We start from the raw sequence: 57671 nt of genomic DNA, 5'->3' as shown, positions 1-57671 counted from the left end.
TCAGTGCGTTCCTTCCCCCGACAACAGATCGGTGGATTCTTAAACATCCGTAACGAGATGGGTGCCATGAGGCTAATTTCACAGCGTTCGATTTCAATCTGGGTCGGCATACTCGCCGTCCTCATGCATCTTCCGATGGCTGATGCATCCGAGAAGCCAAACGTCCTGTTCATTGCCGTCGATGATCTCAACGACTGGATCAGTCCACTCGGTGGGTACGAAGGATGTCAGACTCCCAATCTGGAGCGACTGGCCGCGCGGGGAATGACATTCACACGGGCATACTGTGCCGCCCCCGCTTGCAATCCTTCACGAGCATCATTGATGACAGGCGTTCGTCCCTGGACCAGCGGCGTCTATCACAATCCGCAACCATGGCGGCCAGCAATGCCGGACGTATTGACGATTCCTCAACACTTTTCAGCAAACGGCTATCGTTCGACCGGGGCTGGAAAGATCTTCCACGGGGCCTTTGATGAACGGGCATCGTGGGACGACTACATGAAAAAGGGAGGCGATCCGAAGCCAACGAAAGCTGTCACGAGTGATCCACACAGCAAGGCGGGAGGAATTGTCTGGGGAGTTCTGGACGTCGAAGACTCCGAAATGAACGACTACGCGACGGCATCGCACACGATCGAGCTCCTCGAAGCGGATCATGAGAAGCCATTCTTCGCTGCTTGTGGAATCTTTCGACCACACATGCCATGGCAGGTTCCTCGCAAGTATTACGACATGTACCCGCTCGAAGAGATCAAGGTCCCGTATGTTCCGGAAGGAGACCTCGACGACATTCCAGAAGCTGGGGTCAAAGTGGCGAAGCCTCAAGGCGATCACGCAAAAATTCTTGAGACAGACAATTGGGCGTACGCAGTGCAGGCGTATCTCGCCAGTATTACGTTTGCTGATGCTCAGATTGGACGCGTGCTCGATGCCCTGGAAGAGAGTCAGTACAACGACAACACCATCGTCGTTCTCTGGGGCGATCATGGCTGGCATCTTGGGGAGAAAGAACACTGGCGGAAGTTCGCGTTGTGGGAAGAAGCGACACGCGTCCCATTGTTTATTTCAGTTCCCGGCATGACAGAACCGGGGAGTCGCTGTGATCGAACAGTAGACTTGATGAGTCTCTATCCAACGCTCTGCCGATTGTGTGATCTTGCAATGCTTGAGCAGTTGGAAGGCACTTCGATTGTTCCGCTTCTGAAAGATGCCGATGCCAAGTGGATCGTCCCGGCGATCACGACGCACGGGCGAAACAATCACGCCATCCGTTCGGAGAAGTTCCGGTACATTCACTACGAAGACGGTTCGGAAGAACTTTACGACCACGAGAGTGATAGCGGAGAGTTCAACAACATCGCGGGTGATCCAGGGATGAAGGAAGAGATCGAGAAACTGAAGCGATGGCTCCCACCCAACAATGCGCCCGATGCACCGACGCAGAAGAAAAACGCGAATAAGACCAACAAAAAGGGCAAATAGAGCATTTTCTGATTTTGTATGCACAGGAAAGAGCAACTTGCTCTGGCCGACTGACGAGAGTTCGATCTACAGGCTTTCCGGTTCGCTCACTTCCCGATTTGAAGGCATTTCCCGATTGTTTCGGGGTTGTTGAATATTCCGGAAGGATACTGCTGCGACGGAAACATCTGGGGATCGAAAATCGTCAAGGTCGATCTCTTCACACCAGAAACGGCAGAAAAGAGCACGCTTGGCTTCTCTCTGTTGCGAAGCTGTCTTTGGGTTCCCGATAAGCGCTTACGTGCACTCTTTGAGTGAGTCGCGATCTTCGTGCGCTGGCTTCGACGTTTGAGCAATCTCATTTGCGACGTTGAACCTTGCGAGGCTGACAACGATCACCTCGAACACTGCGCGAATCGGACTTCGGGAACCGGACAGAAGTGCAATGCGTGCAACCGAAATCGACAAGCTGAAGCGATCGCTTCCGAAGCGCCGAGCAATCGTTGCGCTTGAAGCGATTGTCTGGTTGCCAATTCTTCTCATCGTTCTCTTCTCCATCGTTGAGATGGGGCTGATGCTCGTTGGCGTGATGCATGCCTCAATGGCGAGTCGAATTGCTGCGAGGGAAGCGTCCATCGTTCCCGGTTTGGCGAGCGCGTCGACATCCCAAGTCGCCGACGACTTGCGAGAGACCGTCGACCTGTATTTCGAGAATGCTGGCTACGGGCCAAACGCATCACGCGGCTTGAGGCTGCAACATACAGCTGGGGCAGGGGGCTCAAGCGCGAGTGGCGAGTGTGAAGAGGAAAACGATCCTCCGCTGCCGAACATCGTGAGTGGTGCTCCGCGGTCAGTACGGGTCGTCGTCTGTATCCCTGCTGAAGTTGTCTCTCCGAACTGTCTCGCCCAATTCGGATTCGACCTTTCCAATTGTTGGATTCACGGAGTTACGACCTTTCCGTATCTCGGAGAGGTTCCATGAACTCACGAGCAGTCTTCAAGGTTCTGAAAAGCAATCGTGCGGATGATTCGAATCGATCCGGAATCATCACGTTCTGGATGATTGTTTCGATTCCGATCTTTCTGATTGCACTCGCGGTCGTTCTGGAAGTCGGAAATCTGTGGGCAGCCCGCATTCAATTGAAGAATGCACTTGAGTCAGCCGCCATGGCTGCGGTGAAGACATGGGGCGATGCAGGGGCAGGGGACACAGCATTTCCTCGGCAAGTCGGGAACAATTTTTCGTCTGCGAACATCATCAACGGTCGACCAGTGGACCTAACTGAAGTTGATCCTTCACTCAACTATTCCGCCGGTACGGGATTGTTTCAGAACGATGAATGCGATGGAGTGTTCGTCTTCGGAAGCATCCGGGATGATGGCCAACGTTTTCAATTCGACACCTGCCAACCTGCCGGGTGCGGCTCCGCTTACAGCCTTGTGCTCGACGTAACTGCCGAAGGTGAAATCGACGGAGACAACGATTGGGGGATTTCTTTTCAGCCCGGAAATGGAAACAACTCGTCGCTTTCAATTCACCGAGTGACTTACGAACTGCCGAACGTTTATCGCGCTCGCAACGGACAGGTGACCAATCCTGTTTTTGACTTTACGGGGGAATCGCCGACTGTTTCTCCCAGCATGCAAGACAATCAGCCCAGCAATCGCGTTCGATGTGGATCAGGTGACATTGACTGTGATCTCAATCAAAATGGTCCACAGGGTCCGCTTGGAACTTCGCAGGCAGACATCTTCGGAGTGAATCCTAATCAGGTCTCGTTTTTGATTGGTGTTCAGACCGGAGATGACCCCTCCGGTGGAAGACGCGAATGCTCTCGTAGCGGCCGTGATGTTACCGGACAAACGCATCCATCGTATCGATCCAAGACTCTGACTCTGGAATTCTGTGATCCGGGATCAAACTCGGGTTGCAACCCATTTACTCTTGGAGATCGAATTCGTTTTCAAGCCCCGGTACGAGACCGCGGTCAAGGACAGGGGCAGGCTCCAGTGACCATTGAAGCGGATGACATCGGACGGATGGGCGTTCAGGTCACCGTTTGTTTTCACGATGGAACCTTCGTGCGCGGCACCTTCGTCGATACCTTCTCACCTGAGTACGGCCCGAATGCCTGCCCGTGTACAGATGTGGAATTCGCAAGCTGGGGTAACTGTCAGATTCCCCGGCAGGGAATGATCATCCACCCGACAAGAATTCCCGACCTTCCCTGTTCTCGCAGCCTTTACGAGAACAATGATGAACAGTCGATTGTCCAGCTCGGTGGTGGTTCCAGCGGAGGAGGAGGATTCCCGGCGGTGCGTGTTCAAGCTCGTTATGAAGTTCCGAGTCTGTGCTCACAATTATGCGGACTGACGATCGGACCGTTCTTTGCGACCGCCTGTGCAGATGCCTATTACGATTGCCGCACCGGAAAAGTTCGACTCTACCATCTGGAGACATCAAGATTCGGCTGCCGCGAAAACTGCCCGTAAAACAGCCGACTCTTCCCACATTCGTGATTACGGCTTCTTCCGAATCACGGACAGGGATCGCAAGAATGCTTATCACGCAGCTGCTCAATTCACGGCACCAGCGACTGCTTTCATCCGATCGGATGAAAGGGAGTGAGCTCATCGTCCCTTCGGGGACGGCTTAATAGATCTTCCGGATTCGATAAGCGTTCACACCTTTTCCGGGGAACTGGTGGTGATGGAATTCTTCAATCACCTTCCAGCCTGAAGGAACCGGTTGGCAGGCCCACATTGTCATTTCCGCATTGGGGCGATTCGGGATCTTGCGAATCAGCAGCAGGTGACACGTCGAGCTGAGCTGCAGAAGGGATTCGCGGTGACCGACAACGACCCAGCCTGTCGGAACCGGTTCATCGGCCGGCCAGGGAGTGACATCTCGATCGTTGTAAGGAGCGAAGATAGAGAGCCCCGACTTACAATTACAGCACTTCCACGGGTAGCGGAATCTGAGAGCGTCGAGGGCGTCGGTGGCGGGTGCTTCGCCCGGCATCAGTCCACAGAACATTGATCCAAACAGGACGGCGAATATCCACTTTCGCATGAGGCTCTCCTTGAATTCGCATCTTGGAAAGATGCATCACTCCAGATCAGTATTCCGCGCGTACTGAATCTTCAGCTTATTTGATCGACCCGATTTCGGCCGGACCACAAGCTGTTAGAAAATCGTGCAGTTTCGATTTCGACGAATGGAGAGGCTGTTCTGAAATCGATCGCACTGCACAAGCCGATTGTGTCGATGATGATGCGACTCAATCCTCAGAATCGATACGACTGTGCAACACCAGAGCGACCATTTCCGTAGGTTGCTATGGATTTTGTGCAGCGGTTGGACTTCATTGTTCTCGTGAACGCTGCTCATTTCGTGTGAGACGAGTTGGAAACAGGGCTATTCAGAGAGCGCAGGCCCAACGATTTGGTAGATTTCGACCTCGCCGATTTGATCGATTAAGGAGAACGTCGGCTGCGGTGCGTCACTCCAGTCGATCGGCGCGCCGCTGCCGAGTGACCGCAAGACATCCTCCGGTGATTGCCCATGTTCGCGACTGACCAGGATGATCGCGTTATGAATCGTTTCTCGTGTCGGAAATGCAAAATGTCTCTCGTCGAGTCCGAGTCTTTGAGCGTAATACACGAGCGGGCTGCTGATGGGTGTCGTCGTCACGATCGGGAAACTCGCCGCACCTTGAGATTCTAAAATGGGCATCTCCAGCAACCGGTGGACAACACGTTTTGCATCCGGACAGCGACCCGTTTCGTCTGACTGGCGAATCGACTCTGATGTTGTTGAGAAGGAGATTTGCGTTGCCACGAGTGCTGCGAAGGCGACTCCCGCGACTGCCGACTTCCATGGCTGCGATCGAATCTTGTCGAGGGTGCTGCTCCATCCCCAACCGGAAATGAGTGCCCCGATCGGAATCAAGAAGAGCCAAGTTCGCGCGGGAGGAATGACATGCTGGATCAGAAGAAGCATGGCGACTGCAAACAAGCTGCAGACAAATGGAACCGAGAAGAAGGAATTGTTGCGAAGTGTTATCCGGATGGTTTCGACGACTGCCATCACCCATCCGACGACGATCACCGCCCACGCAACATAATTCCAGTCCCGGAAGAGCAGTGCAGCAGTTGCTTCAATTCCCGGGATGATCCCCTTCAGAAACTGATCACTGGTCAACGGTTTGACGAAATCGTTGCCGGTGAGGCTCTCCAGTCCCGAAGTGGCAATGATCGGGGAATAGAGAGCAATCGTCAGAAGACTCACCGACGCAACACCGGTCAGCCAGATTGTGAGAAATCGCCACCGATGTGCTTGGGATTTATCGAGCAATCCGGCGATCAACAGCCAGGTCCAGACCATCGCATTCGCGTAAGCCGTGCTTGGAATTGTCCACAATCCTAAGCTGCTGAAAACCACGATCAGTGGCCATTCCATTCCGTGGGGGCTGTCATTGCTTGGTGAACTTCCATTCGCATTCAATGGAACGGTTTGAGTCGTTGTGTGTTCATCTTGCCCAGTCGAGTTTGCGGAGGCGCTGTTGAATGATCTTCTCAGAATCTGCCCTGCCACGATGATTTCGAGCAGTGTGAGCAGAACGACAATTGTGTAGCCCCGTCCGAGAGCCGAATATTCGATGAGAGCAGAAGAGAGGCCGACAATCAAAGCTGCGAGGATTCCGTAGCTTTTGTTTCCGAAAGTCACTCCCACCAGGTAAGTGAAGGGAACACAGAGGCAGCCTGCCAGAAACGCGGGGAACCGAATTGCCCAAGGGGCGTTTCCCAAGAAGCTTGTTGAGAGATGGGTCAGCAGCGTGTTGAACACGTGATTGTTCGGATCGTGATAGGTCGAAAGGCCGATGAACAGAGGAGGGCGGGCATAGTTGAGGTAAGTGTACGCTTCGTCGAAACGGATTGGATCATTGAGAAAGGGAATACGAAACAACACTGCAAGCAAGAAGAAAAGTGACAGCTGCAGAGCATTCTCCGATAACAGAGCAAACCAGTCTTCAATCGTTCGACTTGTTCGTCCCCGAATGTTGAATCGGTCCCAAATCGATTTCGGAAGCCACCACACCGTCGCTGCGAGGAGCCCACCGATGACACCGGTGAAGACTAGAAATGTCGTGACGCGGTCATGGATTCCGGGAGTATAGGCATCTGCTGATCCGTCACCGGAATATCGATCGAGAAAACCTCTCAGGGCTTCGAAGGGGATGCACGCACTTGCGACCGAAATGAGTGCAACGCAACCGATCACGACCGAGACGAAACGCGTCCAGTGTGGCAGACGTGAGCGAACGGAGTCGTCAGAGTGATTCGTCACGAATGGGCCTTATTGAGTGATCTTCAGATGCTGTTGTTACTCCACTCCGCCGAGTTGACGCATTGCTTCGTAAATTACCGCTGTGGCAGCACTGGCAAGATTGAGGCTTCTGACCTCACTTCGCATCGGAAGTCTGAGACAGTGGTCGGAGTTGGCTGTCCGAATTTCTTCCGGGAGACCTTTGCTTTCGCTCCCGAAGACAAGCACATCTTGCGAGTTGAATTCGGCGTCCCAGAAGACTTTTTCCCCAAATTTTGTCAAGTACCAGTAATTTCGATCGGGACCGAGTTTTTCCAAAAGATGGTCCCAGTCTTCGACGATTTCAAAGTCGAGGTACTGCCAGTAGTCCAGTCCGGCCCGACGCAAATACTTATCTTCGAGAGAATAGCCAATCGGTTTGACCAACCACAATTTTGCTCCCACCGCGACGCAGGTTCGACCAATGTTTCCCGTATTCGGTGGAATTTCTGGAGAATGTAAAACAACGTGGAGCGAAGGTTCATCAAGCTTAGGCATACGAAGGTTTCAGTGTGAAGGTCAGAACTTATGGAGTGGGCAGTTGTTGAACAGAGTTCAAGCTTCTGATCGACCGAACGATCAGTTATGTTTGATGCTTGAGTCTGCAGCTTCTTCAAGCATGATGAATGTCGGCGTGAGAAAAATCCACGCTTCGCATGTTTGATTCTTTGAACTTCTTATGAGGAAGACGATGACAGAATCAGTCAACCGCCGCAGTTTTTTGAAAACCTCGGGAGCCATGGCCGCCGGGACGAGTGCGATCGTTGGGCTCGCTGCGAAAAACGCACCTGCCCAATCTCCCAACCAGAACATCCGCATCGGGTTTATTGGACCGGGTGGTCGAGGGTTTGGCGCACACGTCAAGTCGCTGGCAAAGCTGAAGAACGAAGGGGCCAATATCGAACTCGTCGCGGTAGCTGAAGTCTTCTCTGTGCAGCGAGAGAAAGTTGCCGACTACATCAAAGAGCAAAACGGCAACACTCCCACTCAATACGTGGACTATCAAGAGATGCTCGAGAAAGAGAATCTCGATGCTGTTTCGATTGCCACGCCGGATCACTGGCACCACAAACAGGTTCTCGATGCACTCGCCGCTGGACTGCACGTCTACTGCGAAAAACCGATGACGAAGAATGTCGAGGAAGCTCTCGATGTCGTCGAGAAGTGGGAAGCTTCTGGCAAAGTCATGCAGGTTGGGGTGCAGGGAACGTCTCAACCGGTTTGGAATCACGCCCGCGAACTCCTGAACGACGGGAAACTCGGAAAGGTGATGATGTTCCAGACCGAGTACTTCCGAAACTCGGCTCAGGGGCAGTGGCGTTATTACGAACTCAAGAAGGACATGACTCCGAAGAATATCGACTGGCAGAGATGGCTGGGAGTCGAAGAAGGTCTCGCTGAAGATCGACCATTCGATCGAGAAGTGTACAAGCAATGGCGTCGCTTCTGGCCGTTCGGTTCCGGGATGTACACCGACCTGTTCGTCCACCGTGTCACGATGATGCTCAAAGCAACCGGATTGCGATATCCCGGTCGAGTCGTTGGAGCGGGTGGATTGTACCTTGAGTATGATGGTCGCGGAGTCCCCGATGTCGCCACTGTCGCGGCGGATTATCCCGAAGGTGTGCACGGTCTTGTTTCGTCGACGATGTGCAACCAGGAGTCGCGAATCGATCAATGTATTCGCGGACACTTTGGCTCGTTCATCTTCAACGGGGATAAAATCCAATACATCCCCGAGCGACCTCAAGTTACTCGCGACAGTTCCCTCGCTGAGGAAACGATTCAGACCGAACCGATTGATGACCAGACTTACGAGCACTTCAAGAACTGGGTTGCAGCAATGAACTCAGGCAATCCTCTTGATTGCAACAACCCGCCGGATCTCGGAGCAGCAGCAGTGACAACCGTCATTCTCGGTGCACAGAGTTATCGAAATGGTGTCTGTTACTACTTCGATCCGAAGACAGGTCCCGTCAACGCGTTCGAAGCCCATCAGAAAGGCAAGTCCTGGGCGGGGCAGTGGGAGAAGATCTCGGAAGAGCGCGGGAAGCCGAAGCACATTCCCGGATGGACTGCCGGTGATTACGGAAGTACTCTCGAAGAGCCTTCCTATATGAAGCTTGCTGGCCCGTGGAAAGATGGTCAGCCACCCGCCTGATTGAGTTTTTGTCGTTAGGTTATGTCCCGGACGATTCGTTCGTTTATTGCGATCCCCATCGAACCGACTGAGCAATTAAGTCGGTTCCTTGGATCGCTTCGCAAGATTCAAGGTACGGTACGAACGAACCGTCCGGAAATGCTTCACTTCACCATCGCGTTTCTGGGTGAAACCAAAGATCATCAAATCGCTTCTGTCTGCGAGGTGATGAATCAGATTGCACAGCAAACACACGAACAACAGCTCACGCTTTCGGGGGTTGGATCTTTTCCGAATCCCAAGCGGCCGCGAGTCGTTTGGGTAGGATGCCATCCGCAGCAGCCAATGATTTCTTTGGCAGATCGACTGACGGGTGCGCTCGAAACGGTCGGGTTTCCGAGAGAAGGAAGACGTTTCACTCCCCACCTCACCGTCGCGCGCGTCAACGGAAAACCACCGGAAACTCTGACGGAACTGATCGACACACATCGCGATCACGCGTACGGAGAGTTTCTATTCGATCGCATGGTGTACTATCGATCGGAACTTTCGCGATCGGGATCGAAGTACACAATCCTTCAGGTATCTGTATTCTCAGGCGATCCCGACGATGAGGTGATCCGATGAGAGGGCTGCTGTCGAACGAAAAAACGATTCTGTTGGTGACGATGTTGTACATCGCTCCCGCACTGTGGAATTCCTTTGCATCAGGCAAAATGGAATTCGTGATTTATGTCGGCGTGATGGGTGTGCTGTTGGGACCGGTGCTGTGGCTTCATCATCAAGTTCGGCTCCATCCGCTCGCGTTGTGGGGACTCTCGCTGTGGGGATTCGCACACATGTGCGGTGGGCTCGTTCATGTGCCGGAGTCGTGGCCGACGGAAGGGACATCCTCGGTCTTGTACAACTTGTGGTTGATTCCGCATCGGCTGAAGTATGACCAGTTGGTGCACGCATACGGCTTCGGGTTGACGACTTGGATCTGCTGGCAAGCATTGAAGGCGGCGTTTCAAAAATCGGGTGTGAGCGTTTCACCAACCTTTGGATTGCTGACACTTTGCGCAGCGGCCGGGATGGGATTTGGAGCACTCAATGAAGTTGTCGAATTTGCAGCGACGTTGCTTGTCCCAGAAACCAACGTCGGAGGTTATATCAACACCGGATGGGATCTTGTCTCGAATCTTGTCGGTTGCCTGATTGCAGCAGTGCTGATTTCCCTTTTCGACAGGCGTTCACAAGTTCGACCCTCATGAATTGCGGGCGGCGCTATTCAATCCGGCACTGATTGACTACGGTGACTCATCAATTGAATCCGATTCGTGACTGGAAAGTATGATTCATGCTGATGGGTCTTTCATGCGTCTTGCAATCTTCACTCCCATTCTCGAGCTGTGTGCTTCTGGCGGACTTGTCGACTGAGTTTGGTCCGGACGCAGGACAGACCGGTTTGGCAGCGATCGACTGGATCATTGTGCTCGCTTATGGGGGTGGCACGATTTGGCTGGGCTGGTACTTCAGTCGCCGGCAGACGTCGACGGAAGAATACTTTGTCGGCAGCGGAGCGATGAATCCCGTGCTGATTGGGGTGTCGCTGTTCGCGACCCTGTTGAGCACGATTTCTTATCTCAAGTTCCCCGGTGAAGCGCTCGGACGAGGACCTGTTCAGTTTTGCAGCTTACTCTCGTTGCCGTTTGTCTTTTTGATCGTCGGCTTCGCAATGCTTCCGGTTTACATGCGACATCGAGTCACAAGTGCGTACGAGTTGCTGGAAAATCGCTTGGGACTCGAAATGCGTCTTCTCGGCGCGGCAATGTTCGTCATTCTGAGACTCGTATGGATGGCGTTGCTGGTCTATCTCACAGCCAAAGCACTCACAATAATGATTGGGGCCGATGAGCGCTGGATTCCGCTGGTCTCGTTGCTCACGGGAACGGTCGCAGTGATTTACACGTCAATGGGAGGACTGCGTGCGGTGGTCATCACTGACGCAATTCAAACACTCTTGCTGTATGGCGGAGCACTGACAGTGATCGCGATTGTCACTGCGAAGATGGGAGGCTTTCAGTGGTTTCCGACGCAGTGGCATCCGATCTGGGACAAGCAGCCGGTTTTCCCGGAAAATGCTGCGACACGCTTGACGGTGATTGGTGCCATTCTCAGTCAGGGAACCTGGTACGTCTGTACTCTGGGAGGGGATCAAACTTCGGTGCAGCGGTTCATGGCGACCAAAGATGCCGCTGCGGCACGTAGAGCATTGGCGGTCCAGTTGACCGTGGCGGTGATCGTCGCCCTGACCTTGGGGCTCGTCGGTTTTGCGCTTCTTGGATACTTCGAAGCCAACCTCGATCAGCTTCCACCGGGAACAAACCTTAAGGCGGATGCAGATGATCTCTTCCCGTATTTCATCTCGCGCCTACTCCCTCCCGGAGTATCGGGACTCGTCGTCGCAGCGATGTTTGCGGCGGCCATGTCGAGCCTGGATTCGGGAGTGAACTCGATTACTGCTGTCGTCATGACTGACGGGCTCGATCGCTTCGGAAAAAAACCAGAGTCGGAAGAAGCTCACGTTCGTCTGGCTCGACGACTTGCTTTCGGAATCGGATTGTTTGTGGTGATTCTCAGCTCAATCATGGATCGAGTCCCCGGGAATATTACGGAGGTGACTGAAAAGACGTCGAACCTGCTGGCCACTCCGATCTTTGGGCTGTTCTTTTACGCACTGTTTGTTCCCTTCTCGAGCCGAATTGGTGTGTGGATCGGGACCGTTTGCGGGATTGTCACTGCCGTCTTGATTGCGTTCTCGGGTCCGCTCTTTGGTTTCGTCGAAGTCCCCGGTTCAGACCCCGTCCAGATGACAGACCCCATCAGCTTTCAATGGATTGCTCCGATCGCTCTTGCGGTGAATCTGGGAGTCGGCTGTCTGGTGAGTCTGATGATGCCCGACCGTCCCGCAAGTTCCGCAAAAGCCGAAGAGAAGGGCGATTGACGAAGTCGCTGACGGCTGACACACTCCCTCCTTGCGCCCACCTGAAAACTCTCCACTTCATCCTCAATAGAACTGCAGGAACACAATGCGAAAGAGTCGGACACTTGCGAAAATTCGTGCTGGGGAAACGGCTCGTATGTGTGCTTTGGGGCACTACATCCCTGCATATATTAAGCACGCAGCGAATGCTGGTTACGATTGTATCTGGCTGGATACCGAACACCGGCAGATGGAAGATCATCAGATTCAGTCGCTGCTGGCGTTCGGGCATCTGTTCGACATCGACATCATGGTCCGAGCGCGAACACTCGAGAAAACGCGTCTGTATCGCTTGCTTGAAGACGGAGCCACGGGCTTGATGATTCCGCATGTCAGCACACCCGAGAAAGCAGCCATGCTGGTCGATTCCGTCAAGTTTCCGCCAATTGGAGATCGTGGGCTCGACGGAGCTGGGCTGGATGCAGACTTTCTCTGCAACGATCCGATGACCTTCCCTGAGGAAGCCAATCGAGAAACATTTCTCGTCGTCCAGATTGAAACACCTCAAGCGATTGAGAACGTCGAAAAGATCGCTGCGACTGACGGAGTTGACGTTCTGTTCATTGGTCCAGGAGATCTCGGGTTGCGGCTGCGACATCAGGAGACCGGTTGGTCCCTCGAAGAGGCCTATCAACGAACTGCTGATGCCTGCAAAAAGCACGGCAAAGCATGGGCCTGCCCGGTCAGCGGCAAGGAAGAGATTCAGAAGCGTCGCCAGCAGGGGGCACAGCTTCTCGCTCACGGAGGGGATTTCCTCGGATTGAAACGGATGCTCGAAGCGAACATTCAAGACTTTGATGAATGATTCGAAATCGTTGGCTGAATTCATCGAGTAGCGGTTTGTCGGTTGCGAAGGCAGACAAATGCATCGAAGATTTGTAATGTGAATGTCTGCACCGATTTCTCAACTCACGAAAAAGTTGATCGATGAAAAATCTCCTGTTGATGTGCTCAGTGGCTCTGCTTGTCTCACCGTTCGGAAGTGTCAACGGTGGTGAAGGAGCGCTGGCTGCCCGTGAAACGATTCAGTTGACCGATGCTCAGGAGGAACAGTGCCTCAAAATCTTGCGAGAGGCGATGGCCTCCGACGAGTTCTGGCCTGCGATGCATGCCGCAGAGGCACTTACTCTCGCCGGTTACGGGGATGAAGTTCGCGAAGCCCTCGAGCCAAAATTGCCAGCTGAAACTGACGATCAGAAACGCTGCGGCCTCGCACGCGAACTCGTTCGGGCTGGAGCGACTGAGTACACAGCGACGATGCTCGAAATCCTCGACAAGGAAGACACATACGGTCATACGCACGCGGCCGAAAGTTTGTTCAAGGTCGACGCGATCGGCAACGGAAAAGGGCTGAAGCAGGTGCTGAGAACGACCACCGACATGAAGACCAAGCTCATGGCAGCTGCCGCACTGGCACGGTCTGGTGATGAGCGAGCCATGAAGCTGCTGCGTCGAGAGTTAAAGAGCGACGACGAACAGACGTTCCGCATCGCAGCCTGGATTCTGGCCCGGATTGGTGATCAATCGGACGTTCGACAAATGCGTCGAAACGTCAAACGCGCGAATGATCCGCTGGTCAAAGCTTACAATGAGCATGCGTTGGCAACTCTGGGTGATGAAGCAGGAATGCAAGCATTGATCGACAATCTGAGCGACGATGACCCCGCAATTCGGACGTATGCAGCCACATTCGCAGGTGACGCACGAGCGACTGAAGCGAAAGAGTTGCTTCTGCAGTTGTTAGAGGACGATTATCTCGACGCTCGCATCCGGGCTGCGCAAACATTGCTCGTTCTCTCTCAACCAAAAGCCTGATCCATCGGAAATTGTTCGGGCAGCGGGCTTTCACGAAGATCGCTACATGAGGAGTCTCTATTGTTAAAGTTCATTCTGACCGTATTCGGCTTACAGCTTTTCATCACCATTGGTCTGCTTCAAGCTGCCGATCGCCCGAACATCATCTACATCATGACGGATGATCTGGGGTACGGAGACTTGGGGTGCTATGGGCAAGAGGTGATCGAAACCCCCAACATCGATCGGCTGGCCAGTCAGGGAATGCGTTTCACTGATCACTATTCCGGGCACACCGTCTGTCGACCATCACGACTAGTGCTTTGGACCGGTCAGCATTGTGGAACGACCGGACTCATCGGAAATCGACCTCGCAGCCTGACCGGGATGGAAGCAACAGTCAGTCAACAGCTTAAGAAAGTTGGCTATCGAACCGGTGGAGTTGGAAAATGGGCTTTGGGGAATGTGGACACTCCTGACGAAATCAACAACCCGGGACATCCCAACAATAACGGGTTTGATTACTGGTTCGGCTACTTGAATCAAAGCAATGCCCACAACTTTTATCCAACGTTTCTCTGGGAGAACAAGAAACAAGTCACACTCCCCGGAAACGTCATCGGAGACTACGAAAACGGTCGCGGTCGCGTTTCATCGGTCAGGGTCAGTTACTCACATGATTTCATGACAGATGCGGCCTTCAAGTTCGTCAAAGAGAACGCCGCCGAACCTTTCTTGCTTCACATCCATTGGACGATTCCACACGCGAATAACGAGGGCGGACGTGCTGTTGGCGATGGGATGGAGGTGCCTGACTACGGGATCTACAAAGATCGTGACTGGCCGAATCCGGAGAAAGGATTTGCAGCGATGATCACGCACATGGATCGCGACGTGGGACGGTTGATGGCGCTGCTGGATGATCTCGACTTGACTGAAAAGACGCTCATCATCTTCACGTCAGATAATGGACCTCACGAAGAAGGAGGCCACAAGCACGAGTTCTTTGACTCCAATGGCCCGCTGCAGGGGTACAAGCGATCGATGCACGAGGGCGGAATTCGAGTTCCTTTCATCGCACGCTGGCCGGGAACTGTTCCAGCTGGAAAAACCAGCGATCTCCCTTCTGCATTTTATGATTTCCTGCCGACAGCGTGCGAACTGGCTGGTGCGGAAACTCCCGACGGGATTGATGGAATTTCCTACGCTCCAACGCTGCTCGGAAATGATGCTGACCAAAAGCGACACGAGTACCTTTATTTCGCGAGCCAGGAGGGTCGCACAAGTGTTGGCGTTCGATCAGGTAAGTGGAAACTTGTCCGCTATCCGGACAAACCAAACCGCGACGCAGACTTGGCGTCTCCCGGAGAGTGGAAGCTCTATGATGTCACAACTGATCCAGGTGAAGAGACAGATCTCTCCGCTCAACATTCAGAAGTTGTGGAGAAGATGACCGAATCCCTGATTCGCGACGGACTCTGGAAAGAGGACGTTGATAGCTCTTCCAACTAGAGCGAGTTGCTCTCGCAATTGAGTTGCTGGCAAGAGAACTTTGCCCAACTGTTTCAGCGATTGAACATCGAGCGTTACGCGAGTTCAAAACAAAAGGACGCCAGAATTGCTCTGGCGTCCTTTCTTTTTTGATGCATCACTTGGACTACTCAGTGTCTTCGATGATCAGCTTGAACTCGTCGGAATTTCCCCTAAGTTCGGGGGCGTACATGGCGTATGCCCGAGCGGGGAGGGCGCTGAATTGTCCGGGGATCTCTGCTCGAAGACGATAGCTCACCGAATGTTTGCCCCGTTCCAGAGTTCGCATGAAGAAGGCGACTCGTTCGTCCCGGAATTCGACATACGCTCCGAGGCCACCGCTCGTGTAGCCACTCCTCAGGTCAACTGGCTCGGTTCCAGCAGCTTTGAGGTCTTCGAAAATGACGTATTCGTAGTCGTTCTTCGAATCGATCTCGAGTTCGACTTCAATCAGGTCTCCGCTTTTCACATCGCTGAGATTCTCGAGAAGGACTCGGTCGTATTTCAATGATTTCTGGTCGACGACTTGACCTCGACTTCCGGACACGACCGAGCTGGCACTCTCGTCCTGAACGAGTCGATAGAACGTGCGTTGAACTTTGACTTCCAGGCCGGCTTTCGTGATGAAATCTTCAAGCGAGAAATTCGTCAGGTACGCGTTGTGATACAGCGGGCCGGTGCCGGATTTGCGAAGTTCGATGGTGTGCTCACCCGAGGTTAGATCCGCTCCTTCGATCACGAATGCATTCTCGAAGGTAAACAGATTGTCTGAGGTGATTTCGACTGACTGCTTGCGTTCTCCGTCAATGAAGACTTCAACGGTCATGTCTGGCTTCAGTTCGTTCGTCGCTTCGAGGTACTCAGCCAGTGCTTCAATGCAGTAGGCAGTATCTCGGGTGTTGGTCCAGTACGAGCCGTGCTTACGGTTGTTCAAAATGAACTTCACAAGACCGGAAGTTTTGGGGGCTTGCGGTGCGATCCGGCAGAGCAGCTTGAGGTATTGAGCGTTCGCTTCAATCGAACTGCCATACCAATTCCACCAGTATGCGTTGTTCGGCAAATCGATATAGGCGGTCTGGTTTTCGTCATCGACGGTCACGAATTGATCGATGTTGCGCACGATCATGTCGCGTTGTTCATTGGCGCCGATCTTGTCGAGAGCGAGACCAGTGAGTGCCTGACCGTACAGTGAAAGTTTCAGACGGTCGCGATAGAGAAAGTTCTGCATCGACTGATTGACTTCGCCAGCGTCGACGAGAACAGAGAAGATGAGAGCGTCGAGGTTACTCGCTTGCGTTCGATGACGCTTGCGACTCGGGTTCTCAGTCTGTCGATCTCCTTCCTCCAGCAATTCGACCTGCTCAAGTTGATACTTAGTGAGCCACGCAATTCCCTTCTCGATAATTCCATCGACAATCGCAATATCGTTCTTCGCAGCTTGTTGCAGCCCGTGGACAACAACCGCTGTCGTGTGCGGATAAGAACGTTCTCCATAACCAGAGAACCATCCCCATCCACCGTCGGAATTCTGCATCGAGGTGAGATCCTGAACTCCCTTCTTGACCATCCGTGTGAGCTCGGCTTCGTCGAAAACAGGGTTTCGGTCGAAGTGTTTCCAGCGAGTTGCACGTTCATTCGGATCGCCAATTTCCTGGGCGTTCAGGTTGGTACGTTTCTCCTTGATCTCTGCAAGATTTAATCCCATGCGACGCAAGATGCCCTGCGTGATGACCGTCGGCACGAACCGGTTGAGAGTTTGTTCGGTGCAGCCATATGGATATTCGGCGAGGTAGGGGAGAGCATCCACCATTGCTCCAGCAAGAGTCGGCGAGTACCGAATTTCAAGCCGGGTCTGTTCGGGGCGTCTCTCTTCGGGGACAACGATGACGATCCGATCGCTTGTGTCTTCCGGACGAATGACTCCGGCGAACGACTCGAACTTTTCAAACCCATGCAAATACACCGGGAATGACATTTTCATCGCATCCGACTCTTCGTCGGTCAGTCCTTGTGCAGTGATTGTGGCGGTTCCCTCAGCGACTGCTTTAACTCGCCAGTCGATGCGTGCTTCCCCACCCGCTGTGATTTGAACGGTCTGTTGTTGATCGTCGGGAGAGAGGAACTTGAGAGTATCGCCACTGAGGTCGAGTGAGACTTCAGCTTGTTTGGCGGTTTCCAGATAGTTGTGAACAACTGCAGAAATCACGACCTCGTCTTTCTCGACGAAGAATCGCGGAGCCTGGAGTCGAACGACGAAGTCTTTCGACGTGACAACTTCAGTGGTTGCTTCACCGACTGCCGTGCCCTCTCCCAAGCCCCAGGCACGCATTTTCCATGAGGAAAGATTTTCCGGCATCGTGAATGAGACTTCAGCGATTCCGTCGTGATTGGTTGAGAGATCTGCTTTCCAGAAAGCGGTGTCGGCGAAGTTAGTTCGAACTGTTGGTGCGACCATCTCAGCTTCGGCAGGGGCTTCTGCTGCAAAATCTGCGACCATCGATTCCGCGACTTCTCCTCCGGCAGCTGACATCGGAGCAGGCATCGCTCGTGTACTCATCAATCGACCACCCCTGCCTTGAGGAGCTCCATCAGCTAACTCCAGTTTGCGCTTGGCAAGTTTGTCAGTGTCTGCAACTTCACCGCCAAAGATCCCGATGTTCCCCATCAGGATTTCTCCGGACTTCGTGAGCAATCCAAAATACTTGCTTAGGTTGTGTTCAGAATTTGGGTAGTGATTCCGTTTCCACTTCCAGAAGAATTCACGGATCTCGGTCACGTTCGAGCCACCGGAGATGTACTCGACCGCGCGGTCGTACACGCTCATGACGAGTGAACCTTCGAAAGGTTTGCCTTCGTCGTCAGTGAATTTGACTTGAATGTCAGCTTGTTGTCCGGGCCGGAACTTTTCGGTTTCGGTCAGGATCTCAACATTGATGATTCGATCCTGAGGCGGAACGACGACTTCCTGAACGGCGGTATGCAGTTCCCCGTTGGAAATGGTGATCGCTTCGATGAAGAAATTCGGCATGTCGCGATCGACGACTTCAATGGGGACGACGGTGCTCTTGCCATCCAGACGCAAGATTTGCGGTTTGGCCGGGGCCAGTCCGTTCTCTGCTCGCACGAACAGCAGGACCGTCGAGCCGATCCGGTTGGTGTTCACGAGAAGTTCGATCTCTTCACCGGGTGAGTACGTTTGTTTGTTGAGAACCAGTTCGAGGTCATTGAAGCGGAAATCAGAGCCGTCGAATCCGGCTCCGCGAATCACGAACAGGCAGGCTCCTTCAATTGTCTTGTCGTCCGCGGTGACGGAGTACGAGAGGCGATACTGCCCGGCGGACTGAGCGTTGATTTTTTGTGAAGCTTTCCCGTCTTCGTCAGTGTTGAGTTCCCATTCTTCAACGGTCTTTTCTTGGGGAATTCCGTTTTCGTCGTAAGAAATCTGCTGAAGTTTGAGACTTCCCGTTCCTTGAACACCTTGCCCGTCGACCGTGCGAGCTTGAAACTCAGCGTCGACGACATTTCCGACGGAGTAATGCCCGCGAGTCGTCCATGCAAAGACCTTGAAAGGTTCTCGAGCCACAAGGACTGATCCGGAGCCGACGATTGTGCGTCGAGAGGCATCGGTCACTTCGGCAGTGATTTTGTATTCGTGGTCGCTATCCCCATGCAGCGCTTTTGCGAGTGAGGTATCGATGTCGACTTGAACGGTTCCGTCGGGACCGATTTCGACTTCCTGATCAAGAACCAGTTCGGGGGGATCCGGGTTCCAGTTCCACCAACCGGGAATCGGCGGCAGCGAGCCCCATCGACTGAAACCGGGGTACCATTGATACTCCGATGCAAACCACCAGAATCCGCTGCCGTAAAGCCAGTCCCAGCGAGTGACAGGGAACCAGCGCGAGTCGTGTTTTGATCTTTCGACTTTGAATTGAACTTTGGCGTTCGTGACTGGGGCTCCGAAGAAGTATCGAGCTGAAATCGTCGCTTGGATCGGTTCGCCGAGTGCGACTGGTTTCTGGGGAGCATCGATGGTCACTTCGAATTCAGGCTTCTTGTACTCTTCCACTCGGAATGAATTGCCGCCGCTGATGCCTCGTTCGTGATCAATCGAAAGATAATAGTTTCCGAGAGTGGCACCTTCTGGTAAATCGTAGCTACCTGCGAGTCCGCCGAATTTGTCCGTGGTCATCCGCTGTTTGAAGACTTCCGTCCCTTGCGGGTCGCTGATTCGAACGGTGAATTCCTGATTGGCGAATCGCTCAGCGTCTGTCTTTTCGTAAGTGACTTCACGCATCCAGAACTTGAATTCGACCTTTTGTTCTGGACGGTAAACCGGACGATCGGTGACGACGTAAACTTTCTGCTGGTCGTATCTCGAGCGTTGATAATCGCCGTACCAAACGCCGCTGAATCCGAGGTAGGCAAAGCGTTTGTCATCGGTTTGAACGATGGCCATCCATCGCATGTCGTCCGAGAGCAGCTTTTCGTCAGCGAGGATAACTCCGTCTTCGTTGGTGAACTCGGCGTGTTGTTTGACTGAAATCGCGTAGTCTCGAACGGTGTTCGGAACTTGCTCCTGCTTCCATCCGAAGAACTCAACCGGGATTTTGTTGAGTGGTTCTCCGGTCGTAGCATCAGCGACAAAATACATTGACCGTCCGTTGAGCTGTTTCTTGACGATCGCTGTGTTGTCGAGCCAAATAATGATGCGGCTGGTGTTGCCGTCGTTCATCTTCGCAGTCAGCAGGTAGGCTCCCGCGTTCTGCAATGGCGTGGAGATTGTCGTTCGCCGGTCAAAGTGATTTTCGCGAGGTTCGAGGTCGACCGACCAGGCAGCGACCGTTTTACCCAGATATTTCGTTTCGTTTTCGGAAACAAGACGGTAGCCGATGTTTTCCACCTGAAGCTTTTGCCAGTCGAGTTCTTTGGGCGATGTCTTCAGGTAGATTTGAATGTCTTTGATCAACTCTGGGACTTTGATTTCCTGAGCAGCGAAATGAACGAGGTCTCCGTTGCGGAACCGGTAGTCGATCTTGGCTCCGACCCCGGATGCCTGGCTTTGAACGGACTCGAACTGTCCCCAGTTGTTGACAATTTGGTCGAGCCGGTTTTGTCGGTAGTTCTGTCTTCCGGGACCGTGGCGTTCAATTGCTAACTTCCAGACTTCAGCTGCGGTGTCGTATTGAAGCCGGTCTTCGAAGACTTGCGCCAACAAGAGCAAAGCGCGTTCGGAATCGGCTTTGTTGTCGCTTTCGCTGATTTTCCGAAGGTTCCCGATGAAGTCGTAATCTTCCGGAAGTTTGAAGCGAAGAGTCCCCGTGGCCAGTCGAGCGATTGTTTCGTCTTCTCCCAGTGTGGGGAGTTGCCAAGTTTTTGATTCTGCGGAGGCTTCATCTTTCGAGTCGAGGCCGCTGAGATCGATCCCCCAGCGTCTGAGAGTGGGCACGCCGAATTGAGATCGGGCGAACTCTGCGAAGTTGAAGTCGAGACGAGCCTTTCGTGACGGGTCCTGCTCAGCAGCTTGTTGCAAACACCAGCGCCAGCGTTCGCCGTCTGATTTCGCATCTTCCAGAGACGAAGGAACGGTGAAAAAGATGGGTTGGCCGTTTTCATCGACTGGAGCTGCACGATCTTTCCGTGAGCGATAGTTGTATTGATATCCGATTTCCGGCTCTGGAAGTTCCTCGAGCGATGTGGAGTCTTGCAGCAACCAGGAGTGTGTTCCCAATCGACCATCCGCATAAATGCTGGCGAAGAACTCGTAGAAATTGGCTTGTTCTTCAGGAGTCACTTCGGTCGGCATGAGCCGCTTGGCTTCCATCATCCAGCGAAGCGATTGAACCCGATCCCGATCTTCGACTGATGCGTACTCGCCGCCACCCCGCTGATTTCCCCGTCGAAATTCGCCTGCGACGACAACTCCGTTCGATGGGCCTATCTGTAGTTCTTGTGCAGCTGTCCAATAGCCCCTCCAATCCTCAGGGTGAGTGCTGATCATCACTGCCAGAAGATCGTCGAGTTCGTGCATTTGTTGAAGCTTTCGGTAACAATTTGCTGCACTCTTGAGATCGTATGCCAGCGTCGCCCCAGAGTTTTCCTCAGACTTCACGAGCCCCACAAAAATTGTGAGTGCCTCCTTGTACTGGCCATCTTTGAACAGCTTCGCTGCCTCGGAACGCTGTTGCTCAAGATTTGGTGTCTGGGCCTGAATTCTGAAGACTCCCAGCAGGGACACTCCGCAAAGAAAGAGAAGAAGCACCGCGAAAGTTGGTCGAGACATGTTTGCATCCTGTCGAGGCTGTTTTTCCAGATTTGCGGAATACCCGTCTGAAATCAGCCCGTTTCTTTGATTCACCATCCGTGAGACGAAACTCTTCGGGAGAAGGTTCCCGGAATTTTCGTCACAATCATCTGCATCTTGCGCTGCTGAGACCCGATTGCCAACCATTCCGATTGAGAAATTCGATCCGGATAGGGAAACAGATGATTGACATTTGCGATTTGGCGAGCGACCATAGAGTCAGGGTCTTTTCAGCTCGAATTCTGTCTACCCTGAAACTGGAGTTTCACCTCACCCGTCGACGGATTGACAGATCATCTGAATCCACTCAATCAGAACTGACTCATAACGAATCAACTAAAGATCGAGACCGCTGATTTCAATTCAGCAGCACCTCGTGTGGCGTCGTTTCTGAGACTTCCCATGTTGTGCCTTGGTCCATGCAATCATTCAGGTTCAGCCTGAGATCAATTTGCGACTGTTCCTCCCTTCCTTCACACATTTCTCCAAACTCAAAACTTGAAAACTCAGCAGTCCCATTTCCGTGCAAAGGATCAGCCTTTGTCGATTCCTGTGATCGGTGTGATCGGTGGAATTGGCTCAGGTAAGACGACCTTTACGCGCGCAGTCGGCGAACAGCTGAACGCTCGGATTTTGGATGCAGATCAGGTCGGGCATCAGGTCCTTCGCATTGATTCCGTCAAATCGCAGCTTCGAGAGAATTTCGGAGACGGCATTTTTGATAGCTCTGGCGAAGTCGTGCGGTCTGCACTGGCCCGTCAGGTGTTTGGAACTGAAGAGAAACAGCAGTCTGCACGTTTGCAACTGAATCAAATTGTTCACCCGGAAATACGAAGACTCCTCGAAGAACAACTTCAGGAGATGAGATCAGATTTAGAGGCTGAGGTCATTTTCCTCGATGCGGCGCTCATGATCGAAGCTGGCTGGGTCAGTGTTTGCGATGCCGTCGTGTTTCTGGATGTTCCTGAACAGGTGCGTCTGGAACGGGTCCAAAAGCGCGGATGGACACCGGAAGAATTCGCAAAGCGCGAAGCAAGTCAGCTAAGTTTGACAGAGAAGAAAAACAGGGCAGACTTCGTTGTCGATCACACACTTCCGCCACAGCAGGCTGCCGCGTTGTTCATCGACTGGTATGTCAGCCAGTTCGAAACCGAATCCACAAATCGAGAAGCTGTTTCACAGCCGTCTCAGTCATAACATCATCCATGATCACCACTAGATCCTGATTGAATTGAGTCACTTAAGGTTCAGGGCTGTCGTTCACTGCAAATCACCTTTTCAACTCTGAAGCCCATCTTTGATTTCAGGAAAAATCGTCAATCCCACCCAGGGCACCAAAACTTCCTCTCTACACTGTCCCGAGAATATCATGTCGAAATCAACAACTTCAGGTCGCTCAAAGGATGTCGCCGACGTCGTTGGCCAGAAGTCGTCCGACGGCGATCAAGCCATTTATGATCCTGCCAACTCCCACTACGAAGACGCCAAGCAGTCGGACATTCACATCGCTGCCTTGCAGCGAATGACGGTCAAAGAATTGTTCGAGCTGGCAAAGCAGGAAAATGTCACCGACTATCAAGGGCTCAAGAAACAGGACCTCATTTTCCGTATCCTGAAGGAACGGACCAAAATGAACGGTCTGATGTTCGGCGAAGGGACGCTTGAGATCCTGCCGGACGGGTTCGGTTTTTTGCGCAGCCCGGACTATCACTATCTTCCCTGTCCGGACGACATTTACGTCTCTCCAAGTCAGATTCGCCGTTTCGGATTGCGAACGGGTGCGACTGTCGCCGGACAAATTCGTCCTCCAAAAGAAAACGAACGCTATTTCGCTCTCCTGCGAGTCGAAGCGATCAACGGGCAGGATCCGAATCTCGTATCGGAAAAAGTTCCCTTCGACGACCTGACTCCGCTGCACCCGAAAGATCGACTGCATCTATCAGATGATCAGGCTGAAATCAGCACACGTGTGGTGGATATCGTGTCGCCCATCGGTTTCGGCCAGCGTGGGCTCATCGTTTCGCCTCCGCGTGCCGGAAAAACTGTGTTGCTGCAAAAGCTCGCACAAGCAGTGATTCAAAATCACCCGGATGTTTACGTCATCATGCTGCTGATTGACGAACGTCCGGAAGAAGTGACCGAGATGGAGCGGCAAGTCAAAAGCGACAACTGCGAAGTCGTTTCCAGCACATTCGACGAACCACCCAGCCGTCACATTCAAGTGGCGGAAATGGTGATTGAAAAAGCGAAGCGGATGGTCGAATACGGCGAGAACGTCGTGATTTTCCTGGACTCCATCACTCGTCTGGCCCGTGCTTACAACACGGAATGTCCTAACTCCGGCAAGATTCTTACCGGTGGAGTGGATGCCAATGCACTGCAGCATCCAAAACGTTTCTTCGGAGCAGCCCGGGCTGTCGATGAAGGCGGAAGCTTGACCATTATCGCGACCGCGCTCGTCGATACCGGATCGAAGATGGATGAGGTGATCTTCGAAGAGTTCAAAGGAACCGGTAATACGGAGTTGCACCTCGATCGTCGAATGGTCGAAAAGCGGGTCTGGCCAGCGATTGACGTCAACAAGTCAGGAACTCGTCGAGAAGAACTCCTGATGGACGAAGACGAGTTGCGACTGGTCTGGATCCTCCGGCGTGTGCTCAACGATATGAATCCCGTCGAAGCGATGGAACTTCTCACCAATCGAATGAGACGCACCAAGACGAACGCAGAATTCCTGCAGTCAATGAATCTGACTTAGTCGCGTCCGATCGATTCCCTTCGGAATTCAATCATTGGGAAGCGATATTCTGCACCAATGGTGGCTTGGCGGTGGGGAATACGCTCATTGTCTGGCTCATTGAGAAGTGCCTTGTGCATACCGAAGCCTTACGCAGAGTGAATGCCGCTCGACGACTTCCGTGACCACGACGCTGCGCGAAGTTGTACTCTTCGACGCAAAAAGCGATATGCTATGTTCTGCAAACTTTTCGATGGATGAATGAGGAGGAGTCAGGAGTGGCGATTTTGATGCTCGTGGTCGGACTTGTTGTTTTGACCGCAGGTGCTGAACTCCTGGTTCGAGGAGCTTCGAAACTCGCCGTCTCGTGCGGAGTTTCACCACTGGTGGTCGGGCTGACGGTCGTCTCATTTGGGACGAGCGCCCCGGAACTGGTCGTCTGTCTGCAATCCTCGTTGAATGGTCAACCAGATGTTGCGCTGGGAAATATCGTCGGCAGCAACATCTTCAACGTGCTTCTGATTCTCGGACTCTCCGCGATGATTGTTCCGCTTCAGGTCTCTCAGCAGCTCGTTCGATTTGAGGTTCCGCTGATGATTGGGCTCTCAGGCCTTGTCTGGTTGATGGCTTTGAATGGCAGCATCAGTCGACTGGACGGTTTGATTCTCTCGATCGGCCTCGTGGTTTATACGCTCTGGGCCATCATTAAGAGTCGGCGAGAGCAGGGGGCGATTCAGGCGGAATACGAAGCGGAATTTGGTCAGAAAGAGAGTTCATCGACGGCGAAAAGTACTCTCATTAATGTCGTCATGCTCGTCGCGGGATTGGCTCTATTAGTGGTCGGAGCGCGTTGGTTCGTCGATTCCGCTGTGACGATTTCGCGAAGTCTTGGAGTTTCGGAATTGATCATCGGCCTGACGATCGTGGCTGCCGGGACTTCACTTCCGGAAGCTGCGACGTCCGTGATGGCTGCGATTCGAGGAGAACGAGATATCGCCGTCGGCAATGCCATCGGGAGCAATCTTTTCAACATCATGGCAGTGCTAGGCATCTCCAGTCTGGTGTCGCCGATCGGAGTTCCCGTTCCCGAAGCGGCTCTGCATCTTGATGTCCCAGTCATGGTCGCCGTCGCTGTGGCGTGCCTGCCGATCTTTTTCACCGGACATCTCATCTCAAGATGGGAAGGGATTCTGTTTTTCGCCTACTACATGATTTACACAGCGTCGATGGTGATTCCGACAGTCGTGCCGGAATTCGAACGAACGTTCGAGTACGTGATCTTCGGGATCGTTATCCCTCTGACGCTCATCACAATGGCTGTTGGAGTGTATCGCTCGATCTCGACCAAAGAGGCGAAGGACGATCAGACGGTTTGAGCTATTCGTCCAACTTGCGTTGAACTGAGACAGTTTGGAAGAGCGCAGAATGGCCAGCGAAATCGATTAGGTTCCGGTGAACATGTTCTTCACGCCGCCGCCTCCGCCTCCATTGCTGATGGAGAGCACGACGTGAACGTTGTTGCCGTTCGGGGTGATTTTCCGAACGCGGAAGACCGTTCCTCGATCGTAAAGGATTTCCGCCTGCCCAGCATGTGCTGTTCGGAATCGCCATGTCTTCGGATGATCACTCTTCATCATGGCTTTCTCATTGGCATTCGAATAGAGAGAGCCGCCCGAGATGTTGATTCCGCCGCGTCCATAGATGGCCAGCTTCACGTACCGATCGTTGGGTCCGGGGTTTTCGACTCCGTTGACGAGCAGCTGTCGGTTCTCACTGGCAGACAGAAAAGCATCGTCTCGAACACGATCACCCACGACAATATGAGGTGCGGCCGCTGCACCCCACGGCATGTTGTCTGTCGGCTTGTAAGTCATCAGTCGATAGGTCACGCGATAGTCGTTGTCCCAGTTCTGCTGATGGAAAATCTGAAACACTTGATCGAGTCTCTGGGCGTTGGCATTCGGAGCTCCGCCGCGACACGAATTGTTGATCGAAGTTGAGTCCATTGTGTAATCGCGAACAGCATTCACCACCTGCTGTCGCTGCATCACGCTGAGTTGCGCAAGTTGAGCTGTGTATCGCAGCTCGACTTGTTGGGTGATCGAACGCGCACGCTTCTTTGTTTGGCCTTTTGCGATTTTGAGGGACAACGAATTGATCTCTCCGGGAGTCAGCGGCTGGCCAGCTGCCAGTTTCGCGAGAAGTCGTTGTTCGGTCTTCTTTGCCATCGCGTTTTTCAATCTTTAAAGAGATGAAATGAGGTCTATTCAGACAGGTAGCATTCGAGGGGGGAGCAAAATTTCATGATCGGACAAGAGTTTCCCCGTTCCGCGCAGATTGATGGAACGGGCATCCGAAGCTTAGTTTATGAATCGCCAGCAATGCGAACAGCTTTCTGCTTCCAGAGTGATTTTGAGCGAGCGGGCGTCGAGGAAGAGTAGTGAATCTGAATGTCTGTGCGTGGCAACCGGAAGACGTAGCCGTGGTGAAAACTCAACAGGATTGGGGCGTCGTCACGTCGTGCGTTTGAGCATAATTGACCCAACCCAGGTTGGTGTCGTGATTGTCGAACTGCCTTCTTGCGTTTTAGAGCCGTATCGATTGCGTTTTCCCCAGAAATCGAAGTCGATCGTATCTCGGGCTGCGTAGTCGAATCGTTTGTCCTTCTCGATTTTGATCACGTGAACGCTGCCGTCCCAGGGATCGCAAACAGTGGCGTAAATCGAGCCCCAAATCTTCCGGACAGTGTCGATGAGCACCCAATGCCGAGCGGTGCCACCTTTCCACTGCACCATGATGATCACCGGAGTCACACTCATCGTCGGTCCCCAGCCTTCGGAAACGCCAACGTTCTTAATGATCTCGTTGTTCATCTGATTGATGTTGGGTGTCGTTAACGACCATCCCTTCATGTTCAGCGAGTCATCGTTCAGCAGCGTGATCATCTTGTTTCCGGTCAGCCCGGCATCTCCGAGAGGCTTGGCACCAAACAGAGCTTTGGCTTTAGCCATCATATCGTCTTCGCCATACATCGCCGTCACTTTCGGCGTGAGCTTATTGATCTTGAAAGCTGCCATGATGATGGAAGCCAGACCACAGGAAATGTTCTGTTCCTGAGCGAAGCAAAGATGGACGTCACCGAACCGCGTGAATCGACTGAACCATGCCATGTCATGCCCTCACTTTTGAAATGGACGTCACGATCTCAGGGAAATTCTCTGACCTTAATCTTCAGTTGTACCACGCACAGAGAGGAACGTCTATCTGTCATGCGCTGAACGAGTGCTGCGAAACGACCAGTCTCTTCATTCAGGTTCGCAGCAGCATGGGGTTTGTTTTCATCGAAAAACATAGCGATTGACTGAACGTTTCTCGCTCACGTTGACTGTTCAAGTCTCAGAAATTGCACCGAAACCGCACAGAATGCTTGAGTTTCCACGTCTTGGAGAGATCGGCACGCAGCATGCATTGCATCCAAGACGAACTGCTGAATTTGCAGAAACAACTAAGGAAAACAAAATGACTCGGTGTGAGGAGAAGACCATGAACGATCGAGAAAGAATCATCAATTTGACAGGCGTTTGTTTGCTTGCTCTCTGCCTGCTGGCACTGTCAGTTCAGGCTCAGGGGCAGGAACAAGATCAACGTTCACCAGCGAAGAAGAACCCAACTCGCGAGCTGAAAGCGAGCGATCTGGAGGGAACTTACCGCATCATCCGAGGAGAGATGGACGGGAAGGAACTGAAGCCGGAAGAGCTGAAGGCACAACAGGTGGTCTTCACTGATCAGCAGATCAAAACTCTGGATGCTGAGGACGGCGAACTCTACGTGGCGAAGTTCCAGCTTCAACCGCATGAGCTTGGTGCACATATCGTCATGGAGAGCATTAAGCCACCCATGCCAGGAATCGGGGCGGTTGGTTTGATCCACAAGGACGAAGATGTCGTCAAACTCATCTACGGATTCCCGAACGCTGAAGCACCCGGAGAATTCAAGACTAAGAAAGGGCAACACATGTTCGTGATGCTCAAACAATCTGCTCCGGAATCATTGAAGCCAGCGGCAGTCATTCCTGCGAACTAGAGCAAGTTGCTCTTTTCGGTGCACTCGCTTGCACTATAAGTCAAATGGAAGTGCTTGCTCGTGCATTCACGATCAGAAAATGCTCTCGCTAACAGCCCGAGTAAGAAAAGTTGCACACAAGCCTGAGTGCGAAACACAATCCTCGCTTCCGAATTCGTTCGGTCTTCTCCATGAATTCGGAGTGGGGATTGTGTCGTTTGCAGACACTCGACTGTGCTTGAAGCTGAGTCAATGAAAAAGGCTCCGACAGCGTGACTTGCTGTCGGAGCCTTTTGTCATTTCATCGTGTTCGTCAGTGCGAGCACGTTTGCAAGCGAACTATGTCAGGTTGCGCTCGCGAATCCAATCGGTGTGGAACGTTTCACCGCGAGGTGTGTCGATGCGCTCGTAGGTGTGAGCACCGAAGTAATCTCGCTGAGCCTGAAGCAGGTTCGCAGGCAATCGGTCGCGACGGTAGCCATCGTAGTAGGTGAGGGCAGCACTGAATCCAGGCACTGGAAGTCCCATATTAACCGCTGTGGCGACAACTCGACGCCAGGCTGGCTGAGCCTGATTGATAGCTTTCTTGAAGAAGTCGTCGAGCAGCAAGTTTTCGAGTTCAGGTTTTTTGTCGAAAGCTGCTTTGATGTCTTCGAGGAAGACCGAGCGAATGATACATCCACCACGCCAGAGCAGGGCGATGTTTCCATTGTTTAGCTTCCAGCCGAACTCCGCAGCAGCTGCATCGAGTTGAACGTAGCCTTGAGCGTAGCTGACGAGTTTCGAAGCGTAGAGTGCTTGACGGACATCTTCGATGAACTGATCACGGTCTCCGTCGAAGGTGACGTCCGGTCCACTAAGGACTTCAGAAGCTCGAACTCGAGCATCTTTCTGACCCGAGAGGCATCGAGCGTAAACAGCTTCGGTGATGAGAGTCGTTGGCACACCCAGATCGAGGGCATGCTGGCTCATCCACTTCCCGGTTCCCTTCTGCTTTGCAGTGTCCAGGATCATGTCGACCAGATCGTTGCCGGTCTTTTCATCTTTGACAGTGAAGATGTCCCGAGTGATCTCGATGAGATAGCTCGCGAGTTCCCCTTCGTTCCAGCTCTTGAAGACCTGATAGAGCTCTTCGTTCGAGAGATTCAGGGTGTGCTTGAGGATGAAGTAGGCTTCGCAGATCAACTGCATGTCGCCATATTCGATCCCGTTGTGAACCATTTTAACATAGTGACCAGCACCGTCTTCGCCGACCCAGTCGCAACAAGGGATGTCGTCGTTGGGACCGACTTTGGCGGAGATTGATTGCAGGATGTCTTTGACGTGCGGCCATGCGTCGACGTGTCCGCCCGGCATGATCGATGGACCTTTGAGAGCTCCTTCTTCTCCACCGGAGACACCCGTTCCGATGAACTGGAAGCCTTCATCACGGAGTTCTTTGGATCGACGATTTGTGTCGACGAAGTCGCTGTTTCCGCCATCGATGATGATGTCGCCAGGTTCGAGCAGACCTTTGAGCTGTTCGATAACTGCGTCAACGGGGCCGCCTGCCTTGACCATGATCATGACACGGCGAGGACGCTTGAGCGAAGCGACGAAATCTTCGATCTCTTTGTAGCCATTGACCCGATCGACGGTTCCTTCCCAGACCTTGTCGACGGGCTCGTCTTTGAGTCCACCAACGAACTCATCCATCGTTTCCGTTGTTCGGTTGTAAACCGCGACTGAGAAACCGTGATTGGCCATGTTGAGTACGAGATTCTGGCCCATCACAGCCAGACCGATGAGTCCGATGTCGTTTTGCATTGTTTGGAAGGCAACCAGTTTAGAGTTTGCGATCAGGATGTGTTCTTTTGAAGAATGAACTTTAATAACTCATTGTGCGGCGGTCGAGGATTGGGTCCGGCTCTGGAGCGAATTCATAAGAAAATGACGCAAGATCGTCCGTGTCGTTCTTCGACGTACAATTCAATTCTGATATGATTTGTGGTCAGCTTCTTTTTTTGGAATTGATTGGCGAAAAGAGCAGATGTTCATGTCCTGCAAAGCATTCCGTCTCGCTGGTTTGGTGATCGTTTTCGCGAGTGGATGGAATTCCACAAGCGCCGCAGAACCGCCGACTGAGGGAGAAAAGCTGTTCGCGTTGCAAGTTCAGCCGATTTTCCAGGAAAAGTGTGCTGGATGTCACAGCGAGAGTGCAGATTCCATCGAAAGCGGCTTCCTGATGGACACTCGCGAGCAACTTCTGGCTGGTGGGGATTCGTGGGGTGATTCCATCGTCGTTCCCGGAGAAATCGAAGACAGCTACCTGCTCGGGATGCTTTCTCGCGAGGAAGAAGGATTCGAAATGCCTCCTAAAGAGGCGGAAAAGCTGTCTCAAGAAGAAATTTGGGCGGTTCGCGACTGGATCAAGGAGGGGGCGCCCTGGCCAGACGATGAACGAATCGCCGAGATCTACCGTGATTATGCCGAAGGGGTTGTTGTCGAGACGTCCGGTGGATTGAGCGATTCCTGGACGAATCGAAAGTACGATCTTGAAGACCTGTGGGCATTTCAGCCCATCCAGACTGAATTCCCGGAGCTGTCGGACGCTTGTCGCTGTTCACCGGTCGACGCGTTCATCGACCAGCAACTGGATGAGCGGGAGATTCTCTCTGCGCCGCGAGCATCTCGACAGGTGCTCATCCGTCGAGCCACATTCGACCTGCTGGGACTCCCTCCGACTCCCTCGGAAGTGGAGCAATTCGTCAATGATCCTCGGGAAGACAAGGAAGCATTCGCAGCCCTCGTCGATCGTCTTCTCGAAAGTCCTCACTACGGAGAGCAGTGGGGCCGCCACTGGCTCGATGTCGTGCGATATGCGGACAGCTCCGGTTTCGCCAACGACTACGAACGACCGAACGCGTGGCGTTTCCGAGACTACGTCGTCCGGGCATTCAATGCAGACAAGCCGTTTGACGAATTCATTCTGGAACAAATCGCTGGCGACGAGGTGGCGGAAGCGAATCGCGATCAACTGACTTCTGAACAGCAAACCGAGCTTCAGATCGCATCCGGATTTCTTCGGATGGGGCCTTGGGAGCATACGGGCATGAGCGTGGCGACAGTGACTCGTCAGCTCTTTCTCGATGACATCACCGATACCGTCGGTCAGGTTTTTCTCGGACAGGCTTTGCAATGTTGCCGTTGCCATGACCACAAGTTCGATCCGATTCCAACACGCGACTTCTACTCCGTTCAAGCTGTCTTCGCGACCACGCAATTTGCAGAAGTCAAAACCGAATGGCTTCCGGATGAAAACCTCGCTGGCATGGAGGAAGACAAGAGGTATCACCAGTTGAGGCACAAAGCGAATGAACAGGTGCTGAAAGATCTGCAGCAACGGCAGGCCGAATACGAAGCCGAGTGGTTTCGCGAAAAAGGGATGCCGTACAAGAACAAAGCCGAAGCACGGAAGGCTGGAGTTTCAGCCGATGAACTCCCGAATCGAACGTTGAAGACCGCCGAAGAGTTCGGAAAAGAACGCATCGGAAGGAAGTGGCAACATCGCTTCAATTGGGAATTCGACCGGTATCAGCCGTTCGCATACTCGACATACAGCGGGACTACAAGAACTCCCAAATCGAGCTACAGCCGCATCCCAAAACCCGACAATCCCTCCAAAGGAGGAGAGTTAGAAAAGACAGCGATTCTGGCTGGTGGAGATCCATTCTCTCCGACGATTCCTGTTCAGCCCGGCGTTCTCTCCGCTGTGCCCGGGGCAATGGAAGCGTCTCTTCCGACTGGCCATTCAGGTCGACGGACTGCTTTCGCTGAATGGATTGCCAGTCCGGAAAACACCCTCACGTCGCGCGTTCTGGTCAACCGCATCTGGGCCTTCCATTTCGGTCGAGGCATTGCCGGGAACCCGAACAACTTTGGAACGACCGGCAAGAAACCAACGCATCCGAAGCTGCTCGACTGGCTCGCCACAGAATTCGTTTCGAATGGATGGTCGATCAAGCACTTACATCGTGTCATCATGAACACGGACGCCTATTGTCGGTCGACAACACACTTCCACCCGGAGGAACTCGCCTCTGCCGATCCTTCTGGGAACTCTTACGCAGTCTTCCTTCCTCGCAGATTGGAGGCAGAAGAGATTCGTGATGCCACGCTGAGCGTGTCTGGTGAGTTGAACTCGACACTCGGCGGAATTCCGATTCGACCTGACATGAATCTCGAAGCAGCACTTCAGCCTCGAATGATCATGGGTACGTTCGCTCCAAGCTACGTCCCCAATCCGGATCCGAACGACCGGAACCGCCGCTCCATCTACATTCACAAAATTCGTGGACACCGCATCCCCTTCCTCGAAACGTTCAATCAGCCGGGGTCAGAAACAAGCTGTGAGATGCGCGATCAGTCAAATATCACCCCCCAAGTGTTCGCCATGCTCAATGGCCAGGAAGCGAATGATCGAGCCCTCGCACTGGCAAAACGGGTTCTTGACGAATGCGACGACGAAGAAGAGGTCGTTCGTAAATTGTTCCAGCTTTGCTTTGGACGCCTTCCTTCTGACGAAGAAATGCATGCGACACGGCAACATTGGAGTGAGATGAACGAACTCCAGAAAGACCTGCATTTTGAACCGGTCGAGTATCCCGTCGAGGTTGTCCGCGAAGCGATTGATGAAAACACGGGCGAACGGTTTGAGTTCACGGAGAAACTGTTCGCTTACGAAGATTACATTCCCGATCTACAGCCTCATCAGGTCGGCGCCAGAACGCGTGCACTGGCCGATGTCTGCCTAGTGCTGCTGAACTCGAACGAGTTTGTTTACGTCTATTAAGACCGATCCTCTTCTGGCTGGTTTGTTGACGTTATTCGGATCGATCATCGATTCAACCCTTTCGTGATTCGTCAGGTATTCACAATGTTACGCAGAGAATTCCTTTACAGCTTGAGTGCAACACTTGGACCAGCTGCGTTCTCGTCGCTGCTAGCCGAAGAGTCGATCGAATCCTCCGGCTCGAGCGCCAGCGGTCCACACTTTCCTGAAGCGAAAGCCAAGCACTGCATCTTCCTCTACATGGAGGGAGGTCCATCGCATATCGACACCTTCGATCCCAAGCCGAAGTTGAGCGAACTCCACCTGAAAGAGTTTCAGCGGAGTGGAGAGAAGCAATCGGCCATGAGCAGCGGGAAACGTTATTACGTCGAAAGCCCATTCAAATTTCACAAGGTTGGCGAATCAGGGGCCGACATGTGTGACCGCTGGGAACACTTGCCGAGCGTCGCAGACGAGCTCTGTTTTTATCGTGGTTGCCAGGTGGAGTCGGTGAACCATCCGACAGCGAATTATCATGTCAACACCGGAAATCGTTTCGGCGGAGACCCTGCCATCGGCGCTTGGGTGAACTATGGTCTTGGAACCGAAAACAAAGACCTTCCGGGATATATCGTTCTGCCTGAGTTGTTTCATCCTCAAGGCGGATCGGCGAACTGGTCAAACGGATTTCTCCCGACGGCTTTTCAGGGCACGCCGCTTCGCCCGAAAGGCTCACCTATTCTCGACATCGCGCCTCCACCGGGAATCACACAGCAGCATCAGCGGAAGAATCTCGACTATCTGCAATTCCTCAATCGCAATCATGCTTCGCAGCATCCTCAACACGACGACCTTCGCGCCAGGATGCAAAACTATGAACTTGCCTTTCGGATGCAGATGGAAGTTCCGGGGATCTTGAGTCTCGATAACGAAACGGAGAAAACGCTCGAGATGTACGGAGTTGGCCAGGAACCGACGGACAACTTCGGTCGCCGATGTTTGCTCGCGAGGAAACTGGTCGAGAAAGGCGTTCGCTTTGTCCAGCTCTATGCCAGCACCTGGGATTCGCACGACTACTTGGCAAAAGCACACGGAGCGCTGATTCCAGCTGTTGACCAACCCATCGCAGCATTGATTCAGGATCTCCGTCAACGCGGACTCCTCGACGAAACGCTGATCGTCTGGATGGGTGAATTTGGTCGCACTCCAGACAATGGAGTCCGAGGTGGTGGATTAGCTTACGGCCGTGATCACAATCCGGACGCGATGTCCATCTGGATGGCTGGCGGAGGGTGTCGGGCTGGTCACACGATCGGAGCCACCGACGACATCGGAGCGATGGCAGTCGAGAACGTACATCACGTCCGAGACTTCCACGTCACTCTTCTACGGCTTCTGGGGCTGGATGACAACAAGCTCACTTACTATCACGCCGGTCGTTTCAAACAGCTGAGCCAGTTTGGCGGAGCCCCTATACAAGAGTTAATTGCGTGACAGCAGAGGTGCTGCGGAACTGGATTTTATGCAGATTGTTTTCTAGAATGCCCCATGCGCTCGACCGATTGGTCCCCGGATTCAGGCATTCATCAGAACTGTCATTCTGATGAAGAGATTCGAGGGGCTTTCACTTCATCCAGCGATTCACAAATCGTCTCAGGATGAGTTCGGGAATAATGAGCACCTTCAAGCATTTTTCGAAAAGGAATTCGCGAAAACGCATGGGCTGACAGGATGACGAGCATTGCTGAATGTCCAGGCGAATGCTTCGTCTCAAGCGGCAAGCATAGAGAACAGCTTTCGCGACAACTCGGAGCGACATGACCACAAGCGAAACAATGACTGCGGCCGTTCAGGACTCGGCAGTTTGAACTTCGCTTCGACCGCCTCACTGGCAGCATGTTCGTGAGTCATCAGAATGTCAGTATGAGTTTGCAAGTGCTGGCTCGATATGACAGTTTGTGGACGCCTGCTTTCGAGAGTTCCGGTCCGAAAGTTGCGTTACTTTATTTTCAAATCAATCTCTCTGACTGAACAACTGAACGTGGTACTCCTGATGAGGTGAGCATGGGCTAGTTGACGGAAGAGGAGAACTGCCAGAGTCAATTGGGAGGAAATACGATGAATCACGCTGCGAAATCGCAATCCACCTGGGAAGTTGGTGACTGGGTCATCTACCGCAAACAAAAGCGAAGTACGAGCCCAGGTCCCCGTGCTGAAGAGATTCACCCCGATGAACATGGCGAAAAATACACCTACCTCGTCGAAAAATATTGGGTCGTCGAAGACATCGTGGACGGTGAGCATCTGAAACTCGTGACCAAACGCGGGAAACGACACGAAGTTCCTGTCACCGATCCGAGGCTTAGAGAGCCGACCTGGTGGGAAAAGTGGATGCTCGCCAAACGCTTCAAGGAAGTTGAAGAAGTCATCGTGTGAGACAACTCCGTTAAGAGTTGCAAATAACTCGGCCAACTGGTGCGAGGTAGAATCTCAGTGAACGAAATCTTGCATGAATCGACCATGAAAACTGGTCGATCGGAACGCGGTCTGGTCGTTGAGCGTGCAGTTTTGAAGTGATCATGCGAACAGTGGTCGCCAGGTCAAATCTTCCAAAAACAGACAGGTCGATCGTTCAGATTCACTGAGCGATCGACCTGTTTTCGTTTCTGTTCGAGCTGGAGATGACTCGAGTCTCGTGATGCTGAAACCGCGATCAATTACGGGCTCGTCTCATGATCATCAACCCGCCAATAATCATGACTCCTCCCATGATTTGGCTGAGTGAGACAGTTTCGCCTCGAATCATCCAGGCGCTCAGCATGGCAATCACCGGAATCAGATTCTGATACACCGAAGCATGGGCTGCTCCCGTTTGACGTACTCCAAAGTTCCACATCGCCAGAGCGAAACCGGTTGAGAAAATTCCGGAGTAGAGGATCGGGAAAAACGCATCCGCCCGAGTAAGTGCAGTGAAGTCTTGCAGCACGTTCGGGCCAGCGATCATGAAGTGCAGCGGGAGCATCGAAACCGATGCGATTGCCGACAATGTTAACGGAGACACACTCGTCAGGATCTGTCGACTTTTCACTGTCCCGTAAGACCACGTCAGAGCAGCGATCAGCATGATGACGTTTCCGAGAAAGTAGCTTGAATCTCCACTGACTCCATTCGTCGCCGTCACCACACACGTCCCAACAAAAGCGCCGATCAGTCCCGTCCAAGCCATCCGGCTAAGACGCTCACCAATCAGAAATCTCGCCAGCAACGCCGTCCACATCGGAACGCTCGTCATGATCAAAGCGGCGTTTCCGGATGTTGTTCTCGCGATACCGAGTAAAAACAGCACCTGATACAACCCGGAAGCGATGAAGGCATACACAGCCACGTGCTTCCACATCGAGCGTGAGATCTGAGACGGACGAAACGATCGGGCACGAATCGCAATCACCATCAGCACCGCCGCAGAAAGTGTCAGGCGACCGGCGTTGAATGCGTAAACATTCATGTGCTCCAGCCCAATCTTCATCACGGGCATATTGATGCCCCAGATCAGAACCACTCCGAAGAGTGATGCGTCAGCGAGTAGCCAGTCGAAATTCGGTCGATCGGCAACTTCAGTTTGCGTTGGGGGGGCAGACAATGGAATTCCAATGAGTGCGGATGAGAGTGGGCGGATGATGAGTTGCCGGGAGGACACCACGTTGGGGGTGTCAGGTTCGCTAAAGATGCCCGATTGTGCAAACCTCTCGAGTATCACCGACCATCGAATTGTCGCAACATCAATGTCAGGGGCAACAGGAAAAACAATGTATCGCTGATGTGGCCCTGTTCAATCAAAAAACACTGATGTTGAAGTGATTGAACAGCATCAATGAATTACCATGCATCGACTTGATGAGGCTTGCAAGGAAATCATCTGTTCGAGAAACGTCGACCGCTTAGCGCATTCTTGAACGGGCTGTGAGTATTCTGGAGATGTTCATGCTGACACTGAGAGATGCCCAGAGACCTTTGAAGAACACATTCGGACGTTTCCAACACTTCGAATCGTTCTTCTTGCTTTCAGTTTTACTTGTCGTTTGCTTGGCGAATGTCAGCTTTCCGAGTTTGTGTCGAGCGGACGAGCCAAGAGTAAAGAACATTCTATTCCTGATCTCTGACGATCTCAAAGCGAGTGTGCTGGGGTGTTATGGAGATGCTGTCTGCCAGACTCCCAATATCGACCGTCTGGCTGAGCGAAGTGTTGTTTTCGAACGGGCGTATTGTCAGGGGACGCTCTGTTTCCCTTCACGGCAGTCGTTCATGTTCAGCCGATACCAGGGAACTGGACCAGTCAATCTCGGAGAGCATTTCAAGAGCAACGGGTACTACTCCGCGAGAGTTGGCAAGATCTATCACATGGCGGTTCCGGGCGACATTATCGCAGGGACCGACGGACGAGATCATCCGGAATCGTGGACTGAGAGTTTTAATTCGCCGGGACGGGAAGCTCATACCCTGGGCGATTACTCGTGCTTGAACCTCAATATCTTTACGTCGGATCAGGCAGGTCGTCAGTCGACACAGAATCCGCATCGCATGTTTGTCGCTGTCGAGTACGACGGGGAAGGGATTGATCAACCTGATTCCAAGTCAGCGACAAAAGCAATTGAACTGCTGAACGAACATTCGCAGGACCCGTTCTTCTTGGCGGTCGGTTTCGTTCGCCCTCACTATCCGATGGTCGCGCCACGCCAATACTTCAAGCCGTATCCATGGGAGGAAATGACCGTTCCGGAGTTCTCGCCCGATGATCTCGATGACATTCCGCGTTTCGGAAAGGGGGGGACAGTCTCCACGACCAATCCAATTGGAAAGTATCCAGACAACCAAAAGAGGATGTGGAGTTCTTACTATGCCACAGTCACATTTATGGACGAGCAGGTGGGCCGAATCCTCGATGAACTGGATCGGCTCGGGCTGCGAGACTCAACAGCCATCGTTTTTCTAAGTGACCATGGCTACCATCTCGGAGAACATGGTTTCTGGCAGAAATCGAACCTGCACGAAGAAGTCGTGCGTGTGCCACTGATGATTTCTGTCCCCGGCATCGATCCCGGGCGAAGTGAATCGATCGTCGAACTTGTCGATCTGTTTCCGACTCTCTCAGAATTGGCTGGTCTTGCGATTCCCGATTCCGTCCAGGGAAAGTCACTGGTCTCGGTTCTTAAAAACCCCGAACTTCAAGTGCGAGACGCTGCGCTATCGTACACCGGAAACGGATTCGGCCTCCGAACGAATGACTGGGCCTACATGAAGTACAAAGACGGCACTGAAGAACTTTACGACATGAGAGTCGACGCGGACCAATTGACGAATCTCGCTGATTCACCGGGACATCAGGAACAGCGAGATCGACTCGAATTACTCCTGCACTCACGATTGAAAGACGGCGAGATCGTGACGGACTGAAAACTTACGACCTCGACAGATCTCAGTTGATCCTGTTTCTTTGGATCAACTGAGTGTCAGCGTGAACGGAACGAATCGCTCAACGCGACAAGCACCACGAGATCACGGAAGCCGTTGCCTGATTCGTTGAGTTCCTGAACGATGCGATCAATTGTTGGTCGATCGGTCGCATGAATCTCACGACCCATTGCGTAGGCCATGAGTTTTCCGGTGAGGCCACGCAAGAACGTGTCGGGATGTTTCCTCAATAAGGCTTTGAAATCCCTGACGTCGTTGAATGACTCTCCGTTCGCAAGCTCAGACGAAGCATCGATTGACTTTCCCTTGCCGTAGGAATCTCTCCATCCACCGATGGCATCGAAGTTCTCCAGTGCAAAACCTGGAGGATCGATTGAGCGATGACAGTCGTTGCACGCGGGATTGTCTCGATGCTTTTGGAGTTGTTCGCGGATGGTCGTTGTCCCACGCACATCTGGATCGAGTGGTTCGATGTCGGGCGGCGGGGGAGTTGGAGGTGTGCCGAGCAGATTCTCGAGAATCCAAACTCCGCGAACGACCGGAGAGGTGTCGATGCCGTTGGCTGTGACGGTCAGTACACTGGCTTGACCGAGCAACCCGCCTCGCCGTTTGTCGTTGAGGGCGACCTGTTGATAGTCGTACCAGTTCTCGAACTCAACGTCGATGTTGTAGTGATCTGCCAATCGCTTGTTCACAAACGTGAAGTCTGAATCCAGGAAGTTCAACACGCTCAGGTTTTCGTCCAGAAGATGCTGGGCGAATAGCATGGTCTCCTGACGCATCGCGCGGTCGAGGTCGTAATGGTAGAACTTCGAAAAGTCTTTGCGGTCCGGAGGCGATGAACCGAGGTCTCGTAGCGTCAGCCAAGAGCCCAGGAATCCATCGAGAAATTCGGAAGACTTCGGTGATTCCAGCATTCGCTCAACCTGTTCGCGAATGACTTCCTCTTTCAAAATCTCTCCACTCTCGGCAAGCTGGAAGAGTTCCTCATCAGGCATTGAGGACCACAAAAAGTAAGAGAGTCGTGAAGCGAGCGCGTAGGCCGACAGGTCTCCTTCTTCACCTTCGTCGAGGTAAAGGAAGTTCGGTGAGCAGAGTGCAGTTTTCAGTCCGTCGCTAAGAGCTTCAATGCCTGATTGCCCCGGCTGGCTGCGTGCATGGATCACATCCACGATTCGAGCCACTTCCTCGTTTGTGGCTGGCCGACGGTATGCTCGAGAAAGAAACTGATGTAAGTGTCGCTCCAGCAGGGCAGGGGTGAGCTTGCCTGTCGCTGCGACTTCGGTCCAGTCATCACCGAGAACGACTTGCTGGCTTGGTTTTGGCCATTGCTTGTAGAGCGGGCCTCGGATCTCGACTTCGTGGATTCTGATCTGCGGAAGTTTTCCATACTTGATGGCATTGAATCGCGCTTCCACGATTCCCGGTCGCTTCTGCTTTGGAAAATCATCCGGATACTTCTTGATCAGCTTCGTCCAAAGGTTTCGAGCATCCATCAAGCCGTTTTCGAACGTAAAGCGAGGGGTGTATCCAGCGTCCAGCCAGACATCGACGGTGTACCATTCCTTCTCGTCAGCCAGATCAACTGCTGCGAGGAGAGGTTCGATCGGCTGGGGCTTATGAAGATGACCGACGATGTGATTGCCGGGCACAATTCCAAGACGCAGTGGTTCGCTGGCGTCCGTTCCAAGAAACTCTGGATCGTATGGATGGTTACGATTCACAGCCTCGGCCAGGAAACGAATTTCGTACACACCGTCCTCTGGAACGCCGTCAGCAAATGCGTGAATCGGAACGTACCCGCCTTCGTGTTTGTCAGCTCCGCGAACGTCGTACAAGCGAAGGTGATCGAAACCGGTGACTTTGACGTGAACCTGATCGATCTCCTTCTGCTGTCGAAAGCCATCTGTGAAACGCCACGTCTGAACTTCCGGTTGTTCCGCTGGGAACATGGCTTTGTCGACAACGACTTCGGCAGCTTCGAGGTATCGTTCTAGCTGGTAACCCGAAATGACGAGCGATTCCCCAATATTGTCGAGGTGGTCGACGGCGCGATCTTTCGGGAACCCGTGCGAAGGGTCAAAGATGAGCGTCTTGAGATGAAAGAGATCCCGAATCGTGTTCTTGTACTCACGGGCGTTCAGCCTGCGGAGCACGGTTTCGGACGGAGTGGGGCGATGCGTTTCGTGAAAATTGGCGATTGAGTGAGTCAGCCATTGAACGGTCTTGCGACGCTCTTCTGTTGAAGGCTGGGTCTCATCGCTGGGCGGCATGGTGCCGAGATTGAGTTGATCGAGAATGTCCTGATAGTCGGCGAGTGAATTGAGGTCCGAGATGTCTCCGGTGAGAACATCAAAACGACGTTCTCCACTTTGATCATCCGGTCCGTGACACGCGACACAGTACTTGCTCAAGAACGGAGTGATTTCGTTCTTGAACTCATTCTGCTGACGCTGCAGGAAGTCGTCGATTAGTTCTGATTGTTGCGCGGACTCTTGAGCGTGAGTCGTGTTGAGTGGAAGAGCGAACACACAAACTGTGTACGCGAGAACGATTGCACATCGTTTCCAGGTGGACATCTTTATGCGGTCTCCAGTCCAGAAAGCGTGCCTGAGCTCATGCTGAAGGTGTCCGTTTCGATTCCGAACTGCTGCAGCATCGAAAGGAAGAGATTGCTGAGCGGAACCTTCTTCGCCGAGTCCTCTGGATAGCTCTTGTGTTCGCCGTGTCGGAACCCTCCACCAGCGAGAATGACGGGGAGGTTATGATTCGTGTGGGAATTCGCGTTCCCCATGCCACTACCGAACAGGGCCATTGTGCTGTCAAGGAGTGTTCCATCCTGGCCTGGTTCACGGATTCCCTTGAGCGTTTCGAGGAATCGAGCAAACTGCTCGACCTGATAAAGTTCGATTTGAACAAGCTCGTCGATTTTGTCTTCAACATGACCATGATGCGACAGCGAGTGATATCCGCTGCGAATTCCGAGGTCAGAAGCGGCGAAACTTCCGCCGACTTCAATTGTGGCAACTCTGGTCGAATCGGTTTGCAGTGCGATGGCGAGCAGGTCGTAGATCTTGGGAAGGTCTTTCGTCAACCCTTCGTTTTCCGGCTCATCAAACGGAGCTTCCGGTTTCGGGATGTCCTGCCAGTATTGGTCGAGAGCCAGTTTGCTTTCGACGTCACGAATCGATGCGAAGTATTCATCGAGCTTCTGCTGATCCGCTCGACTGATTCGTCGATTGAGGGAATTGGCGTCGTCGAGGACGGAGTCCAGAATCGAGTTTTGAAGTCGAATCCGGTCTTTTGCTTGAGCTTTGGTCTGACCGTCGTCGTTGATGAACAGCGATCGGAAGAGTTCTCGCGGACCGGGCATCGGAGGAACCCGTGTGCCGGTGCGAGTCCAACTCATCTGACAGCCACCGTGCAACCCATCTTCGCTGCCAACGTTGAGTGATGGGAATCGCGTGGCTGAACCCACAAATTCTGCAGCTTTCTGGTCGAGGCTGATTCCGCCTTCTTCCATTCCCTTCGCATCCGCGGCATTGACTCCCGTCAGGAAGCCATGGATCGCGAAGTGGCCCCCTTTGAGTCCATGATCGAGATTCGAGAAGAGAGTGAGATCTGATCGATGAGCTGCGAGTGGCTTGAGAAGCGGTGTGAGTTCGTAATCCCGACCCGTCGATTCCGGCCAGAACGATCCCGGATACATCCCGAATTCATTCCCGACGCAGACGAGTCTGCGTGGTGATTGAGAGGCCGGGCTGGTTTTTGTGACTGCAGGCGCCATGGACTCCAGAGCAGGCAGAGCGATGGAGACCCCGGCGGCTTTGAGAAATGTGCGTCGTGGAAGTTGGTATGCCATGGTGCCAGCCTTGGTGGGATGGTGCGGGTGGGAGGATGGATCATATCAGCGGGCATGAGTTCGTACACACTAGACTCGCAGATTCGCTGTCGAAATCAAGACAAAGTTGCGTTGAGTTTGATGTGTCCGCCTCGAATACATCGGCAGGATTTCATCGAAAAGTTCGTTCGAGGAGGCAATCCAGAACAATCCGGAAGAATTCTGTGAACCTCGCAGGTGGCATTCACGTTTGACTGTTTGATAACAAAGTGATATCACATCGGTATCATCCGCGGTTCGTCAATTTGGGAAAGGGTGCTTGCAATGATTGTCGAGAAAGAAGTTCAGCCAACTTCCGGATGGGTGGCGCTGCCCATGGTTCCAGCTTTGGTCTTCGGCGGGATCGGGCTGCTGATCTACAACGCCAATGCATTTTCATTCAGCTTGCCACTGATGTTCTTCGCGCTGCTGATGATTATCTGTGGCGTTATTTCGATCTTCGGGTTTTTGGCGATTGCTCCCAATGATTCGCGGGTCCTTCTGTTGTTTGGCGACTATCGAGGTTCCGTCAAAACTTCCGGCTTTTATTGGGTGAATCCTTTCATGGCCAAGAAGAAGCTGTCGCTCAGGGTTCGTAATTTCGAAACCGGTTCCACAACGATCCCCGCCAAGAAAAATGAAGCGGGGATTGTGATCGAGAAGGAATCGCACTCCAGCGGTCGTCCTTCGAAAGTCAACGATCGTGACGGCAACCCGATCGACATTTCGGCGGTCGTCGTCTGGAAAGTCGTCGACACAGCCGAAGCATTGTTCGAAGTTGACGATTATGAGCATTTTGTGCAGACGCAAAGCGAATCGGCTCTGCGAGTTCTCGCAAGCCGGCATCCTTACGACAGTGAAGATCATGAGATCTCATTGCGTGGTAACACATTGGAGGTGTGCGATCAGCTCCAGCAAGACATTCAGGAACGTCTGGAAAAGGCGGGGGTCTCTGTAATCGAAGCCCGAATCAGTCACCTGGCCTATTCTCCTGAAATCGCAGCTGCGATGTTGCAGCGTCAGCAGGCCCAAGCGGTCGTCGCTGCCCGAACAAAAATTGTGGAAGGAGCTGTCGGCATGGTGCAGATGGCATTGGAACACCTGCAACGCGACGAAATCGTGGAACTCGATTCGGAACGCCGGGCAGCGATGGTGTCAAATTTGCTCGTCGTCCTGTGCAGCGACCGACACACACAACCGGTGGTCAACGCCGGATCGATTTATCACTAGACCTTTCTGCGGTTTCTCAGGAGTCTCGCAGAAGTTGTTTCGTGAGGAGGTTTCGTGATCTCCAGTGAGACAACAGAAACGCAGGCGACTGAAGCCCGAAAGCATTGAATTGGCAGGAGCATTAAGCTTCTGCAAAAACGAGACATGGGTTGAATGACCCCTCAATCCAGAAATGATTCGGTTTGATCGCCTTTGAACGCAAAGAATTGCGTTTGAGGTGATCCCGGATCGAAAGAGTCAAGAGTATGGCACGTGAGTCTTTTTTGCTGAGAACCGACCCGAAAATCCTCGACGCTTTGCGTCGCTGGGCAGATGAAGATCTACGAAGCGCGAACGGTCAGCTGGAATTCATCTTACGCGAAGCACTCAAAAAGGCGGGGCGACTGCCGGAGCGGGAAACTCCTCCTTCTAAAGATGAAAAGTAAGCCGACTGCTGGTCAGCTGTGACTCGGTCGTTGTTTCGGTGCTGCCCATTCCTTCGGATGTCTTTCTTTTTAAGAGTTCTTATTCGTTCATCCGAAAAATGAACGAATTCGATCCCGGGCGCATTCTGCATGTTAGGTTTCGGATGGATTGCATCTTGCGAAAGCCATTCAGAAGTCTGCGGATTGAGTCTCCTTGAGCAATCAAGAGTTCATCAGCGAGCTTCGGAATACGTTCGGCGTTTGTCTCGGGGACATCGGGAGGCCTTCGGGATTTGCTCTTTGCGTGCGAAATCACCGTGGGAAATGCTTGTAGCGAGTCGGGGTAGAAATTGTTTAAGCGAGTCATGAAGCGACGGTCTGCACTTTTTGCGTGCATCGTCGCGAGCCTTCTACACGTCAGCTTTTGCCATCTCTCCAAAGCAGATGATCGCTCGATGCAGATCAAACGGGCCCAGATGAAAAGAGACTTCGAAAAGCGAAGTCGCGAAATGAAAGCGGATTTCGAACGGCGCTCGAAAGAAATGGAAAGGGATTTCGAGCGGCGCAAAACAGAACGAGAAACCGCCTCGACATCTTCACCTGGGAAATCGACAAGTTCGAGCCCAGCGAAAACAAGCTCATCTTCGACTCCAAAAGTTCCGTTCGATGCTGCGAAGGCACCCTCGCCGGAACGATGCCTCGCGTATTTCTTGGTCTCCGCCAGAAAAGCGACATCAGTTCATGACTTCCTGAAATACCTGCCAGATGCGAAACAGCAATCACTGAAAAAGCAACAGGATCGATATGACCCAGCTGACGTCCCCCGGTCAAAAGAGTTTTTCCTGAAGAGCAATCCGGATATGGACAAGGAGTCTCTGGAGTTCCTCACAAATCCACCGTTTGTCAACTCGCTGAACTACCACAAGCATCTGGCAGGCCGAGTGACGAAAATCACGAGCGTGGAAGTCGACGGAGACCACGCCAAGATTCGTGTCGACGTCACTTCCGATGTAGTCGTGAACGGGATCGCTTACACACGCGGGGCTGCCACGATCGGCATGGTGGGCGAGGGTTCACTCTGGCGATTCGATACCTACAGCGAAGACATCATGGTCTCGCGGTAGCTGATCTTCGATTCCGCATTCATGCTCTCGACGACCGTCCGAAATCGCGGGACGGTCAGGTTTCTGCGCAAGTTCTGTTCGATGAAAACCAGTTCAACGACGAACTTGGTGGAACTTGTCTTGTCTTAAACTCGTCAAACAGGACACAATAGTCTGATTCTCGTTGAAGGATCTTCGGCGAGTCAAAGTCTCGAATCCGATTGGCGAGGTGGGCGATGCAGCGATCGATTTGTCTGATGGTCTTGGTGGGGTTGGGTGTTGTTGCCGGCCTAAATGTTGACTCAAGAGGCTCTGCGTTCGGTGAAGAGAGTACTCGCGAGCAAAAGAGAGTGACCGAGGCAACGCGCCTCGCGAAGAGGGCAGAGTCTCGGCCAAGTCGAGAAGTACATCAACTCCTCGTTTCGCACGAGAAGAACTTCTTTGCACCCGGCAAGAAGCTTCGTATTGAGAAGTCTTCAGCTCGCTTTTCACTTAAGCCGAATCAGGTTTACATCGTGGCTGCGAACGAATCAGAAAGTGCCAGGGGCGAAGCGGCGTCACCGGCTGCTTCTTCGCCGTCGATCCTGCTTTGCTATCCGGTTGCCTCCCCAGATGGGTTTTCCAAAGAGACTGTGCTGCTGTCGTCGGGAGATCGGTTCCGTTTTGTGACTCCTTCACATTTGGAGAAGGGCACAGCGTTGATGGCGTCTCTGATTGACTTCACTTCAGACGTACAGAACCTCAGCGATGCTATTCTCACGATTCATTCCCAATCGATCGGAGCCGAGGATCAAGTCTCGAAGAAGTCAGGTTTCCTGACTCGAGCCGATCAGATTTGGAACCTCAATTTCGCACATCAAACTGAAGAGGTCGATCGTCATGGAGTTGTTGGCGATGCGGCAGATCACTGGAACTTCATCGAGTATGGACAAACTTCGCTCGCTGGACTCTCGACCGCTGATGGTGCGGCGACTGATGTTGAAGTGAGAGTTTCAGAGAATGACGGCGAATGGGGCATCGCGGGCGAAAATGGTCCGTATCATGCGTATATCTACCACAACTGCAGATGCGTGGATCTCTCGCTGGAAATGCGATATCTGCCCGAAGGGACGTATGCGGTTTATGTCTTTGCGCACGGCGATGCACCCGACCAGAACGCAGCGATTGAAGTTGAATGCGCCGGCGTGATGCTGTCCGGAAAGTCGACTCGGAATGACGGAACCTGGGATTTTCGTGGACAACCTTTCTCGGACGGAAATCAATACGTTCGGTACGTAATCGACCTCCCTGCGGGTGAACTGCTCAAGGTTACCAGTCGCCGCGATGGAAGTCCGTACTCGATGTTCAATGCCATTCAGCTCGAGAGAATCGGTGAGATTCCTGGGACGCGGAATTAACATTCACTCTGAGCGCCATTGATTGATTTTCAGCCACCTTTCGAACTCCGCATGGACAGTTCCGTGCGGAGTTCGCTTCTTTAATGCGGGCCGTTTCGTGAATTCCGGTCTCTTTTTTGGAATTCCGCGACACTCTCAAGCGTCGAGTTCGTAATTCTCTGTAGGTACGGAAGAAGTCACTTCAAACTTCCGTCACACCGCCCGCAAAGATTGCATGGACGGCCATTTGAAGAACCAGACGCCCAGCCTCGCTCAGTCTCATGAAAACGATCTCGTTGCGCGCGTGCGTTCCGGTGATCAGAGTGCCTGGGAGTCACTCTACGATCGACATTCGGTCAGGGTTTGGAAGTATGTCGCCCGACTGCTTGGTGAACCCGGAGAAACGGTCGCTGAGGTCGTTCAGGAAGTCTTTCTGGCGGCGATCAAAGGGATCGATCACTACGACAATCAGATCGGCACCGTCTGGCAATGGTTGACGGGAATCGCCCATCGGCAGGTTGCGGACCACTTTCGCAGGAAAGCACGACACCGCCGGGAGAAAGAACCTGCGGTCGTCCGACATGTCTCGATGATCGCCCAAGCAGATGAGTTGTCTGAAAACCCGGTCGCAGCTCTTCAACAGAGTGAAGTTGCCGAGCGAGTCCGGATGGTGCTGGGTGAAATATCCAGCGAATACGCAGCACTGCTGATGGCACGTTACATGGATCGACGCAGTGTTCAGGAGCTTCAGGAATTGTTCAGCGGATCTTCGAATTCCATCCGTTCAAAGTTGAGACGTGCTCGAGCGGAATTCCAGCAGGCATATCTTCGAGTCGAGGAAAGAGGAGGGCAATCAAATGACTGACTCGTCACTCCCGAATCATCGAGATGAAAACGATTCGTCTTCCTCAGATGAAGACCGACAATTTGAAGAGCTGCTGGGAAGTCTTGAAATCTCGACCGCTGATGTCGATCTCCAACGCCTCAGCGAAATACGGCAAATCGCCAGCCAGTCTTTCAAAGATATTCACTCGGGCGACGTTCCGAGTGAACGGTCTGTGCGAACTGCTTCCCTTTCGATTCACGAATCGGTGCCCCAGCCAAAGTGGACAAGCTCCATGAGAACCCTTCTTCTCGCAGCGACGACAGCGATGGCAATTGTCATCGGTTGGTTTGCAACGACTTCCAGCACTCAGGCGTCGCTTCTCACGGTGGGAGAAGTTATTGAAGAACTCGATCAGGCAGAGTCGCTGGAGCTGACTGTCCGAAAAGGTAACGACATCGCCAAAGTTCTCATTTCGGAGTCGAGTCGCGTTCGTTGGCAGGACTCGCCGCTTCAATATCGGATTGCACGTGGATCAAGGCTCTGGCAAGTCAAAGCTTCCGACGAAGAACCAGTCGTCACCAACGTGTCTCGGAATCCGTGGCAGCGAGACGATGGCAGAGTCGATGTTCTTTCGCTTCTGGGAGTGCCACTTTCCGATCGCGTACGAGAACTGAAAGCGCAACCGGAAGGCTTCGATTCGTACGCTGGGACGGAGTGTCGTGTCTTTCGTACGTTGATCAAGGATCAGGGAGAATCGCTGCGATTGCAGATCTATGTCGATACAGAATCGAATGCCCTCAAGGGACTCGTGCTCCGGGAATGGGGAAGTCCGTCGACGAGATTGCCAATCGGGGAACTGACACTTTTGCATCGCAATGTGCCGGTTGATGAAGACCGGTTTCGCGTGCCGGTGCATCTCAAGGAAGAAGATCGGATTGGGACGCTGACCGATTTTCAGGGGCTCGTCTCAATCCGTCCATTAGGCAATCAGCGTTGGACACCGATCGTCAACGACATCACTTTGCGGGTCGGGGACTGGTGCCGAACTGAAGTTCGAGGAGCCAACGCAGTCACTCTCGAAATGACTTCCGGAAACAAACTCATTCTCGGACCGGGTACGCTCATCGAGTTAGTTTCAGAATCCCAGGTTCGTGTGGTTTCCGGATGGCTACAAGTCTCTCATCTCGACTCGAACAGCCCCGAAATTGCGGTCATTGGCCCGGATCGCGAGAAGACCACCGTCAATGAGGTTGGAAAACATCTGTTCCGAGTTGATCGAACGAACTCGCTCGTCGAGGTCACTTCCACACCGAATTGGTTGGCTGGTTACGAAGGAACGGAAGCAGCGGATTCGGTTGGAGAACTGATTGTCGAGGTTGATGGACGGTCGACACCACTGACCATCGGGGAACATCACGTATCGGTCGAAATTCGAGATCAAATCGCTCGAACGACGATTGAAGAGACCTTCGTGAATCACACCGACTCCCGCCTTGAAGGGAAGTTCCGTTTCCCGCTGCCGCAAGATGCTTCGATCAGCGGGTTCGGCATGTGGATTCATGGAGAACTGATTGAAGCGGACATCGTTGAAAAACAGCGAGCCAGAGAGATCTACGAAACCATTCTCCGAGAGAAACGTGATCCGGGGCTTCTGGAGTGGACCGGTGGGAACGTCTTTCAGGCTCGGGTTTTTCCGATCGAACCGCATTCGGAAAAACGCATCAAAATCACTTACACCCAAGTCTTGCCGCTTCAGGGAGATCGTTTTCGTTACAGCTACGGATTACGAAGTGAACTTCTGCAAAAGAACCCGGTTCGCGACTTGAGTATCCGTTGCCTGATTCACTCTCGAGTTCCTCTTAGTGCTGTCGATTGTCCGACGCATCCGTGTCGCACGACGCTCACAGAACACTCCGCAGAACTGGAATTCAGCAGTCAGGAATACCGTCCTCAGTCAGATTTTGAGGTCGTGTGCGATGTCAGTCAGCGCGAGAACGACGTCATCATGATTCCACATCGTCGCGGGGAAGATGGATACTTTCTACTACAGCTCATGCCTCCAGACATTGGCGGTGAATGGACCCGTTCTGTTGTTGGAAACTCCGAACCGATTGAGATCATTCTGCTCTGTGACACATCCGGTTCGATCGACGAGGTGATGAGAACGCGGCAATTGGATTTCGTCCGCACGTTGCTTGGAGCTCTCGGAGAAGAAGATCGAGTGCAGGTCGCCACGACAGACGTTACGACCGATTGGATCACCGAAGGGTTTCAGACTCCAGATGATCAACTGATGGACGTCCTTGAAGAGCAGCTTGAAGAGAGAGTCTCTTTAGGATGGACAGATCTCGAACGGGCAATGGATTCTGTGCTGCAACGAGCATCTGCCAAGTCGCAGGTCATCTATCTCGGCGACGGAATCGTGGCAACACATCAGAGCGATCCGGCCGAGTTTGCGCAGCGTGCGAATCGACTCGTTGAGAAACACTTCCCTCAAGATCGTTCGCGAAACCAACCGGGCGACCTGCCAGCATTTCACGCGGTCAGTCTGGGCTCAACGTATGAGTCGACAGTTCTTTCGGGGCTGAGTCGAATCGGCTCCGGGTCGATGCGTCAGATTTCGGGCGAGGTGACAGCGAGACGTGCGGCTTTGGATCTACTGCAGGAACTGACTTCACCAGGACTGAAAAACGTTGAGGTCGATTTTCAAGGTGTGCGAGTCGCAGGTGTTTATCCTGAGTCGCTCCCCAATGTTCCACTGGGAACTCAGCAAACGATTGTTGGTCGATTTCTTCCAACTCAAGAAATGCAACTCGGTCAGGTGATCGTCACGGGAACGCAAGATGGCCAACCTGTTCGTTATGTAGCTCGCATTCAAATCGACCCCAGCGAAGACGGAAACTCATTCATTCCCCGATTGTGGGCTCGGGCTCACCTCGATCATCTCCTGCAACAGGGAACAACTCAACAGATTCAGGACGAAGTGATCGCACTGTCGGAAGAGTTTCACATCATCACGCCGTACACGTCCTTGCTTGTCCTCGAAACGGACGAAGATCGCGAACGCTTCGGAGTGAAAAAGCGATTCGGGATGCGCGATGGCGAACGCTTTTTTGCTGACGGAAAGACTGCCGCAAATGAGGAGTTGAAGCAAAAGCAGATGCAGACCGCCGGCAGCTGGCGGCTGGGATTAATGCGGCAGTTTCAGCAGTCCTTAAGCCAATACGGGCGAGGCAATGAAAACTTCGATGTCTTTTCGCAGAACGCGCTCGAAGGAGCTTCGTTCGATGAATACCTCGGAACAAGAGTCCGCTCAGGTCGATTGCTTGGGCTCCCTGAGAATCAGACTTACTGGGGAGCGACGAGATCGTATGAGAACTCCCGACGTTCAGACTTGATGTTCGGAATGCGTTTCTCCAGGCAAGAGACCTGGGATTTTCAGAACGTGGAGCTGTTCGAATCGAAATTGGGACAGGAACACTTTGGACGGACGAGTGAACGATATGAAGACCGTAGCGGATTTTATGATTTCAAGCCGAGTAGAGGTCGAGAGGACTTCATTCTACGAGACCACACTCAATGGTTCGACAATCTCAATGGACGATCACTCGACAAGGGCATCCCTCTTGATTCATCAAGAGGAGTCCAGCTTCCAGCACTGCGACAACAGGGGCTCTACGCTGGAACGAGATTTCAGTTTGTCGATGATTACGACGGATATGCTGGAAGAGGTGGATCAGGCGTACGATCTGAGAGTCTCGCCCAAATCAGCCTGTTTGTGCGTCCTCAAATATTGTCACGAGGGTGGTCCGAATCGCTTCTCGGAGAGAGTTTGTATTTCGACAATGGATTCCGTCGACCGCAGCAATCTCAACTGCCGTGGATCCGTCTCTTCCCACAGCTTGACATTGCCAAGAGTGAAACTGCTCCGGCTGAAGAAAGTCGAACATGGTCTGACGAAGCCATTGAACTTACGGACAGCCTGCTCAGAATTGACGCGCTCCAGGCGTTGAACGGCGGCATCCAAGTCAAACAGAGCGCTCGAACTTGGGATGACCGCTTTGATCGCCTCGTTCCAAAGAGTGAATCCACCGTCGTCTGGTCTCCCGATGCCTGGGCTTCTCTGAAGAGCGGAGTCAATCAGGAAGCAGTGGTCAACTGGAAAAGTGGAACGACACTCGGAGTCTTCTCGCATGCTCTGCATCTCGGGCAGAAACTCGAAATCCCTGACGAGTTCGAGGAAGGAATTCCACTTCCGCTTCAGGACTATTCACTGACGAGACTCTCGCGGGAGTACCGTGACTGGACGGCCGAAGTCACGTCGGAGTCGGAAGAGTTCAAGACTCTTCAGCTGACTCATCCGACTGAACTGCTGATTCTGAAATATGAAATCGACCCGCAAAAGAAGGTTCTTCTGAACTGGGAACGGATTCGCGACGGCGTCGTGGAGTTAAGAGTCGAATTCCGAAACTTCGTGTTGATTGCCGATCGCTGGTGGGCAACGGAAGTGGAATCTTCCGTCCCATCTCAGCCGGAGCATCCCCTCGCAGTGACGAGCTACGAAATCTCTGGACTTGAGCGGTTCGATTTCGAATCGCAACTCGAAGAAGTGATGCAAGGCCGAAAAAATGTTCTGGAGCTGTCGCTACCGCTTCCCAAAGTTTCCGCCGCGCGGACTGCCATTCAAGAGGGGAAAGGCACAGCTGAAGATCAATTCGTCATGTTGTGTCATTACGGAACGACGCAACGCTGGGCTCAAGTCTTCGAACATCTCCGGTCCCTCGAACAACTCGCTGTTGATCAGAATGGAAGCAGATGGCTCCGAATTTCAATCGAAAAGAGTTCCGGTCGACGGGAAGACGCTCGGCAAACGCTTGTTGAGATCCTGAAGCAATTGGGTGAGACAGCAAGCACGGAACAGGGAATACGACCGGTCGGCGAACTTGATCGAGTCAGACATGCTCTCGCCGAGGTCTATCCAATCATCGGCTGGCCTCCGTATCGCCCGGTCGTCGAAAACGTTCGTCCAAATTTCGCCCATCAACCGGACTCTCATTATGCGATGCTCGATTGGTATGAGCGGTGGCAGGCAGTGCTCAATCGGACGGATCAGGGCGGAGAAGAACTGGCTCTGTCTCGGAAATTGACAGAAGAGTATCCGGAAAACGTCGATCTACAGATCGCACACTCACAACTATTGGTACGAAGCGGTCAACAAAGCGAAGCGGAGCAGTTTCTCACGGAACGAATCGAACTTGGAGACCATTGGCAGGAATGGGAACTCATTCGTCTTCGTGAAACGTATGCAGACCTGTTGTCGAATACGGGGAAGAAAACGGAGCTGCTGGCGTTTCTCGAGCAATGGATGAACGTGGAATCGACTCCAACGAGTGTCTATGCACGTTATCTCGCAGCGAAAATCTCGCTCGAACAGATTGAGGACGCGGAGAATCTCGTCCGAGACTGGCTCGCCATTGCTCGTCAGGAAGGCGAACTGTCGCTACTTGATCGGAGAAAAGTCGACGCTGCAATCCAATTCGCATTCGGCGGAGGGCACGGCCTCAATCGGGCGAATGGAATGGACAACAAGTGGTTGCCGGAACTCTTGCGAACTGCCACGTACTGCCTCGATCATGCTGACCGGCAACCGATTGTTCATGCAATTGCAACAGCCGGATCATTTTCGGAGACCGATGAAGGAGACCGTTTCCGATGGGAAGTCCTTCAGCGAATGCTCGCGGACGACGGGCTTGCGCTTGATCAGTGGTTACAGTTTCAGACATATCTCGAGCGCTGGCGACTTCTTGTTATTGACGGTGATGACAGAATCGAAATCCGGCAGATCACCGACGAAGAATGGCAGACGATCAGAAATCACAGCTACAAACGCTGGAACTCCGAATCTCGACAGTCGGATCGCTATCGACTCGGTGAGGCGTTGCAGAAGTTGCTGGACGGACATTTCCCGAATGAATCCGTGGAATTTTTCCGAGAACGGATTTCCTCCGGACCAGCGGACTACCGAAACCAAATACGAAATCAATTCTTCGATTCGCTTCTGACGAAAGCGTGGACACAGGATATTGAGGACGAAGCTTTCGCAGTCTGGAAAGATCTCGCTGCGAACGATGCGGCGCTGCCAGCCAAGATTCAAACTCAAGTTCCAGCATTGAAGCGTTGCGTCGATGCCATGATCCAGAACCGGATTCTGAAGGAACAATCCCAAAATCAGGATCGCGGTGACCTTCAGGAACTGACACGCAGTGAACTTGCTGAACAACAGCAGCAAGCTGTCGAAAATTCATACAGAGGACTCGCTTTAAGCTTGAGTCGACTCGGCGAGAAGCTTCAATCGGAAAACTCGGTGCTTTATGAATGGGTCGAACTGGAACAGATTCGCCTGAACGGTTTCCTCGGCGAAAAGCTCGACGCATCGCTCACCAAGTGCTGGGAATTCATTAATGACCGCGAATACCTCGACTCTTTAGCGACGGACTTCGATGAGTCGACGGAGACGAATGAAGAGGTGTGGAATCGATGGAACGACCTCCTGCTGCGAGAGCGCGCGTTGCATACGGTGATTTCACTGTCGCTTCACAAGTCGACGACCGATGCGCAGGTTCAGACACTTCTGTCGTTCGTCAATCGTCAAATTGATCAGGCAATCGAAGAGCAGGATCAGCGAGATGAAGATTCCGATGAACAGGAACCAGCCGCTGACCTAACCACACCGTGGAAGCAACTGAAGTTCCAACTGCTGATTGTTTTCGATCGTCCTCAAGAATTAGTCACTGAACTCAAGCAATGGTCAGCCAGCATTCCCGGGAACGATTGGGATCGTCATCTGGCTCTATTGCATGCAGAGCAGGGAGAGATTGATGCTGCGATTCAACGCTATGAATCAATTCAGGCAAGCGGTGAACTGACGGCAAGTGAACTGCGATTGCTGAGTGATTGGTACTTACTTGCCGATGAAAAAGAACTCTCCCGCAAGACGCGTTTCGATTCGTATTGGGCGATGTCCGAGAACGAATTGTTGCGTGAACTGAACAATGCAACTCGTCAGCTTCAGAGTGGACAGTCGACCACTTCGATCGACGATGACACATTGTTGTGTATTCAGGCTTTGACGGAGAAGTCGGGATCGGCAGGCTCTTACTACGGTCATCTATCACAGCTTTACGCGTTCACCCGTGACTTCCGCATCCTCAAGTTCGTTCCCGATTCAATTCTTGGGACGACACAACACCGGGTCTATCAGGGGTTGCAGAGTTTCCGAAACATCATGTTGAACCAACTCCAGGAAGAAGCTGCTGCAGATGAAATGATCGCGCACTTACAGAAGTTGCAGCAACAAATTCAAAGCGGTGTCGTTCCTCGAGGTGCTGACAGCAACCAGAGATCGTTGAGCCTGGACTTGAGAGCACTGGACCTGATGGAAGCGATGATCGAAGGGAAAGCAGCGACCGTTCCGAATCAACCGGGGTCGCACGCAAGGTCTGCCGCAGCGGCGCTACAAAGAGCGTTTCAACATGACTGGGAAAAGGGCGAACGCTTGCAGTACGCGAATTTCCTCTCGCAATTTGAAACTCTCGAAAATCGCGCGATCAATGCTGACCTTCGTCACGTTCACGAAACGCGTGAATCACAACTTCTCAGCCTTTATGAAGACTCCGCGATCGGCACTCACGAACGTGCGGAGATTGCCAGAATCTATGCGACTTTCCGTTTTCAGCAATCGAGCGACAAAGACGGTGCTCTGCGGTTCTTCGAGAACGCACTCGATGAACTGGCAATCAGCCACGGAGGGTTCATTCCATTTCAGTCGAATGGGCTCGTCCGATCTTATGCACAACTCCTGGAAGAGGTTGGGCAGTTCTACGCAGCGGAGCAGTTCGTCCTCAAGCAGCGGAACGCACTCGACAGCCAGACTCAACAATGGGTCTACGAAGAATATCTGACAGAACTCTACGACCACGCACTTCGCCAAAACGCTCGCGTGAGCCTCGGAGAAGGTGAAGAGTTATCGCATGCAGTACTCGATAGACTTGGGAACCTCGTTGCTCGGGCAGGTGATCGCGAACAGCGAGAAATCTTGCTCAAAATCTCAAACACCTTCGTTTATCTCTGCCATCGTTCCAGAACATTCAACGAGGACGTGGTTACAAGATTCGAAAACTGGGCCAATCACGAACTCCCGAAACTCCTTGGTCCATTCGAATCGAATGATTCAGGCGTCATCAATAAGGTCGCCGAAGACCTTTCAAACTCGGTCCATCCAGCTGTAGCACTTGAGTTTCTTCTTGACCGATTCGACGAGTTTCCCGAGTCGCTCATCTTCTACAGGCAAGACCCGTGGAATGTGTTCGGGGCAAAACTTGCGAGTTTGCGTGAAGAGACAAGCCGCAAATCGGGAGAGGGCGAACGTAAACGAATTACACTTCTTGAACAGCGTCTTCTTAAAATTGCCCTCGATCAACTGCGAACAGAATTAATTCAGCAGCGATCTCCGTATCAATTCATTTTTCACCGATACTATGCACATTACTGGTCAGAAAAATCCGATGACTTTGCTCGCATGGCGCAGCAAGTGTTGCGAGAACGAAGCGAGTCTCCGCGGACAATTCTCTATATCTCAGTGTATTTGTTTGAAGGCCTCAATCAACGCGATGCAGCAGCTTTAACTCTTAGCGCCGCTGCTGAGCGAGGATTACTTGATCAAGCCGGATTTCGAAAACTGGTTGACAACCTTCACGCTGTCGACCAGTACCGCGAATCGATTCCGTTCTTGAAAGAACTTCGAAAGGAGTTTCCGGACGACGTCAGCCTGTGGGTGCAGCAGATTCGCGCACATGCTCGCATTGGCGAATGGCTGGAGACAGAGACTCTGCTCACTGAAGCTCAGGAACACTTTCATCGTCAGGGGCGATGGATCGAGCAGAACATGATTGCACTCGCGAACGTTTTCACCGAAGTCGGCAGTCACAAACTTGCTGCTCAGTTCTATGAGGCAGCGATCGCGCTCCATCAGCGTTCACAGCCCGATCGAGGGATCGGGAATGGAGTTCTTTCGGAGTATTATCGAGATTTGTCGAAGGTCTATCTTCGACGTGATGAACCGTTGAAAGCACTCGATGCAGCCAGCGGAGCAGTGGTCAGTTGGGGGCGCAATCAGAACAATCGTGACGCTGCCATCGAAAATCTTCGTACGACCATCGCGGAACTCTCCGATCTCGATGTTGTTGTTGAAGAACTTGATCGACGGGCTGATGATTCAGGAGCAGACAGTCCTTTGATTCGTAAGGAAATTGGAAGAGTCTGGCTTCAGCGAAAGCAGTATTCGAAGGCCGTTCGGCAACTGAAACTCGCGGAAGAATTGTCATCAGAGGACGATGAAATTCAAACACTGCTTGTCGAAGCGTTCGATGCGACTGGCGATCGCGAAGCTGCGATACAACAACGTCTCGTTCGTATCGAGCGAAATCGTCATGACTTGGAAGCCTATATTGACCTCGTTCACTATCCAGGAGTTAATTCACTGCTTGCTGAACGGGCAGCGACATCCATCGTCGAATCGGATCCGAACGGCTCAGCGACTCATCAGCGTTTGGCCGAGTATCGAGTGAAACTACAACGCTGGGCAGAAGCGATTCGGCATTGGGAACGCGTTATTGAACTTAGCCGAAACGATCCGGCAGGCTTGATTGGACTCGCCAATACACAGATCGCTTCGGGTGCACTCGACGAAGCTCAGGAAACACTTCGCCTGTTAGAGTCGACTGATTGGGCGGACCATTTCGAAAACGTTGATGACGAAATCAAAACCATCCGTGCAAAGTTGGACGGTCAGCGAATTCAGAACCTACGTTAGAAGAATTGGTTCACTCAGTCGTTGGCGATGAATGTTGGCCATCGGAGTCTGCCCAGAGCCAGACGAGAATTTGCGGAAGAAGCGACATTCCATGCTTCTTCGAATGCATTCCCTGACCAGCAACGAACCAGTAGTCGTAGCCTCCGTAATTCAGCGCAGAAGCCATCCGCTGATTGTTTTCGAACCAGTTTCCAAGCTGGTTATCGAGATCGTTTTCGCCATCCTGCAGAAAGACTTTGATCTGCTTGCGCGGGTCCGTCTTCCGAATAAGAGCAGGG

36 protein-coding genes (2 of these 36 cut by a window edge) are annotated in these 57671 nt (G+C 52.7%); 24 read left to right on the top strand and 12 right to left on the bottom strand.

Translation table 11 applies throughout. From position 1 onward, the window contains the following. On the bottom strand, positions 1–68 hold the beginning of the coding sequence (locus AB1L42_RS03890; protein WP_367051406.1) for a hypothetical protein. The gene continues 100 nt to the left of window position 1, outside the view; 68 of the gene's 168 nt are visible here — the first part of the coding sequence; its start codon is at positions 66–68; its stop codon lies off the left edge, out of view. On the opposite strand from AB1L42_RS03890, the gene AB1L42_RS03885 reads away from it, so the two are divergent. The 3 genes from AB1L42_RS03885 (at position 67) to AB1L42_RS03875 (ending at position 3957) form a co-directional block, all read left to right on the top strand. Next, on the top strand, positions 67–1485 hold the full coding sequence (locus AB1L42_RS03885) for a sulfatase (RefSeq protein WP_367051402.1): 1419 nt from the start codon (positions 67–69) through the stop codon (positions 1483–1485). The genes AB1L42_RS03890 and AB1L42_RS03885 overlap by 2 nt on opposite strands. Before the next feature lie 424 nt (positions 1486–1909). Continuing rightward, positions 1910–2446, top strand: a complete 537-nt coding sequence (locus tag AB1L42_RS03880) for a TadE family protein (RefSeq protein WP_367051400.1) — start codon at positions 1910–1912, stop codon at positions 2444–2446. Beyond that, entirely contained in the window at positions 2443–3957 is a 1515-nt protein-coding gene (locus AB1L42_RS03875; RefSeq protein ID WP_367051398.1) for a pilus assembly protein TadG-related protein, read from the top strand. Before AB1L42_RS03880 ends, AB1L42_RS03875 begins: the two co-directional genes overlap by 4 nt. Before the next feature lie 160 nt (positions 3958–4117). Here AB1L42_RS03875 and AB1L42_RS03870 read toward each other — a convergent pair whose 3' ends face one another. From AB1L42_RS03870 to AB1L42_RS03860, 3 genes are all read right to left on the bottom strand, one after another. Beyond that, positions 4118–4537: a hypothetical protein gene (locus tag AB1L42_RS03870; protein WP_367051396.1), complete on the bottom strand. Its 420-nt coding sequence runs from the start codon at positions 4535–4537 to the stop codon at positions 4118–4120. 345 nt (positions 4538–4882) lie between these two features. Beyond that, positions 4883–6814: a hypothetical protein gene (locus AB1L42_RS03865; protein WP_367051394.1), complete on the bottom strand. Its 1932-nt coding sequence runs from the start codon at positions 6812–6814 to the stop codon at positions 4883–4885. A 36-nt stretch (positions 6815–6850) separates the two neighbouring features. Beyond that, positions 6851–7330, bottom strand: a complete 480-nt coding sequence (locus AB1L42_RS03860; RefSeq protein WP_367051392.1) for a tRNA (cytidine(34)-2'-O)-methyltransferase — start codon at positions 7328–7330, stop codon at positions 6851–6853. 193 nt (positions 7331–7523) lie between these two features. Here AB1L42_RS03860 and AB1L42_RS03855 point away from each other — a divergent pair, with 193 nt between their 5' ends. The 7 genes from AB1L42_RS03855 to AB1L42_RS03825 all read left to right on the top strand — a co-directional run bounded on the left by AB1L42_RS03855 (position 7524) and on the right by AB1L42_RS03825 (position 15303). Beyond that, on the top strand, positions 7524–8993 hold the full coding sequence (locus tag AB1L42_RS03855) for a Gfo/Idh/MocA family oxidoreductase (RefSeq protein WP_367051390.1): 1470 nt from the start codon (positions 7524–7526) through the stop codon (positions 8991–8993). A 21-nt stretch (positions 8994–9014) separates the two neighbouring features. After that, positions 9015–9599 (top strand): RNA 2',3'-cyclic phosphodiesterase, encoded by a 585-nt coding sequence (gene thpR, locus AB1L42_RS03850; protein WP_367051388.1) that lies wholly within the window; start codon positions 9015–9017, stop codon positions 9597–9599. Beyond that, positions 9596–10225, top strand: a complete 630-nt coding sequence (locus tag AB1L42_RS03845; protein ID WP_367051386.1) for a DUF2238 domain-containing protein — start codon at positions 9596–9598, stop codon at positions 10223–10225. The genes thpR and AB1L42_RS03845 overlap by 4 nt, the downstream gene beginning before the upstream one ends. Before the next feature lie 86 nt (positions 10226–10311). Beyond that, positions 10312–11958 carry a sodium-coupled permease gene (locus AB1L42_RS03840; RefSeq protein ID WP_367051384.1) on the top strand — a complete coding sequence of 549 codons (1647 nt, stop codon included), beginning with the start codon at positions 10312–10314 and terminating at the stop codon, positions 11956–11958. 85 nt (positions 11959–12043) lie between these two features. Continuing rightward, positions 12044–12802, top strand: coding sequence for an aldolase/citrate lyase family protein (locus AB1L42_RS03835; RefSeq protein WP_367051382.1), 759 nt, complete (start codon positions 12044–12046; stop codon positions 12800–12802). 122 nt (positions 12803–12924) lie between these two features. Continuing rightward, on the top strand, positions 12925–13812 hold the full coding sequence (locus AB1L42_RS03830; RefSeq protein ID WP_367051380.1) for a HEAT repeat domain-containing protein: 888 nt from the start codon (positions 12925–12927) through the stop codon (positions 13810–13812). A 60-nt stretch (positions 13813–13872) separates the two neighbouring features. After that, on the top strand, positions 13873–15303 hold the full coding sequence (locus AB1L42_RS03825) for an arylsulfatase (protein ID WP_367051378.1): 1431 nt from the start codon (positions 13873–13875) through the stop codon (positions 15301–15303). 145 nt (positions 15304–15448) lie between these two features. Here the strand turns inward: AB1L42_RS03825 and AB1L42_RS03820 are convergent, their stop codons facing one another. Continuing rightward, complete coding sequence (locus tag AB1L42_RS03820; protein WP_367051376.1) at positions 15449–21604, bottom strand: MG2 domain-containing protein; 6156 nt, start codon at positions 21602–21604, stop codon at positions 15449–15451. A gap of 561 nt (positions 21605–22165) precedes the next feature. Here AB1L42_RS03820 and coaE point away from each other — a divergent pair. The 3 genes from coaE (at position 22166) to AB1L42_RS03805 (ending at position 25738) form a co-directional block, all read left to right on the top strand. Beyond that, a complete protein-coding gene (gene coaE / locus AB1L42_RS03815) occupies positions 22166–22822 on the top strand; it encodes a dephospho-CoA kinase (RefSeq protein WP_367051374.1) in 657 nt (218 codons plus the stop codon). A gap of 172 nt (positions 22823–22994) precedes the next feature. Then, complete coding sequence (rho, locus tag AB1L42_RS03810) at positions 22995–24383, top strand: transcription termination factor Rho (protein WP_367051372.1); 1389 nt, start codon at positions 22995–22997, stop codon at positions 24381–24383. Between the two features lie 257 nt (positions 24384–24640). Then, positions 24641–25738: a calcium/sodium antiporter gene (locus AB1L42_RS03805; RefSeq protein WP_367051370.1), complete on the top strand. Its 1098-nt coding sequence runs from the start codon at positions 24641–24643 to the stop codon at positions 25736–25738. A 66-nt stretch (positions 25739–25804) separates the two neighbouring features. On the opposite strand, the gene AB1L42_RS03800 is transcribed toward AB1L42_RS03805, so the two are convergent. Both AB1L42_RS03800 and AB1L42_RS03795 read right to left on the bottom strand, forming a co-directional pair. Beyond that, positions 25805–26590 carry a hypothetical protein gene (locus tag AB1L42_RS03800; RefSeq protein ID WP_367051368.1) on the bottom strand — a complete coding sequence of 262 codons (786 nt, stop codon included), beginning with the start codon at positions 26588–26590 and terminating at the stop codon, positions 25805–25807. Positions 26591–26875: 285 nt separating this feature from the next. Next, complete coding sequence (locus AB1L42_RS03795) at positions 26876–27532, bottom strand: hypothetical protein (protein WP_367051366.1); 657 nt, start codon at positions 27530–27532, stop codon at positions 26876–26878. A gap of 373 nt (positions 27533–27905) precedes the next feature. Between AB1L42_RS03795 and AB1L42_RS03790 the strand changes: the two genes are divergently transcribed. Beyond that, positions 27906–28445, top strand: a complete 540-nt coding sequence (locus AB1L42_RS03790) for a hypothetical protein (RefSeq protein WP_367051364.1) — start codon at positions 27906–27908, stop codon at positions 28443–28445. 318 nt (positions 28446–28763) lie between these two features. On the opposite strand, the gene gnd is transcribed toward AB1L42_RS03790, so the two are convergent. Continuing rightward, a complete protein-coding gene (gnd, locus tag AB1L42_RS03785) occupies positions 28764–30230 on the bottom strand; it encodes a decarboxylating NADP(+)-dependent phosphogluconate dehydrogenase (protein ID WP_367051362.1) in 1467 nt (488 codons plus the stop codon). Between the two features lie 229 nt (positions 30231–30459). On the opposite strand from gnd, the gene AB1L42_RS03780 reads away from it, so the two are divergent. The 3 genes from AB1L42_RS03780 to AB1L42_RS03770 all read left to right on the top strand — a co-directional run bounded on the left by AB1L42_RS03780 (position 30460) and on the right by AB1L42_RS03770 (position 35670). After that, positions 30460–33255, top strand: a complete 2796-nt coding sequence (locus tag AB1L42_RS03780) for a PSD1 and planctomycete cytochrome C domain-containing protein (RefSeq protein WP_367051360.1) — start codon at positions 30460–30462, stop codon at positions 33253–33255. Positions 33256–33321: 66 nt separating this feature from the next. Further along, positions 33322–34728 (top strand): DUF1501 domain-containing protein, encoded by a 1407-nt coding sequence (locus AB1L42_RS03775; protein WP_367051707.1) that lies wholly within the window; start codon positions 33322–33324, stop codon positions 34726–34728. A gap of 624 nt (positions 34729–35352) precedes the next feature. Next, on the top strand, positions 35353–35670 hold the full coding sequence (locus AB1L42_RS03770) for a hypothetical protein (protein ID WP_367051358.1): 318 nt from the start codon (positions 35353–35355) through the stop codon (positions 35668–35670). A 277-nt stretch (positions 35671–35947) separates the two neighbouring features. Here the strand turns inward: AB1L42_RS03770 and AB1L42_RS03765 are convergent, their stop codons facing one another. Then, positions 35948–36931 carry a DMT family transporter gene (locus tag AB1L42_RS03765; protein ID WP_367051356.1) on the bottom strand — a complete coding sequence of 328 codons (984 nt, stop codon included), beginning with the start codon at positions 36929–36931 and terminating at the stop codon, positions 35948–35950. A gap of 284 nt (positions 36932–37215) precedes the next feature. Between AB1L42_RS03765 and AB1L42_RS03760 the strand changes: the two genes are divergently transcribed. Beyond that, complete coding sequence (locus tag AB1L42_RS03760; RefSeq protein WP_367051354.1) at positions 37216–38685, top strand: sulfatase; 1470 nt, start codon at positions 37216–37218, stop codon at positions 38683–38685. Positions 38686–38741: 56 nt separating this feature from the next. Here AB1L42_RS03760 and AB1L42_RS03755 read toward each other — a convergent pair whose 3' ends face one another. Together AB1L42_RS03755 and AB1L42_RS03750 are read right to left on the bottom strand one after the other, a co-directional pair. Then, positions 38742–41282, bottom strand: coding sequence for a DUF1592 domain-containing protein (locus AB1L42_RS03755; RefSeq protein WP_367051352.1), 2541 nt, complete (start codon positions 41280–41282; stop codon positions 38742–38744). A 2-nt stretch (positions 41283–41284) separates the two neighbouring features. Next, positions 41285–42565 (bottom strand): DUF1552 domain-containing protein, encoded by a 1281-nt coding sequence (locus AB1L42_RS03750; protein ID WP_367051349.1) that lies wholly within the window; start codon positions 42563–42565, stop codon positions 41285–41287. 303 nt (positions 42566–42868) lie between these two features. Here AB1L42_RS03750 and AB1L42_RS03745 point away from each other — a divergent pair, with 303 nt between their 5' ends. The 6 genes from AB1L42_RS03745 to AB1L42_RS03720 all read left to right on the top strand — a co-directional run bounded on the left by AB1L42_RS03745 (position 42869) and on the right by AB1L42_RS03720 (position 57393). Then, a complete protein-coding gene (locus AB1L42_RS03745) occupies positions 42869–43813 on the top strand; it encodes an SPFH domain-containing protein (RefSeq protein ID WP_367051347.1) in 945 nt (314 codons plus the stop codon). 245 nt (positions 43814–44058) lie between these two features. Then, positions 44059–44238, top strand: coding sequence for an Arc family DNA-binding protein (locus AB1L42_RS03740; protein ID WP_367051345.1), 180 nt, complete (start codon positions 44059–44061; stop codon positions 44236–44238). A 521-nt stretch (positions 44239–44759) separates the two neighbouring features. Further along, the gene (locus AB1L42_RS03735; protein WP_367051343.1) at positions 44760–45341 is read left to right on the top strand and encodes a hypothetical protein; all 582 of its coding nucleotides are present in this window, start codon (positions 44760–44762) and stop codon (positions 45339–45341) included. A gap of 215 nt (positions 45342–45556) precedes the next feature. Beyond that, positions 45557–46717 carry a hypothetical protein gene (locus AB1L42_RS03730; protein WP_367051341.1) on the top strand — a complete coding sequence of 387 codons (1161 nt, stop codon included), beginning with the start codon at positions 45557–45559 and terminating at the stop codon, positions 46715–46717. 214 nt (positions 46718–46931) lie between these two features. Further along, complete coding sequence (locus AB1L42_RS03725; RefSeq protein WP_367051339.1) at positions 46932–47561, top strand: sigma-70 family RNA polymerase sigma factor; 630 nt, start codon at positions 46932–46934, stop codon at positions 47559–47561. Then, positions 47554–57393: a VIT domain-containing protein gene (locus AB1L42_RS03720; protein WP_367051337.1), complete on the top strand. Its 9840-nt coding sequence runs from the start codon at positions 47554–47556 to the stop codon at positions 57391–57393. The genes AB1L42_RS03725 and AB1L42_RS03720 overlap by 8 nt, the downstream gene beginning before the upstream one ends. A 10-nt stretch (positions 57394–57403) precedes the next feature. Here the strand turns inward: AB1L42_RS03720 and AB1L42_RS03715 are convergent, their stop codons facing one another. Further along, a protein-coding gene (locus AB1L42_RS03715; RefSeq protein WP_367051335.1) for an alpha/beta hydrolase-fold protein crosses the window boundary here: on the bottom strand, positions 57404–57671 show its final stretch. 1061 nt of this gene lie beyond the right edge of the window; 268 of the gene's 1329 nt are visible here — the last part of the coding sequence; its start codon lies beyond the right edge, outside the window — the gene reads right to left on this strand; its stop codon occupies positions 57404–57406.

The sequence above is a fragment of the Thalassoglobus sp. JC818 genome (assembly GCF_040717535.1).
GTDB lineage: Bacteria > Planctomycetota > Planctomycetia > Planctomycetales > Planctomycetaceae > Thalassoglobus.
This window is presented reverse-complemented; position numbering and strand designations above follow the sequence as displayed.

Excerpts from the sequence above, each read along its gene's own strand:
- AB1L42_RS03860 (WP_367051392.1), bottom strand. The coding sequence starts at position 7,330 with ATGCCTAAGCTTGATGAACCTTCGCTCCACGTTGTTTTACATTCTCCA.
- AB1L42_RS03795 (WP_367051366.1), bottom strand. The coding sequence starts at position 27,532 with ATGGCATGGTTCAGTCGATTCACGCGGTTCGGTGACGTCCATCTTTGC.
- AB1L42_RS03870 (WP_367051396.1), bottom strand. The coding sequence starts at position 4,537 with ATGCGAAAGTGGATATTCGCCGTCCTGTTTGGATCAATGTTCTGTGGA.
- AB1L42_RS03755 (WP_367051352.1), bottom strand. The coding sequence starts at position 41,282 with ATGTCCACCTGGAAACGATGTGCAATCGTTCTCGCGTACACAGTTTGT.
- AB1L42_RS03800 (WP_367051368.1), bottom strand. The coding sequence starts at position 26,590 with ATGGCAAAGAAGACCGAACAACGACTTCTCGCGAAACTGGCAGCTGGC.
- thpR (WP_367051388.1), top strand. The coding sequence starts at position 9,015 with ATGTCCCGGACGATTCGTTCGTTTATTGCGATCCCCATCGAACCGACT.
- AB1L42_RS03735 (WP_367051343.1), top strand. The coding sequence starts at position 44,760 with ATGGAAAGGGATTTCGAGCGGCGCAAAACAGAACGAGAAACCGCCTCG.
- AB1L42_RS03740 (WP_367051345.1), top strand. The coding sequence starts at position 44,059 with ATGGCACGTGAGTCTTTTTTGCTGAGAACCGACCCGAAAATCCTCGAC.
- AB1L42_RS03770 (WP_367051358.1), top strand. The coding sequence starts at position 35,353 with ATGAATCACGCTGCGAAATCGCAATCCACCTGGGAAGTTGGTGACTGG.
- AB1L42_RS03880 (WP_367051400.1), top strand. The coding sequence starts at position 1,910 with ATGCGTGCAACCGAAATCGACAAGCTGAAGCGATCGCTTCCGAAGCGC.
- AB1L42_RS03820 (WP_367051376.1), bottom strand. The coding sequence starts at position 21,604 with ATGTCTCGACCAACTTTCGCGGTGCTTCTTCTCTTTCTTTGCGGAGTG.
- AB1L42_RS03760 (WP_367051354.1), top strand. The coding sequence starts at position 37,216 with ATGCTGACACTGAGAGATGCCCAGAGACCTTTGAAGAACACATTCGGA.
- AB1L42_RS03875 (WP_367051398.1), top strand. The coding sequence starts at position 2,443 with ATGAACTCACGAGCAGTCTTCAAGGTTCTGAAAAGCAATCGTGCGGAT.
- AB1L42_RS03855 (WP_367051390.1), top strand. The coding sequence starts at position 7,524 with ATGACAGAATCAGTCAACCGCCGCAGTTTTTTGAAAACCTCGGGAGCC.
- AB1L42_RS03845 (WP_367051386.1), top strand. The coding sequence starts at position 9,596 with ATGAGAGGGCTGCTGTCGAACGAAAAAACGATTCTGTTGGTGACGATG.
- AB1L42_RS03725 (WP_367051339.1), top strand. The coding sequence starts at position 46,932 with ATGGACGGCCATTTGAAGAACCAGACGCCCAGCCTCGCTCAGTCTCAT.
- rho (WP_367051372.1), top strand. The coding sequence starts at position 22,995 with ATGTCGAAATCAACAACTTCAGGTCGCTCAAAGGATGTCGCCGACGTC.
- AB1L42_RS03835 (WP_367051382.1), top strand. The coding sequence starts at position 12,044 with ATGCGAAAGAGTCGGACACTTGCGAAAATTCGTGCTGGGGAAACGGCT.
- AB1L42_RS03885 (WP_367051402.1), top strand. The coding sequence starts at position 67 with ATGAGGCTAATTTCACAGCGTTCGATTTCAATCTGGGTCGGCATACTC.
- gnd (WP_367051362.1), bottom strand. The coding sequence starts at position 30,230 with ATGCAAAACGACATCGGACTCATCGGTCTGGCTGTGATGGGCCAGAAT.
- AB1L42_RS03720 (WP_367051337.1), top strand. The coding sequence starts at position 47,554 with ATGACTGACTCGTCACTCCCGAATCATCGAGATGAAAACGATTCGTCT.
- AB1L42_RS03750 (WP_367051349.1), bottom strand. The coding sequence starts at position 42,565 with ATGGCATACCAACTTCCACGACGCACATTTCTCAAAGCCGCCGGGGTC.
- AB1L42_RS03830 (WP_367051380.1), top strand. The coding sequence starts at position 12,925 with ATGAAAAATCTCCTGTTGATGTGCTCAGTGGCTCTGCTTGTCTCACCG.
- AB1L42_RS03790 (WP_367051364.1), top strand. The coding sequence starts at position 27,906 with ATGAACGATCGAGAAAGAATCATCAATTTGACAGGCGTTTGTTTGCTT.
- AB1L42_RS03780 (WP_367051360.1), top strand. The coding sequence starts at position 30,460 with ATGTCCTGCAAAGCATTCCGTCTCGCTGGTTTGGTGATCGTTTTCGCG.
- AB1L42_RS03730 (WP_367051341.1), top strand. The coding sequence starts at position 45,557 with ATGCAGCGATCGATTTGTCTGATGGTCTTGGTGGGGTTGGGTGTTGTT.
- AB1L42_RS03840 (WP_367051384.1), top strand. The coding sequence starts at position 10,312 with ATGCTGATGGGTCTTTCATGCGTCTTGCAATCTTCACTCCCATTCTCG.
- AB1L42_RS03745 (WP_367051347.1), top strand. The coding sequence starts at position 42,869 with ATGATTGTCGAGAAAGAAGTTCAGCCAACTTCCGGATGGGTGGCGCTG.